Source organism: Serratia sp. CY37869 (assembly GCF_052168895.1).
Lineage (GTDB): Bacteria > Pseudomonadota > Gammaproteobacteria > Enterobacterales > Enterobacteriaceae > Serratia > Serratia ureilytica.
Map to the genome: position 1 here is coordinate 567,691 of NZ_JBJNLU010000003.1, position 57,671 is coordinate 625,361.

At 60.3% G+C, this 57,671-nt stretch carries 50 protein-coding genes (1 of these 50 running past the window's edge); 25 read left to right on the forward strand and 25 right to left on the reverse strand.

Features of this window, described 5'->3' with window-relative positions:
• Positions 1-213: 213 nt before the first annotated feature.
• From aroQ to fis, 8 genes are all read left to right on the forward strand, one after another.
• A complete protein-coding gene (gene aroQ / locus ACJ8J1_RS18270) occupies positions 214-666 on the forward strand; it encodes a type II 3-dehydroquinate dehydratase (RefSeq protein WP_004936891.1) in 453 nt (150 codons plus the stop codon).
• 32 nt (positions 667-698) lie between these two features.
• Positions 699-1,166, forward strand: a complete 468-nt coding sequence (accB, locus tag ACJ8J1_RS18275) for an acetyl-CoA carboxylase biotin carboxyl carrier protein (RefSeq protein WP_033636178.1) — start codon at positions 699-701, stop codon at positions 1,164-1,166.
• 12 nt (positions 1,167-1,178) lie between these two features.
• On the forward strand, positions 1,179-2,528 hold the full coding sequence (accC, locus tag ACJ8J1_RS18280) for an acetyl-CoA carboxylase biotin carboxylase subunit (protein ID WP_019453177.1): 1,350 nt from the start codon (positions 1,179-1,181) through the stop codon (positions 2,526-2,528).
• Between the two features lie 151 nt (positions 2,529-2,679).
• Positions 2,680-2,922, forward strand: coding sequence for a YhdT family protein (locus ACJ8J1_RS18285; RefSeq protein ID WP_033644445.1), 243 nt, complete (start codon positions 2,680-2,682; stop codon positions 2,920-2,922).
• On the forward strand, positions 2,912-4,357 hold the full coding sequence (gene panF, locus ACJ8J1_RS18290) for a sodium/pantothenate symporter (protein ID WP_004936863.1): 1,446 nt from the start codon (positions 2,912-2,914) through the stop codon (positions 4,355-4,357). Before ACJ8J1_RS18285 ends, panF begins: the two co-directional genes overlap by 11 nt.
• 11 nt (positions 4,358-4,368) lie before the next feature.
• Complete coding sequence (gene prmA / locus ACJ8J1_RS18295) at positions 4,369-5,250, forward strand: 50S ribosomal protein L11 methyltransferase (protein ID WP_033644444.1); 882 nt, start codon at positions 4,369-4,371, stop codon at positions 5,248-5,250.
• A 394-nt stretch (positions 5,251-5,644) separates the two neighbouring features.
• Positions 5,645-6,649 (forward strand): tRNA dihydrouridine synthase DusB, encoded by a 1,005-nt coding sequence (dusB, locus tag ACJ8J1_RS18300; protein ID WP_033644443.1) that lies wholly within the window; start codon positions 5,645-5,647, stop codon positions 6,647-6,649.
• Positions 6,631-6,927 carry a DNA-binding transcriptional regulator Fis gene (gene fis, locus ACJ8J1_RS18305; RefSeq protein WP_000462905.1) on the forward strand — a complete coding sequence of 99 codons (297 nt, stop codon included), beginning with the start codon at positions 6,631-6,633 and terminating at the stop codon, positions 6,925-6,927. The genes dusB and fis overlap by 19 nt, the downstream gene beginning before the upstream one ends.
• A gap of 128 nt (positions 6,928-7,055) precedes the next feature.
• Here fis and ACJ8J1_RS18310 read toward each other — a convergent pair whose 3' ends face one another.
• Entirely contained in the window at positions 7,056-7,397 is a 342-nt protein-coding gene (locus tag ACJ8J1_RS18310; RefSeq protein WP_033644442.1) for a hypothetical protein, read from the reverse strand.
• 248 nt (positions 7,398-7,645) lie between these two features.
• Here ACJ8J1_RS18310 and lpxO point away from each other — a divergent pair, with 248 nt between their 5' ends.
• From lpxO to ACJ8J1_RS18325, 3 genes are all read left to right on the forward strand, one after another.
• Positions 7,646-8,551, forward strand: coding sequence for a lipid A hydroxylase LpxO (lpxO, locus tag ACJ8J1_RS18315; RefSeq protein WP_033651231.1), 906 nt, complete (start codon positions 7,646-7,648; stop codon positions 8,549-8,551).
• Positions 8,552-8,851: 300 nt separating this feature from the next.
• Positions 8,852-9,772: a kdo(2)-lipid IV(A) palmitoleoyltransferase gene (gene lpxP / locus ACJ8J1_RS18320; protein ID WP_033644438.1), complete on the forward strand. Its 921-nt coding sequence runs from the start codon at positions 8,852-8,854 to the stop codon at positions 9,770-9,772.
• Positions 9,773-9,887: 115 nt separating this feature from the next.
• Positions 9,888-10,586 carry a CTP synthase C-terminal region-related (seleno)protein gene (locus ACJ8J1_RS18325; protein ID WP_422663705.1) on the forward strand — a complete coding sequence of 233 codons (699 nt, stop codon included), beginning with the start codon at positions 9,888-9,890 and terminating at the stop codon, positions 10,584-10,586.
• A gap of 87 nt (positions 10,587-10,673) precedes the next feature.
• Here the strand turns inward: ACJ8J1_RS18325 and ACJ8J1_RS18330 are convergent, their stop codons facing one another.
• From ACJ8J1_RS18330 to ACJ8J1_RS18340, 3 genes are all read right to left on the reverse strand, one after another.
• A complete protein-coding gene (locus tag ACJ8J1_RS18330; protein WP_442520417.1) occupies positions 10,674-22,142 on the reverse strand; it encodes an amino acid adenylation domain-containing protein in 11,469 nt (3,822 codons plus the stop codon).
• Between the two features lie 610 nt (positions 22,143-22,752).
• Complete coding sequence (locus ACJ8J1_RS18335) at positions 22,753-23,442, reverse strand: LrgB family protein (RefSeq protein WP_004936833.1); 690 nt, start codon at positions 23,440-23,442, stop codon at positions 22,753-22,755.
• Entirely contained in the window at positions 23,435-23,857 is a 423-nt protein-coding gene (locus ACJ8J1_RS18340; protein WP_033644436.1) for a CidA/LrgA family protein, read from the reverse strand. Before ACJ8J1_RS18340 ends, ACJ8J1_RS18335 begins: the two co-directional genes overlap by 8 nt.
• A gap of 143 nt (positions 23,858-24,000) precedes the next feature.
• Here ACJ8J1_RS18340 and ACJ8J1_RS18345 point away from each other — a divergent pair, with 143 nt between their 5' ends.
• The gene (locus ACJ8J1_RS18345) at positions 24,001-24,888 is read left to right on the forward strand and encodes a LysR family transcriptional regulator (RefSeq protein WP_033644435.1); all 888 of its coding nucleotides are present in this window, start codon (positions 24,001-24,003) and stop codon (positions 24,886-24,888) included.
• 76 nt (positions 24,889-24,964) lie between these two features.
• On the opposite strand, the gene ACJ8J1_RS18350 is transcribed toward ACJ8J1_RS18345, so the two are convergent.
• The 5 genes from ACJ8J1_RS18350 to ACJ8J1_RS18370 form a co-directional block, all read right to left on the reverse strand.
• A complete protein-coding gene (locus ACJ8J1_RS18350) occupies positions 24,965-26,614 on the reverse strand; it encodes a Na+/H+ antiporter (protein ID WP_004936822.1) in 1,650 nt (549 codons plus the stop codon).
• Positions 26,615-26,811: 197 nt separating this feature from the next.
• Entirely contained in the window at positions 26,812-28,173 is a 1,362-nt protein-coding gene (locus ACJ8J1_RS18355; RefSeq protein ID WP_033644434.1) for an NCS2 family permease, read from the reverse strand.
• 333 nt (positions 28,174-28,506) lie between these two features.
• Positions 28,507-28,914 (reverse strand): VOC family protein, encoded by a 408-nt coding sequence (locus ACJ8J1_RS18360; protein ID WP_015379207.1) that lies wholly within the window; start codon positions 28,912-28,914, stop codon positions 28,507-28,509.
• 47 nt (positions 28,915-28,961) lie between these two features.
• Positions 28,962-29,630, reverse strand: a complete 669-nt coding sequence (locus ACJ8J1_RS18365; RefSeq protein WP_033644433.1) for a glutathione S-transferase family protein — start codon at positions 29,628-29,630, stop codon at positions 28,962-28,964.
• A complete protein-coding gene (locus ACJ8J1_RS18370) occupies positions 29,627-30,070 on the reverse strand; it encodes a lipocalin-like domain-containing protein (RefSeq protein WP_033644432.1) in 444 nt (147 codons plus the stop codon). The genes ACJ8J1_RS18365 and ACJ8J1_RS18370 overlap by 4 nt, the downstream gene beginning before the upstream one ends.
• A 195-nt stretch (positions 30,071-30,265) precedes the next feature.
• Here ACJ8J1_RS18370 and bhsA point away from each other — a divergent pair, with 195 nt between their 5' ends.
• From bhsA to ACJ8J1_RS18390, 4 genes are all read left to right on the forward strand, one after another.
• A complete protein-coding gene (gene bhsA, locus ACJ8J1_RS18375) occupies positions 30,266-30,526 on the forward strand; it encodes a multiple stress resistance protein BhsA (protein ID WP_033644431.1) in 261 nt (86 codons plus the stop codon).
• A 150-nt stretch (positions 30,527-30,676) separates the two neighbouring features.
• Positions 30,677-31,426 carry a 3-oxoacyl-ACP reductase family protein gene (locus tag ACJ8J1_RS18380; RefSeq protein ID WP_033644429.1) on the forward strand — a complete coding sequence of 250 codons (750 nt, stop codon included), beginning with the start codon at positions 30,677-30,679 and terminating at the stop codon, positions 31,424-31,426.
• A 263-nt stretch (positions 31,427-31,689) separates the two neighbouring features.
• On the forward strand, positions 31,690-31,902 hold the full coding sequence (locus tag ACJ8J1_RS18385) for a DUF1471 domain-containing protein (protein WP_033644427.1): 213 nt from the start codon (positions 31,690-31,692) through the stop codon (positions 31,900-31,902).
• A gap of 225 nt (positions 31,903-32,127) precedes the next feature.
• Entirely contained in the window at positions 32,128-33,084 is a 957-nt protein-coding gene (locus ACJ8J1_RS18390; protein ID WP_033644424.1) for a cyclase family protein, read from the forward strand.
• A gap of 85 nt (positions 33,085-33,169) precedes the next feature.
• Here the strand turns inward: ACJ8J1_RS18390 and ssb1 are convergent, their stop codons facing one another.
• Positions 33,170-33,700: a single-stranded DNA-binding protein SSB1 gene (ssb1, locus tag ACJ8J1_RS18395; RefSeq protein ID WP_004936793.1), complete on the reverse strand. Its 531-nt coding sequence runs from the start codon at positions 33,698-33,700 to the stop codon at positions 33,170-33,172.
• A gap of 277 nt (positions 33,701-33,977) precedes the next feature.
• On the opposite strand from ssb1, the gene uvrA reads away from it, so the two are divergent.
• The 3 genes from uvrA (at position 33,978) to ACJ8J1_RS18410 (ending at position 38,958) form a co-directional block, all read left to right on the forward strand.
• The gene (gene uvrA / locus ACJ8J1_RS18400) at positions 33,978-36,806 is read left to right on the forward strand and encodes an excinuclease ABC subunit UvrA (protein WP_033644422.1); all 2,829 of its coding nucleotides are present in this window, start codon (positions 33,978-33,980) and stop codon (positions 36,804-36,806) included.
• Between the two features lie 328 nt (positions 36,807-37,134).
• Positions 37,135-37,941, forward strand: a complete 807-nt coding sequence (locus tag ACJ8J1_RS18405) for a MipA/OmpV family protein (protein ID WP_033644905.1) — start codon at positions 37,135-37,137, stop codon at positions 37,939-37,941.
• Between the two features lie 219 nt (positions 37,942-38,160).
• Positions 38,161-38,958 (forward strand): M48 family metallopeptidase, encoded by a 798-nt coding sequence (locus ACJ8J1_RS18410; RefSeq protein WP_181006750.1) that lies wholly within the window; start codon positions 38,161-38,163, stop codon positions 38,956-38,958.
• Positions 38,959-38,971: 13 nt separating this feature from the next.
• Here ACJ8J1_RS18410 and maa read toward each other — a convergent pair whose 3' ends face one another.
• From maa to ACJ8J1_RS18435, 5 genes are all read right to left on the reverse strand, one after another.
• The gene (gene maa / locus ACJ8J1_RS18415) at positions 38,972-39,529 is read right to left on the reverse strand and encodes a maltose O-acetyltransferase (RefSeq protein WP_033644419.1); all 558 of its coding nucleotides are present in this window, start codon (positions 39,527-39,529) and stop codon (positions 38,972-38,974) included.
• A 146-nt stretch (positions 39,530-39,675) separates the two neighbouring features.
• Positions 39,676-40,029, reverse strand: a complete 354-nt coding sequence (locus tag ACJ8J1_RS18420) for an MmcQ/YjbR family DNA-binding protein (protein WP_033644417.1) — start codon at positions 40,027-40,029, stop codon at positions 39,676-39,678.
• A gap of 4 nt (positions 40,030-40,033) precedes the next feature.
• A complete protein-coding gene (locus ACJ8J1_RS18425) occupies positions 40,034-40,450 on the reverse strand; it encodes a secondary thiamine-phosphate synthase enzyme YjbQ (protein ID WP_016930264.1) in 417 nt (138 codons plus the stop codon).
• Between the two features lie 125 nt (positions 40,451-40,575).
• A complete protein-coding gene (locus tag ACJ8J1_RS18430) occupies positions 40,576-41,769 on the reverse strand; it encodes an amino acid aminotransferase (protein WP_033644416.1) in 1,194 nt (397 codons plus the stop codon).
• A gap of 79 nt (positions 41,770-41,848) precedes the next feature.
• Entirely contained in the window at positions 41,849-42,322 is a 474-nt protein-coding gene (locus ACJ8J1_RS18435; protein WP_025304444.1) for an Lrp/AsnC family transcriptional regulator, read from the reverse strand.
• 215 nt (positions 42,323-42,537) lie between these two features.
• Here ACJ8J1_RS18435 and ACJ8J1_RS18440 point away from each other — a divergent pair, with 215 nt between their 5' ends.
• Positions 42,538-43,305, forward strand: a complete 768-nt coding sequence (locus tag ACJ8J1_RS18440; protein ID WP_033644415.1) for a transporter substrate-binding domain-containing protein — start codon at positions 42,538-42,540, stop codon at positions 43,303-43,305.
• A 44-nt stretch (positions 43,306-43,349) separates the two neighbouring features.
• On the opposite strand, the gene alr is transcribed toward ACJ8J1_RS18440, so the two are convergent.
• Together alr and dnaB are read right to left on the reverse strand one after the other, a co-directional pair.
• Complete coding sequence (gene alr / locus ACJ8J1_RS18445) at positions 43,350-44,429, reverse strand: alanine racemase (protein ID WP_033644414.1); 1,080 nt, start codon at positions 44,427-44,429, stop codon at positions 43,350-43,352.
• Between the two features lie 17 nt (positions 44,430-44,446).
• On the reverse strand, positions 44,447-45,871 hold the full coding sequence (gene dnaB / locus ACJ8J1_RS18450) for a replicative DNA helicase (protein ID WP_025160134.1): 1,425 nt from the start codon (positions 45,869-45,871) through the stop codon (positions 44,447-44,449).
• Positions 45,872-46,038: 167 nt separating this feature from the next.
• On the opposite strand from dnaB, the gene ACJ8J1_RS18455 reads away from it, so the two are divergent.
• Entirely contained in the window at positions 46,039-47,022 is a 984-nt protein-coding gene (locus ACJ8J1_RS18455; RefSeq protein ID WP_033644412.1) for a quinone oxidoreductase, read from the forward strand.
• A gap of 299 nt (positions 47,023-47,321) precedes the next feature.
• On the opposite strand, the gene pspG is transcribed toward ACJ8J1_RS18455, so the two are convergent.
• Positions 47,322-47,540, reverse strand: a complete 219-nt coding sequence (gene pspG / locus ACJ8J1_RS18460; RefSeq protein WP_033644411.1) for an envelope stress response protein PspG — start codon at positions 47,538-47,540, stop codon at positions 47,322-47,324.
• Between the two features lie 157 nt (positions 47,541-47,697).
• On the reverse strand, positions 47,698-48,708 hold the full coding sequence (gene dusA, locus ACJ8J1_RS18465) for a tRNA dihydrouridine(20/20a) synthase DusA (protein ID WP_033644410.1): 1,011 nt from the start codon (positions 48,706-48,708) through the stop codon (positions 47,698-47,700).
• A 202-nt stretch (positions 48,709-48,910) separates the two neighbouring features.
• On the opposite strand from dusA, the gene ACJ8J1_RS18470 reads away from it, so the two are divergent.
• Both ACJ8J1_RS18470 and ACJ8J1_RS18475 read left to right on the forward strand, forming a co-directional pair.
• Positions 48,911-49,438 (forward strand): tetratricopeptide repeat protein, encoded by a 528-nt coding sequence (locus ACJ8J1_RS18470; protein ID WP_033644409.1) that lies wholly within the window; start codon positions 48,911-48,913, stop codon positions 49,436-49,438.
• Between the two features lie 18 nt (positions 49,439-49,456).
• Entirely contained in the window at positions 49,457-50,002 is a 546-nt protein-coding gene (locus ACJ8J1_RS18475; RefSeq protein ID WP_033644408.1) for an RNA polymerase sigma factor, read from the forward strand.
• A gap of 4 nt (positions 50,003-50,006) precedes the next feature.
• Here ACJ8J1_RS18475 and ACJ8J1_RS18480 read toward each other — a convergent pair whose 3' ends face one another.
• Positions 50,007-50,579, reverse strand: coding sequence for a sugar O-acetyltransferase (locus tag ACJ8J1_RS18480; RefSeq protein WP_033644407.1), 573 nt, complete (start codon positions 50,577-50,579; stop codon positions 50,007-50,009).
• A gap of 245 nt (positions 50,580-50,824) precedes the next feature.
• On the opposite strand from ACJ8J1_RS18480, the gene zur reads away from it, so the two are divergent.
• A complete protein-coding gene (gene zur / locus ACJ8J1_RS18485; protein ID WP_015379223.1) occupies positions 50,825-51,337 on the forward strand; it encodes a zinc uptake transcriptional repressor Zur in 513 nt (170 codons plus the stop codon).
• Between the two features lie 102 nt (positions 51,338-51,439).
• Here zur and ACJ8J1_RS18490 read toward each other — a convergent pair whose 3' ends face one another.
• The 4 genes from ACJ8J1_RS18490 to ACJ8J1_RS18505 form a co-directional block, all read right to left on the reverse strand.
• Positions 51,440-51,649 (reverse strand): CsbD family protein, encoded by a 210-nt coding sequence (locus tag ACJ8J1_RS18490; protein ID WP_004936743.1) that lies wholly within the window; start codon positions 51,647-51,649, stop codon positions 51,440-51,442.
• Between the two features lie 315 nt (positions 51,650-51,964).
• Complete coding sequence (gene dinF, locus ACJ8J1_RS18495) at positions 51,965-53,302, reverse strand: MATE family efflux transporter DinF (protein WP_033644406.1); 1,338 nt, start codon at positions 53,300-53,302, stop codon at positions 51,965-51,967.
• A 103-nt stretch (positions 53,303-53,405) separates the two neighbouring features.
• Positions 53,406-54,014 (reverse strand): transcriptional repressor LexA, encoded by a 609-nt coding sequence (gene lexA, locus ACJ8J1_RS18500; protein ID WP_025160136.1) that lies wholly within the window; start codon positions 54,012-54,014, stop codon positions 53,406-53,408.
• 102 nt (positions 54,015-54,116) lie between these two features.
• Complete coding sequence (locus tag ACJ8J1_RS18505; protein WP_015379225.1) at positions 54,117-54,485, reverse strand: diacylglycerol kinase; 369 nt, start codon at positions 54,483-54,485, stop codon at positions 54,117-54,119.
• Positions 54,486-54,633: 148 nt separating this feature from the next.
• Here ACJ8J1_RS18505 and plsB point away from each other — a divergent pair, with 148 nt between their 5' ends.
• Complete coding sequence (gene plsB / locus ACJ8J1_RS18510) at positions 54,634-57,099, forward strand: glycerol-3-phosphate 1-O-acyltransferase PlsB (protein ID WP_033644405.1); 2,466 nt, start codon at positions 54,634-54,636, stop codon at positions 57,097-57,099.
• Between the two features lie 66 nt (positions 57,100-57,165).
• On the opposite strand, the gene ubiA is transcribed toward plsB, so the two are convergent.
• On the reverse strand, positions 57,166-57,671 hold the 3' portion of the coding sequence (gene ubiA, locus ACJ8J1_RS18515; RefSeq protein WP_025304455.1) for a 4-hydroxybenzoate octaprenyltransferase. 367 nt of this gene lie beyond the right edge of the window; 506 of the gene's 873 nt are visible here — the last part of the coding sequence; the start codon falls outside the window, past its right edge — the gene reads right to left on this strand; the stop codon is at positions 57,166-57,168.

A 57,671-nucleotide genomic window follows, 5' to 3' on the forward strand; every position in this document is an offset into this window, starting at 1 on the left:
TCATATTCCTGTCACGGCTCCCCGAGTTCGTCGATTTGGGGTTGAATATCTTCGCTGATAAGACCAGTATTTAGCTGCGAATTGCTACGATATCGTTATAATGCCCGACCTTGTTTCTGTTCTCAGGGTGAATTTGCCCCTTAACAGGTGACAAATCGGTAACATCGGGTTATTTTCTACGATGATGGTTTTATTGCCGGAGATACCAGCACAATGGCGGATAAGTTTCACATTTTGCTTCTGAACGGCCCCAATCTCAATCTGCTGGGGACGCGTGAGCCGGAGAAGTACGGCAGCACGACGCTGACAGAGATTGTTAACGGATTGGAAAACCAGGCATCCGCATTGGATATTACCCTGAGCCATCTGCAGTCCAACGCCGAGCATCAGCTGATCGATCGCATCCATCAGGCGCGCGGCAATACCGATTTCATTCTGATAAATCCGGCGGCGTTCACGCATACCAGCGTGGCGCTGCGCGATGCGTTGCTGGCGGTGCAGATCCCGTTCATCGAGATCCACCTGTCCAACGTGCACGCCCGCGAACCTTTCCGCCATCACTCTTATCTCTCAGACGTAGCGGTAGGCGTGATTTGCGGCCTCGGCGCGGATGGCTACGCTTTCGCTTTACAGGCAGCGGTTAACCGTCTGTCGAAAACCCACTAATTGCTCCACAAAAAGAGTACGGAATCACACTCATGGATATTCGTAAAATCAAGAAACTGATCGAACTGGTTGAAGAATCAGGCATTTCTGAACTGGAAATCTCTGAAGGCGAAGAATCGGTTCGCATCAGCCGTGCCGCACCGGCGCAGGCTTATCCCGTCATGCAGCAGGCCTACGCGATGCCGGCACAGCAGCAGCCAGCCCTGGCTAACGCCGTTGCCACCGCGCCTGCGGCAGAAACCCCTGCAGCACCGGCGGCCGTGAGTGGCCACGTCGTTCGTTCCCCAATGGTCGGTACCTTCTACCGCACCCCAAGCCCGGACGCGAAAGCCTTCGTGGAAGTGGGCCAGAAAGTGAACGCCGGCGATACCCTGTGCATCGTTGAAGCCATGAAAATGATGAACCAGATCGAAGCGGACAAGTCCGGCGTCGTGAAAGCCATCCTGGTGGAAAACGGCCAGCCGGTCGAATATGACGAGCCGCTGGTCGTCATCGAATAACGAGGCGCCCCCATGCTTGATAAAATTGTTATCGCCAACCGCGGCGAGATCGCGCTTCGCATCCTGCGCGCCTGTAAAGAATTGGGCATCAAGACCGTTGCGGTTCACTCCGCGGCCGACCGCGATCTGAAACACGTTCTGCTGGCCGACGAGACCGTCTGCATCGGTCCTGCGCCATCGGTAAAAAGCTACCTGAACATCCCGGCCATCATCTCGGCGGCGGAAATCACCGGCGCCGTGGCGATCCACCCGGGCTACGGCTTCCTGTCGGAGAACGCCGACTTCGCCGAGCAGGTTGAACGCTCCGGCTTCATCTTCATCGGCCCGAGAGCCGAAACCATCCGCCTGATGGGCGACAAGGTTTCCGCGATCAACGCCATGAAAAAAGCCGGCGTGCCGTGCGTACCGGGCTCCGACGGCCCGCTGACCGACGACATGGATAAAAACCGTGCCTTCGCCAAGCGCATCGGTTATCCGGTGATCATCAAGGCCTCCGGCGGCGGCGGCGGTCGCGGCATGCGCGTCGTGCGCAGCGACAAAGACCTTGAGCAGTCCATCAACATGACGAAAGCGGAAGCCAAAGCGGCTTTCAACAACGACATGGTGTACATGGAAAAATACCTGGAGAATCCGCGCCACATTGAGATTCAGGTATTGGCCGACGGCCAGGGCAACGCCATCTATCTGGCCGAGCGCGACTGCTCCATGCAGCGCCGCCACCAGAAAGTGGTCGAAGAGGCGCCGGCGCCGGGCATCACCAGCGAAATGCGTCGCTACATCGGCGAGCGCTGCTCGAAAGCCTGTGTGGAAATCGGCTACCGCGGTGCGGGCACCTTCGAGTTCCTGTATGAAAACGGCGAGTTCTATTTCATCGAAATGAACACCCGTATTCAGGTAGAACACCCGGTTACCGAAATGATCACCGGCGTGGATCTGATCAAAGAGCAGCTGCGCATCGCTGCCGGTCAGCCGCTGTCGATCAAACAGGAAGAAGTGAAGATCCACGGCCACGCGGTAGAATGCCGCATCAACGCCGAAGATCCGAACACCTTCCTGCCGAGCCCGGGCAAGATCACCCGCTTCCACGCGCCAGGCGGTTTCGGCGTGCGTTGGGAATCTCATATCTACGCCGGTTATACCGTACCGCCGTACTATGACTCCATGATCGGCAAGCTGATCACCTTCGGCGAAAACCGTGACGTGGCGATTGCCCGCATGAAGAACGCCCTGGCTGAACTGATCATCGACGGCATCAAAACCAACGTTGAGCTGCAGCAGAAGATCATGAACGACGAAAACTTCCAGCACGGTGGCACCAACATCCACTATCTGGAGAAGAAGCTGGGTCTGCAGGAAACCTAAGCAGGCACGCAGCATCGTCTGACGAAAGGCCGGTTAATCACCGGCCTTTTTCTTTGGCGCTGACGCCAGTAACGGCTTGGCAAAACGCCGTCATGCCGTAAAATTCCCTACCTTTGATGAATCCATCACCGTAAACCTATGGGAGACACGGATGGACAAACGCTTTATTCAGGCGCACCGCGAAGCGCGCTGGGCGCTGGGGCTGACGCTGCTCTACCTGCTGGCCTGGGGGCTGGCGGCCTACCTGCCGGACAGCGCCATCGGCGTCACCGGTCTGCCGCACTGGTTCGAAATGGCCTGCCTGCTGGTGCCGCTGCTGTTCATCGGCCTGTGCTGGCTGATGGTGCGCACGGTGTTCCGCGACATTTCGCTGGAGGACAGCGATGCAAACTGAAGTGATCCTGCCGCTGGTCGCCTACCTGTTGCTGGTGTTCGGCCTGTCGGTGTATGCCTATCGCCGCCGTCAGAACGGAAATTTCCTCAGCGAATACTTCCTCGGCAACCGCTCGATGGGCGGCTTTGTGCTGGCGATGACCCTGACCGCCACCTACATCAGCGCCAGTTCGTTTATCGGCGGGCCCGGCGCCGCCTACAAATACGGCCTGGGCTGGGTACTGCTGGCGATGATCCAACTGCCGGCGGTGTGGCTGTCGCTCGGCGTGCTGGGCAAGAAATTCGCTATCCTGGCGCGGCGCTACAACGCCATTACCCTCAATGACATGCTGTATGGCCGCTACCAAAGCCGCCTGTTGGTGTGGCTGGCCAGCCTCAGCCTGCTGGTGGCGTTCCTCGGCGCCATGACGGTGCAGTTCATCGGCGGCGCCCGCCTGTTGGAGACCGCTGCCGGCATTCCTTATGACACCGGCCTGCTGATCTTCGGCATCAGCATCGCGCTGTACACCGCCTTCGGCGGCTTCCGCGCCAGCGTGCTGAACGACGCCATGCAGGGGCTGGTGATGCTGCTTGGCACCGTGCTGTTGCTGGTGGCGGTGATCCATGCCGCCGGCGGACTGGACAGCGCAGTAAGCAAACTGCAGCAGATCGATCCGGCGCTGGTGTCGCCGCAGGGCGGCGATCAGATCCTCAGCCTGCCGTTTATGGCGTCATTCTGGATCCTGGTGTGCTTTGGGGTGATCGGCCTGCCCCACACCGCCGTGCGCTGCATCTCCTACAAGGACAGCAAGGCGGTGCATCGCGGCATTCTGCTCGGCACCGTAGTGGTGGCGGTGCTGATGTTCGGCATGCACCTGGCCGGCGCGCTCGGCCGCGCGGTATTGCCCGATCTCAAGATCCCCGATCAGGTGATCCCAACGCTGATGATCACCGTGCTGCCGCCGTACGCCGCCGGGATCTTTTTGGCGGCGCCGATGGCGGCGATCATGTCGACCATCAACGCCCAACTGCTGCAATCCTCCGCCACCATCATCAAGGATCTCTACCTGGGCGTGCGGCCGCAGCAGATCCACAACGAGCGATTGATCAAGCGCTTCTCCAGCCTGACCACGCTGATCCTCGGTCTGCTGGTGCTGCTGGCGGCCTGGCGGCCGCCTGAGATGATCATCTGGCTCAACCTGCTGGCTTTCGGCGGGCTGGAGGCGGTCTTCCTGTGGCCGCTGGTGCTGGGCCTGTATTGGGAACGCGCCAATGCACAGGGAGCGCTTAGCTCAATGGTGTCGGGTGCGGTATGCTATACGCTATTGGCCAGCTTCAACCTGCAACCGGCGGGGCTGCACCCTATCGTGCCTTCGCTGTTGCTCAGCCTGTTGGCGTTTTATCTCGGTAACGTCGTCGGCGAAAAGCGCCGGGCGGCGTCATCATTACCCTCTTGAAGAGAATTGCTATGCCTTGGATCCAACTCAAACTGAACACCACCGGCAGCCAGGCGGAAGACCTGAGCGACGCGCTGGTGGAAAGCGGCGCCGTGTCGGTGACCTTCCAGGACACCCACGACAATCCGGTGTTCGAACCCTTGCCGGGTGAAACCCTGCTGTGGGGCGATACCGATGTGATCGGCCTGTACGACGCCGAAACCGATATGGCCGAGGTGGTGGCGATGCTGGAACAGCACCCGCTGCTGGGCGCCGGTTTCCGCCACAAGATAGAACAGCTGGAAGACAAGGACTGGGAGCGCGAGTGGATGGACAACTTCCACCCGATGCGTTTCGGCGAGCGCTTGTGGATCTGCCCGAGCTGGCGTGACGTGCCCGATCCTGACGCGGTCAACGTGATGCTCGATCCGGGCCTGGCGTTTGGCACCGGCACCCACCCGACCACCGCGCTGTGCCTGCAGTGGCTGGACGGCCTCGATCTGGCCGGCAAAACCGTTATCGACTTCGGTTGCGGCTCCGGCATCCTGGCGATCGCCGCGCTGAAGCTGGGTGCGGCGCGCGCTATCGGCATCGACATCGATCCCCAGGCCATTCAGGCCAGCCGCGACAACGCGCAGCGTAACGGCGTTTCAGAGCGTCTGGAGCTGTATCTGCCGAAAGACCAGCCTGCCGACCTGCTGGCGGACGTGGTGGTCGCCAACATCCTCGCCGGCCCGCTGCGCGAGCTGGCGCCGCTGATCGGCTGTCTGCCGAAGGCCGGTGGCCATCTGGGGCTGTCCGGCGTGCTGGCCAGCCAGGCGAGCAGCGTAGCGGAAGCCTACGCAGAGAAGTTCACGCTCGACCCGGTCGCCGAGCGCGAAGAGTGGTGCCGCATTACCGGCCGCCGCAAGTAAGCGTCACGGTATAGTGCCCCTCTCGTCCACCGGCCCTGCGCCGGTGGATTTTTTTTGTCCGGCGATCGGCCCTCGGGCGGCACAAAATTTTATGCAATTTTTCGCCGCTCAACGACGGATCGCCCTGAGAATGCGCCTTCCAGGCAGGCTATCCCGGCAAAAATAGCGGGCGAATGCAGATAATATCCTGCGCAAAGGCGAATATTTTGCCGCACACAAAATAAGCACTTTTCGTCAACTTATTGTAAAATATATATAATATTTTTATGAATCGCCGCGTAGCGTATTTTCCGTCCTAATATCGGGCCAATTGGTTAAAGTTTGGCCTTTCATCTCGACGCAAAAATGCGTAATATACGCGCCCTTGCGGACACAGTATGGTCACTCTTTGTCTATGCGCATTGGACACCACCAGCTTACTAATTGCCTGATTGCGGCCCCGATGGCCGGTATTACAGATCGCCCGTTCAGAACCCTCTGTCATGCAATGGGTGCTGGGATGGCTGTATCCGAAATGCTCTCCTCCAACCCGGAGGTGTGGCGGACGGATAAGTCGCGTCTGCGTATGGTGCATAGCGATGAACCTGGGATCCGCTCCGTGCAAATTGCCGGATGCGATCCTGATGATATGGCCGCCGCCGCGCGTATCAACGTGGCCAGCGGCGCGCAGATCATCGACATCAACATGGGATGCCCGGCCAAAAAAGTGAACCGGAAGCTTGCCGGGTCCGCTTTGTTGCAGTACCCGGATCTGGTTAAACGGATCCTCCACGCGGTGGTCGACGCGGTGGATGTGCCGGTAACGCTGAAGATTCGCACCGGCTGGGCGCCAGAGCACCGTAACTGTGTAGAGATTGCCCAACTGGCCGAAGACTGTGGTATTCAGGCCCTGACGATTCACGGCCGAACCCGCGCCTGTCTGTTTAACGGCAACGCGGAATACGACAGCATTCGGGCAGTTAAGCAGAGTGTTTCCATTCCGATTATCGCGAATGGGGATATTACTGACCCGCATAAAGCCAGAGCAGTGCTCGACTACACCGGGGCCGATGCCCTGATGATAGGCCGCGCTGCTCAGGGGAGACCCTGGATCTTCCGGGAAATCCAGCATTATCTGGACACTGGGGAGTTGCTGCCGCCGATGCCGCTTGGCGAGGTGAAGCGCTTGTTGATTGGGCACATTCGGGAATTGCACGGCTTCTATGGCCAAGGCAAGGGATTCCGGATTGCTCGTAAGCACGTGTCCTGGTATCTCCAGGAACACGCTCCGAATGACCAGTTTCGGCGCACATTCAACGCCATAGAGGATGCCAGCGAACAGCTGGAGGCGTTGGAGGCATATTTCGAAAATCTTAGCGTAAAAAAAGAGCTGACAGAACTATGTTCGAACAACGCGTAAATTCTGACGTACTGACCGTTTCTACCGTTAACTCACAAGATCAGGTGACTCAAAAGCCTCTGCGTGACTCGGTTAAACAAGCACTGAAGAACTATTTTGCTCAACTGAACGGTCAAGACGTAAATGACCTGTATGAGCTGGTACTGGCTGAAGTTGAACAGCCACTGTTGGACATGGTGATGCAATACACCCGTGGCAACCAAACCCGCGCAGCCCTGATGATGGGCATCAACCGCGGCACGCTGCGCAAGAAGCTGAAAAAATACGGCATGAACTGATACTAGTCAGTTAACGTGTTGAAAAGGCGCTTTATCTCATTTGATAAGCGCCTTTTTCTTTGGGGCACGCCCGGTTTGCAGGCAATAAAAAAGGCCCAACGCGGCCCTTGGGGTAAAAAGCGGAGACCTTACTCGGTCGCTTTGTTTTTGAGGCTTTCCGCCCCTTGCTTGGTCTTGTCCCAAGCCTTCTCCGTACCCTGTTTGGTGGAGTGCCAGGCTTTTTGCGAGCCTTCGCTCACTTTACTGCCAACGCTATCGCTCTTGCCTTCGGCGGCGTGCTTGGCTTTCAGCTTCAGCTCTTCACCCTTGTCCTGAGACTGGTGCAGCTTTTCTTTGGCGGTATCCGCCCCTTTATGCGCCTCAGCGACAACCTCGTTGCTGGCGTGAGCGGCGGTGTTGGTCGCGGTTTCAGCAGCGAACACCGGGGAAGCGAGCAGCAGTGCAGACAAGGCAATGATTGATTTCTTCATAAGTCCCTCTTTTCTCAGATACGTGCCATTCGTCATGAAACAAGATGGCATGAAACGCCCCTTGAACGATTTAAGAATAGTACTAAAACCAAAAAAATCGATATAAAATTTTATTACAAACAGTTTTATTGATTTTTTATGCCACTAAGCAGCATGAGCGGGGAAAGCGCACGAAAAAGTTAAATTTTTCCTGTCACAAAACTATAATTTGTACGAATTTTTAACAAGCACTAACAGGGATGGATTCTATGGTTGCCGCGATCATTATCGGCATTTTTATCATCAGCTTCCTCTACGCACACTCCCGCGGCAAAGAGAAACAAAAGCTTACCCGTCAGCTGTTCGATCACTCCACGTTTATGGGGCCGATCAACATGTTTATGACCGGTTTCTCCCGTTTGCCCGCCAAACAGCCCTATTTCGACGAAAAAGGCTTCCCGGAGCTGCAGACGCTGACCGACAACTGGCAGACGATCCGCGAAGAAGCGGTGCGCCTGCAGGATCATATCAAAAAGGCGCAGTCGCATAACGATGCCGGCTTCAACACCTTCTTCAAACGCGGCTGGAAACGTTTCTATCTGAAATGGTACAGCGACAGTCACCCTTCGGCGCAGACGCTGTGTCCAAAAACCGTCGAGCTGCTCAACCGCATCCCGTCGGTCAAGGCGGCGATGTTCGCCGAGCTGCCGCCCGGCAGCCACCTGGGTAAACACCGCGATCCTTACGCCGGCTCGGTGCGCTATCACCTGGGGCTGATGACGCCCAACGACGATCGCTGCTTCATCGAAGTAGACGGCGAGCAGCACAGCTGGCGCGACGGCGAGGCGGTGATCTTCGACGAGACCTACGTGCACTGGGCGCAGAACGCCACCGATCAGACGCGCATCATTCTGTTTTGCGACGTCGAGCGGCCGATGAAATGGCGCTGGGCGCAGGCAGTCAACCACTGGGTCGGCGCTACGCTGATGTCGGCGGCCAGTTCGCCGAACGACGATCAGGACCGCACCGGCGGCATCAACCGCATCTTCAAATACGTCAACGCGGTGCGCGATGCCGGCCAACGCCTGAAAGCGCGCAACCGCCGCGGTTACTACCTGCTGAAATGGCTGGTGATCGCCGCGATCTTCGCCGCGATTATCATTCCCAGCCTGTAAAACGCGCCAATCCTCAACTCAGGGGCAACGCGAATGAGAATATTCGCATGCCCCTCTTCCGCCGCACCCCGTACCCTGTGTTAGCATAAGCATTCCTAGAGCCGCCTCCGCTGGCCAACAGCTATCCCTCCGAAGCCTGATAGCAGCGCAAACCGCCCTTCGAATGTAAATGTTTAGTCAATTATGGAATTCCGACTAAACCCTGGCCGTACCCGGGTGTCTGAGTAGTCGTATCGCTATCGAGTGGAACCTTTATGCGTTACAGCTTGCTGCCCCTTTTAACGTATAAAACGAGTTTCTATGAAATCAGCCAAAGCATTTCAACTGGCCTTGCTGCACCCGCGCTACTGGCTAACCTGGTTCGGCCTCGCTCTGCTGTTCCTGCTGGTACAGCTCCCCTATCCACTGCTCTACCGTCTGGGGGTGTGGATGGGACGCACCTCGATGCGTTTTCTCAAGCGCCGCGTCACCATCACCCGTCGCAACCTCGAGCTGTGCTTCCCCGAGATGGACGAAGCGCAGCGCGAGCGCAAAGTGGTGGGCAATTTCGAATCCCTCGGCATGGGCCTGCTGGAAACCGGCATGGCCTGGTTCTGGTCAGATAAACGCGTCAAGCGCTGGTTCAACGTCTCCGGCATCAACCACCTCAAAATGGCGCAGCGCGACGAGCGCGGCGTGCTGGTGATCGGCGTGCATTTTATGTCGCTGGAGCTGGGCGGCCGGGCGATGGGCCTGTGTCAGCCGATGATGGCGATGTACCGTCCGCATAACAACAAGGCGATGGAATGGGCGCAGACCAAAGGCCGCATGCGTTCCAACAAGGCGATGATCGATCGCAAGGATTTGCGCGGCATGGTGCATGCGCTCAAGCGCGGCGAGGCGGTGTGGTTCGCGCCGGATCAGGACTACGGCCCGCGCGGCAGCGTATTCGCGCCGCTGTTCGCCGTCGATAAGGCTGCCACCACCAGCGGCACCTTCATGCTGGCGCGCATGGCCAACCCGGCGCTGGTGCCGGTGGTGCTGATCCGCCGCGAGGGTGGCCGCGGCTACGACCTGCTGATCCAACCGGCTCTGGAAGACTATCCGCTCAGCGATGAACAGGCGGCGGCGGCTTACATGAACAAAGTGATCGAGAAAGAGATCATGCGGGCGCCGGAGCAATACATGTGGCTGCACCGCCGTTTCAAAACCCGACCGGCTGGCGCGCCCTCGCTGTACTGACCCTCTTTTTTCAGCCCGGCCAACGCCGGGCTTTTTTGTGCGCCGCGTTTAAAAAATCTGCGGCTCGGGCTCCCGCTTTCCTGTAATCTCCTTTTTTACCCGCACAGGAAAGGAAATGATGAAAGCTCAAGTCCGCATTGCTCTGGTCGGTGATTACAACCCGCAAGCCGTGGCCCACCAGGCTATCCCCGTGGCACTCCAGCTCACCGCCGCCCACCTCGACATCGACGTTCAGCCCCAGTGGCTCCCGACCGAAACCCTGACCTCCCCCGACGCGCTGCAAGATTTCGACGCCATCTGGGTAGTGCCAGGCAGCCCGTATCGTCACGACGACGGCGCGTTTATGGCGATCCGTCATGCGCGGGAAAACGACGTGCCGTTCCTCGGCTCCTGCGGCGGTTTTCAATACGCCATCGTCGAATACGCCCGCAATGTGATGGGCTGGCACGACGCCGGTCATGCGGAAACCGACAGCGGTGGCCGGCTGGTGATCGCCCCATTGAGCTGCTCGCTGGTGGAAAAAACCGGCGACATCGTTTTTCAGCCTGACACCCGCGTCGCGCAGGCCTACGGCAGCCTGAACGCCCATGAAGGCTACCACTGCAACTTCGGCGTGAATCCGGACTTCGTCGCCGATCTGCAGCATTTCCCGCTGATCATCAGCGGCCACGACACCGAAGGCGACGTACGCGCCATCGAACTGCCGGGCCGGCGTTTTTACGCCGCCACGCTTTTCCAGTCGGAACGCGCCGCGCTGCGCGGCGAGCTTTCACCGCTGGTGGTGGAACTCGTCAAAGCCGCCGCCAACGGGTAAACAAAGGTTCATCGGCGCCATCGGGGCGTTGTCACCGGATAAAAAAAACCCTCTTGCGAGGGCTTTCTGATCGTCTATCCCGCCGACTTACGCCTGTCCGAGATCGCGCAACGCCAGATTGAAGTGCTGGCCCAGCTCACGCCGGTGAACCGGATGCTCCATCATCGACACATGGTCGCCGTTGACCTGGCTGACGCGGACGGTCGCCGGCGGCAACAGCCTATCCCATCCCAGCGCGGAAGCGTCTTCGCGGCAATATCCCGCCTGCTTGATCTTCTGCCAGTACGCCTGGAACTGCTCGTTCTGCGAATTGGCGGAAACCTGCTCCTGCTTCGCCTTGAACAGATGGATCTTGAGCGATGCAGGCTGCACCTGAGTCGCCTCCACCAGCTTGGCGTAATGGTGTCGCTGTTGCCAGAGGGCCGCCTCGTCGGCCACTTCCGCACGCTGAGTCTTGATCCCGGCGCGTTGCACGGCCGCTATCGCCTCCGGTAGCGGCAGCTCGGCCAACTGCTGACAGAACTGCGGATCCGGCCTCTCCTGCGTGGATTCCACCCAGTTCAGCAACAGCTGGACCGGGCTGTGCATCGCCTCCACCGGCCGCAACGTGTCAATCAGCCCCAGGAAAGCGACCGCTTCCCCGCTCGATTGCAGTTGCTCGGCGATGGCATAGGCCAACACCCCGCCGGAAGAGTACCCCGCCAGATGGTAGGGCCCCTGCGGCTGCACTTCGCGAATCAACGCCACGGCGCTGGCGGCCATGTCGCTCATGGTCGCCGGCTTCTCCTCCACCGCCGGCCACGGCACAGCGTAGACCGGGAAGCTTTCATCGATCTCCTTGGCCAATTCAAATACATAAGAGTGATCGCCAAAGCCGGTCGGGACGAAGAACAGCGGCGGTCGGCTGCCGCTGCTGCGAGCCGGCACCGCTTTGCACAGCGGAGCCTCGGCGGTGCGACGATCGATCCGTTCGGCCAATTCGGCCAAGATCGGATGGTTGAAGATCGCCTGTACCGGCAAGGTGATGCCTTGCTGACGCAGTTGGCTGGAGAGACGCACCGCCAGCAGTGAATGGCCGCCGAGCTCGAAGAAATTGTCGTGGCGTCCTATCTGGCCAATCTCGAGCAGCTCGCACCATGCCCGCGCCAGCGTCGTTTCGGTCTCACCCTGAGGCGCCGCATACTCCCGAGCGCCGACTGCCGCACACTCCGGCTCCGGCAAGGCGCGCCGATCCAACTTACCGTTGGCGGTCAACGGCAGCGCATCCAGCCAGACATAAGCCGACGGCACCATGTACTCCGGCAACCGTTCGCTCAAATAGGCCCGCAACTGCCCTTGCAGCGCGCTGCGTTCCCCCTCGGCCGCCGGTACGATCCAGGCGACCAGACGCGGGTGGTGCTCCGTCGAACAAACCTGCACCACCGCTTCCCGCACCCACGGGCTCGCTGCCAGCTGCACCTCGATCTCGCCCGGTTCGATGCGGAACCCGCGCAACTTGACCTGCTGGTCGCACCGCCCTTGGTATTCAAGACAACCGTCCGGCAGATAACGCGCCAGATCGCCGGTACGATACATGCGGCCGCCGCCGACCGGGTTGAACGGATCGCTCAGGAAACGCTGCGCCGTCAGTTCCGGCCGGTTCAGGTATCCCAACGCCACCCCCACGCCGCCGATGTGCAGTTCTCCTATCGCCCCCATCGGCACCGGGCGCCCACGGGCGTCCAACAAGTACGTGCGGGTATTGCCGATCGGTTTACCAATCGGCAAACGCGCCTCCCCTTCGGCCCGCTCGATACGCGCCGTGGTCGCAAAGGTCGTGGTTTCCGTCGGCCCATAGGCATGGATCAGTTGCACCGGCCCTTGTTCTTGCAGCAACCGCGCATAAGCGCCCGGATCCTCTTTCTCCCCCCCGCTGATCAGATATTTCAGCTGCGCCAGCGCGCCGCTGATGCTGTGCACATACTGATTGAACAACGCGGTGGTCAAGAACAGCGTGGTGATGCGATGACGCTGCAGTTCGGCCGCCAGACGTTCGGCTTCCATCATGACCTCCGGCGCTATCACCACCAGCGCACCGCCGTTCAGCAGGGCCGCCCACACCTCCATCGTGCTGGCGTCAAACGCCGGGTTGGCGGCAAAGGCAACGCGGTCTTCAGCGTCAAAGGCGGCGTAGCGATTGTTGCGCACCAAACGAGTAATGCCCTGGTGCGGCGTCATGACCCCTTTCGGCGTACCGGTCGAACCGGAGGTATACATGATGTAGGCCGTCGTGCCGCTCGACAATCGCAACGCCGGATTACCGTCATTGCCTTCGCAATCCTCGACCGGCAGCTGCGGAATGCCCTCATTGCCGGCGGTCTCTGCCAGCATCAGACACGCGCCGCTGTCATTGACGATCCACGCCTGACGCGCGGTCGGCAGTTGCGGATCGAGGGGCACATACGCCGCACCGGCCTTGACGATCGCCAGTTGGGCGCAAACCAGTTCGATGCTGCGCGTCAGCCGCACCGCGACCCGATCGCCCGGTTGTACGCCGCGCTCAATCAGCCGGTGCGCCAACCGGTTAGCGCGCGCATTCAACTGCGCGTAACTGAGCTGCCGCTCCCCCTGGATCACGGCGACGGCCTGTGGCGTCAACTGCGCCTGTTGTTCAAACAGTTCGTGCACGCAGGTATCCGCCGGGTAAGGTTCCGTCGTATGATTCCAGCTGCACAGCTGCAGCGCATACTCCTCATCCGGCATCACGTCCAGTTCGCAGATCGGTGTCTGCGGCGCCTCTTCCAGCGCCTGCGCCAAGGCGCTCAACGCCTGCGCCATGTAACCGCACACGCGCAGCGCTTCAATCGGCTGTCTGACCTGCGCCGTCAGGCCCAACGAATCGCCGCCGTCCTCGACCGACAACACGAACGGATAGTTGGTGCGTTCCTGGCTATCCAACAGCGTCACGCCGGCCGGCAAGGCAGTCTCCTCGCCGCTGTTATGCCGATAGTTCAGCAGGGCGCTGAACAGCGGCGTGCCCGCGGCGACGCCGCTGCAGCGCTGCGCCAAGGCCAGCGGCGCATGCTCATGGGCCAGCAGTCCGCTCAGCCGGATATGCGCCTGCAACGCCGCCGATTCTGCGCCAACCTCATTGACATCCAGCCGCAGCGGCAAGGTGTTGATAAACAGTCCGAGCGCCCGTTCCGCCCCGTCTCCGGCCTGCATGCGGCCCAGCAACACGGTGCCGAACACCACCTCATCGCGGCCGGTGGCGCGCGCCAGCACCTGCGCCCAGGCCAGATGGCACAGACTGGCCAGGCTGACGCCCATCCGTCGCGCCTGCCGCCGCAGCTGCTGATTGAGCGCATGCGGCAATGCCAGGTGCGCCGTCGAGATATCTCGCCCTTCGCCATGCACATCGCTCAGGCCGAACGGCAGCGACGGTTCATCGATATCCGCCAGCAGAGTGCGGAAGAACTGCTCGTGTTCAGCGTTGCTGACGCCGAGCCGCGCCTGCGCCACCGCGTTGCGGAACGGCGGCGCCTTGGCCAATTCGTCTCCGCGTCCGGCCAGGATCAGATTGATTTCCTCCTGCATCACCGCCAGGGTCGAGTGGTCGCCGATCAGGTGATGCCACTGCTGGAGCACACACCAACTGCCCTCCTCTTCCCGTGCAGCGACAAAGCTCAGTAACGGCGCGCGCGTCAGGTCTGGCCGTACGCGGCGCGGATCAAACAACGCCGTCAGCCGCGAACCGATATCGCCCTGCGCCGGATCGAGCCGCAGTTCTTGCAGCGACAACTCGGCCTTGCGCCACACCACCTGCACCGGCGAAGACACGCCCTGGGTGATGAACGCGGTGCGCAGAATGTCATGGCGGTCGATCACCTGCTGCATCGCCGCCAGCCAGGCATCCAGACGCGCACGGCTGTCGAAACGCAGCACCGCGGACAGCTGGTACGGATCGCCCTGCTCCGCCAGCAGATGGTGGAACAAAATCCCCTCCTGCAGCGGCGACAAAGCGTAGATGTCCTGTACGTTGGCCACACCGCCCGGCACCTGCGCCACCACCGCGTCGATCTCCGGCTGGCTCAGCGCCGCCAGCGGCAACATCTCCGGCGTAATGGAAGCGCAACCCGGTTGGATACCGTTGGCCGGCACGCTCACCTCTTGCTGCGTGACCAATGTCTGCGCCAACGTCGACAGCGTCGGCGCGGTGAACAGCGTTTGTACCCCGGCGCTCAACCCCACACGGCGCAGCTGCGCCATCAGTTTGACCGCCAGCAACGAATGGCCACCCAGTTCGAAGAAGTTATCGTGACGTCCTACACGCTCAATGACCAGCAACTCGCGCCAGATCCCCGCCAGCAGCGTTTCCAGCTCGCCTTCCGGTTCGGCGTAAACCTCACGCACGTAGGCGTCCTCTTGCGGCTCAGGCAGCGCGCGCCGATCCAACTTGCCGTTCGGCGTCAGCGGCAGCGTATCCAGCGCAACCCAGGCCGTCGGCAGCATAAACTCCGGCAACATGCCCGCCAGATACTGCCGCAGCGTCACCGCCAACGTCTGACGGTCCGCTTCAGCCTCCGGCACCACCCACGCCACCAGCCGTTTATTGTTCGCTTCGCCGAGGACATCCACCACCGCTTCGCGCACCGCCGGATGACCAGCCACTCGCGCCTCGATTTCACCGCATTCGATGCGGAAGCCTCGAATTTTCACCTGCCGATCGTTACGGCCTTGGTAGTCGATATTGCCGTCCGGCAGGTAGCGCGCCAGGTCGCCGGTACGATAGATCCGGTCTCCGGGATTGAAGGGATCCGCCAGGAACCGTTCTGCCGTCAGTTCGGCGCGATTGAGATAACCCAATGCCACGCCGGCACCGCCGATATAGAGCTCACCGGTGGCCCCGAGCGGCACCGGCTGCAAATGCTCATCCAGCAGATAGATGTGCGTATTGCCGATCGGCCGGCCGATCGGCAGGCGTTGCCATGGCCCCACTTGTTCAACTATCGCCGCAGTGGCGATAACGGTGCCTTCCGTCGGCCCATAGGCATTGACCAGACGCACCGGCCCCGCCTCTTTCAGCATACGAGCAAAGGCGTGCGGATCCGCGGCTTCACCGCCGCTGATCAGATATTTCAGCTGCGCCAACGTCGCGGCGATGCTATGGACATATTGGTTAAACAACGACGTGGTCAGGAACAAGACGTTAATCTCTTGCCGCACCAGCGCTGCCGCCAACGCATCGGCATCCGTCAACACCTCCGGCGCAATGATCGCCAGACTGGCGCCATTGAGCAACGCGCCCCACATTTCCAACGTGCTGGCGTCGAATGCCGGATTAGCGGCGAAAGCAAAGCGATCGCCGCGTTCGAACGCCGCAAACCGATTGTTAATCGCCAGTCGGAGGATGCCTTGATGCGTCACCATCACGCCTTTAGGCGTGCCGGTCGAGCCCGAGGTATACATGATGTAAGCCGGTGCGTCGCCGGCGCGAGCCACCGCCGGATCGTGGGTCGGATCCTGCCGCAGACGATCGATACGCAGACATTCGATCTCGCCGGCTATCTCGCGATCGAGATCGCGATCGCACAGGATCAACGTCGTTCCGCTGTCGCCGATGATCCACGCCTGCCGCGCAACAGGCAGGTGCGGATCGAGCGGCACATAAGCGGCGCCCGCCTTGAGGATCGCCAACTGGGCAATGACCAGAGAGAAACTGCGTTCGAGCGACGTGGCCACGCGGTCGCCGGGGCGTACACCCTGTCCGATAAGTTGGTGTGCCAGTTGGTTAGCGCGGGCGTTCAATTGCGCGTAGCTAAGGCTGTCCGCCTCGTTTACCAACGCGATGGCATCCGGCGTACGCCGCGCCCACTGTTCAAACTGGGCGTGAACAGGGTTCTGCGCCGGATAAGCTTCCGCGGTTCGGTTCCAGCCATACAACAGCAGTTCGCGCTCAGCGGCCGGCAGCAGATCGATATGCGAAGCAGACTGCGAAGCGTTTGTCGCCATCGCCCGCAGCACCTGCACCAGATAGGCGCCGTAACGCTCGGCGGTGGCGCGATCGAACAACGCCGTGGCGAAGTTCAGCGTGCCGCTGATGCCTTCGCCGGTATCGGCCAGATCGAGCGTCAAATCATACTTGGCGATCCGATAGCCCAACTCGGCGCTCTCGGCCTGCAGTCCAGGCAGCGGAATATTGCGCACCGAGCCGTCCTGCCAGGCCAGCATCACCTGGAACAGTGGGGTATAGCCCAGATGGCGCGGCGGGTTGACCAGCTCCACCACCTGCTCGAACGGCAGATCGCGGTTTTCCTGCGCCGCCAGCACTGTGTGGCGGATCCGTTCGAGCAGCGTCGGCAGATCCGGATCGTCGCGAAGATCGATGCGCAGCGCCAGCGTGCTGACGAAGAAACCGACCAGCGATTCGGTTTCCAGCCGGCCGCGGTTGGCCTCCGGCGTGCCGATCACCAGCTCCTGCTGTCCGGCCATGCGCGCCAGCACCAGGCTCCAGGCCGCCAGCACCGTCATAAACAGCGTGCCGCCATGCTGTCGGCTGAATTGACGCAGCGCCTGCGTCAACTCGGCGTCGATCGCGATCGGCACTTCTGCGCCGCTGAAAGACTGTACCGTCGGACGCGGCCGGTCGGTCGGCAACGTCAGCAGCGCCGGCGCATCGCTCAGCGTTTCACGCCAGTATTGCGCCTGCGCCGCCAGCCGTTCCGGCGTCAGGTAGCGACGCTGCCAGGCTGCGTAATCCGGGTATTGCAAGGTCGGCGGCGGCAGCGGATCGGCCTCGCCTCGACGGAAAGCGCCGTACAGCGCGCCCAATTCGCGCAGCAGTATGCCGGTAGACCAGCCGTCGGAGACGATGTGATGGCAGGTGAGCAGGAACAGATGCTCCTCATCCGCCAGGCGGAGCAGCGCGGCGCGCACCAGCGGCCCCTGCGTCAAATCGAACGATTGAGTGGCCGCCTGACGACACAGCGTTTCAGCCTGCGCGGGGTGACGTCGCAGATCGTGGAACGCAAGCGGTAACCCGTTTGCCGGCAAAATCTGTACCTGTGGCCGATCTTCCCGGGTGATGAACCGGCTGCGCAGCGATTCGTGGCGCGCATAGAGCGCGTCCAGCCCCTGTTGCAACGCCTGCCGGTCCAACCGACCGCGCAGCCGCAACGCCAGCGGGATATGGTAGGTTTCGCTCATCCCCTCCAACTGGGTCAGGAACCACAGACGCTGCTGAGCAAACGACAGCGGCAATTCCCCATCGCGCGCCACCGGCAGCATCGGGATCGATTCCTGCGTCGGCGCAACCTGCAGCGCCTGGGCCAACACGTGCAACACCGGACTGGCGAACAGCGCCTGCAACGGCAGCTGCCATCCGGCCTGTTGCACGCGGTTCGCCAGGCGCACCGCCATCAGCGAATGCCCGCCCAGTTCGAAGAAGTGGTCGTAACGGCCAATCCGTTCTACGCCCAACAGCTCATGCCAGATAGCCGCCAACAGATTTTCTGCCTCGCCCTGCGGCGGCGCATAGGCCTCGCGCGCACAGGCGTCGACCTGCAGCACCGGCAGGGCGCGCTTGTCCAATTTGCCGTTGCCGGTCAGCGGCAACGCCTCCAGCCAAACGTAAGCCGCCGGCACCATATAGTCCGGCAACCGCGCCTGCAGATGCCGGCGCAATTCGGTCGCCAGCGTAGCGCGTTCCGTCTCCGGCGCCGGAACCACCCACGCCACCAGTCGCTTATTCCCGTCGCCATCGTCGATAGCGTCCACGGCTACGCTGCGCACGCGCGGATCGGCGCTCAGCTGCGCTTCCACCTCACCGCACTCGATGCGGAAGCCGCGGATTTTCACCTGCTGGTCGTTGCGCCCCAGGTATTCGATATCCCCCCCCGGCAGATAGCGCGCCAGATCGCCGGTGCGATACATGCGCGCACCCGGCGCCCGGTTGAAAGGGTCTTCGAGAAAACGTTCCGCCGTCAATTCGGGCCGGTTCAGGTACCCTCGCGCCACCCCTTCACCGCCGACGTACAGTTCGCCGATCGCCCCCATCGGCACCGGTTCGCCATCGCCGCCCAGCAGATACAGCCGCAAATCCGGAATACGGCAGCCGATCGGGCTGGCGACGATCGCCGTATCCTGCGCCGACAGCGGCCGGTACGTCACGTGCACCGTGGTTTCGGTGATGCCGTACATGTTGACCAATCGCGTCTGCCGGTTCTCTGGACGAGCAAACCACGGCGCGAGATCGGAAGGCTTCAGCATTTCACCACCGAACACGATCTCGCGCAGCTGATGGCGCGCTTCGCTGTGTGCCTGAGCCTGGATAAAGGCTTTGAAGGCGCTCGGCGTCTGATTCAGTACCGTGATGCCGCTGCGGCAGACGAAATGATAAAAGTCCGGCGCCGAACGGGCGCTCTCCTGCGGTACGATGAACAGCTGGCCGCCATACAACCAGGCGCCCCAGATCTCCCAAACCGAAAAGTCGAAGGCGAATGAGTGGAACAGGCACCACTTGTCGGCGGCGCTGAAGTTAAACCAGGCGTTGGTGGCGCTGAACAAGCGCGCGACCTGGCGATGCTCCACCATGACCCCTTTCGGTTTGCCGGTCGAACCGGAGGTGTAAATCACATACGCCAGGTGTGATGGCCGCACCTCGACGTCCTGCAGATCGTCGCTTTTCCCCGTCAACGGCTGTTCCAGCGCCAATACCGGCACCTCGCAGCCGCCCAGCGCTTGCCTGCCAAGTTCATCCGCCAACAGCAGCACCGGCGCGGAGTCCGCCAGGATGTACTGTAGCCGCTCTCCGCTATAGGCGGGATCCAACGGCACATAGGCGCCGCCGGCTTTGAGGATCCCCAGCAACCCGGCCAGCATCGGCAGACCGCGTCCGGCGCACAGCGCCACCAGACTGTCCGGTTGTACGCCAAGCTCTACCAGCCGATGGGCCCATCGGTTCGCCCAGGTATTCAATTCAGCGTAAGTCAGGCTGTCGTCGCCGTATGTCATCGCCGTCGCATCTGGCGTGCGTTTGACCTGCGCTTCGAACAGCCGATGCAGACACGCCGCCGGCGAGTGCGAAGCAACGGTGTGATTGAGGCTCTGCAGCAACTGCGTGCGTTCTTCCTCGGAAACCAGATTGAGTTCGCCGATGGTGCGACGATGAGAGCCCGCTCTCACCGCGTCGTTGAGCAGCATCAGCAGATGTTGCGTCGCACGCAACATCTGTTCGTCAGCCACTGAGGCGGCGTCGTATACCCAACGGAAGGCGCCGTCAGCCTTGCAGATTTGCAATACCGCGCGCGAGCCGGAAGCCATGATGGCAGCCAAGCCCTCGTCTTCAGGCTGCAACCCTGTCTCTGAACGCCGGCTGACGATCGATACCGCCGTCGGCCAAGCTTGGGGCGCCCGCAGATCCGCATCGCCCGTCAGCAACGCGGGATGATAATCAGCATGAGCGCGCAACCGGCCGTATTCTTGTTCCAGCGCGGCCAATGCCTGCTGGAAATTGTAGGAGTGATCAACTGAGACCTGCAGCGGCAGCACGCGCGCGCTCAGGTGAGCCCAACGTCCCCAATCCCGATCGTTCGACGTAATCCAACCCAGCTGAAAATCGGTTTCATTACACATGCGCGCCAGATAGAGGGTTGCTGCCGCCAGCACCTGCTCGCCGGCAATCTTTTCCAGGCGCTGCCAGGCCGTGGCCTGCCAGCGTGCGGGAAGGTCCGCCCGGCGGTCAGGCCCTGGCGGGAACGGCGCCGGATAAAAGCGTGTCAGACGCGGTTGCCAGAAAGCGGCGCTGTCAGCGCTGGCGCCATACGCCGCGCCTAACAGCGAAGCTTCGGCATCGCTAAGCGTCGGCAAGACCGAGCCGACAGACAGGCCGCAGGCCTGCGCCAGCGCATCACCCGGCTGAATCGAGTCGTCGGCGCGCAAGAACGGCCCGACGCGCACCACGCCGGGATGCGCGGCGATCTCCCAGCCGTCGGTCTCGATGCGCAGCAGGGTGCCGGGTTCGGCCTGGCGTTCATCGCTCACCGCCAGCAGCGTCGTCACGCCCAGCACGCGCTCCGCCAACAGTATCTTCGTCGCGCATCCCGCGCCATGGCTCAGCGAGCTCACCAGGCGCTGCAGCGCCTGAGCCGGGCGATCCCAACGGATGATGCCGCCGGCAGGCGGTTGCCGCCGGTTGGCGTAAAAGCTGCCGCCGGCCTCGGCATCCGCCAACGTCGCCACTTGCCGATCCAACGCTTCGATCGTTCCCGTCGTTGAAGCGTTCAGCGCGCGTAAAATGAACTGGAAACGACGCTGCAAAACATCCAGATCGTCTAATGAATTTGCATAGGCGGCGTCAGAAAAAGTGACGTCCAGTTCATTCGCCTGCTGGTCTTCATACAGCATAATCTGTAGATCGCCGGACGGAATATTGCCACCGTAATACCAACGGGTGCGGCATCCCCAGAAAGGATCGCCGTGGTCGAAAGAAACGATGTTAATTGAAGGGCCAAACCAGGCGGAATCCGTCGCGCCATTATCACGCCGAATATCCTCCCCGCGATATAATTGATGGCGAACCACTTTCGCTATTTCAGCCGCCACTTTCTGGATAAATTCAGCCAGACTTAGTTGAGGTTCAACCTTAATAATCAAAGGGACAACGTTAGAGGTCATACCAATACTGTTTCGTTCCCTTGTCCCGGTCACCGGCATGCTGAAATTAAGATATTCGCTGCCGGTTAAGCTGTAGAAACATAATGCTACGGCGGCGGCCAATATATGCGCACGGTGTACGCCGATATTGTCGGCCTGCCGCTGCAGCCGATCCAGGGCGTCTTTTTCCAGCAGCTGCGTGTTGTGGTGCATCGCAGCGTCCGGCGTCAATACGGCCCTGCGTGACAAGCTCTGCGGCGTGGCGGCGGTGTATTCCCGCCAAAACGCCTGATCGGAAGAAAAGCGCGAAGAGTCGCGGTACTTGATGTCGTTTTCATACAGCAGAGAGAAATTGCAGTTGGCGAATTCAGGGATGACGCCGCCGGACGCCAGCGCGTTATAGTAAGCCGCGATGCGCCGCATCACTTCCTCAGCGCTGCGGCCGTCGGTGATCATATGGTGGAAACGGCGATAGAGGATGTAGCGCTGCGGTGCGAGCGTAATGACATAAAAACTAAAAGGTTCTTCTCCCGTAGCGCGGCGCGGCAGCGCCGAATCCGCCACCATCCAACGTCTGGCCGCCTGCAGAGGATCGGGTTCCTTGCTGAGATCGAGCGTGAACAGCGGCTCATGTGTACGTGGCGCGCGGTATTGATAAAGCTCACCGTCTTTTTCCACAAAATGCGCTTGCAGAGCCGGCGTTTCTTCGACGATGGCGTCGATGGCTTGCCGCAGCAGTTTAACGTTGAGCGGCCCGTCGACCTGTCCGTAGCCCCAGATATTGAACGACAAATCTTTGGAGATGTTTTCCCCCAGCCAGAGTTCACGCTGGGCGGTTGTTATTTCATGCAGCTCAACTTTCTCCGTTGCGGCCTGAGACCCTGCACGGAATTCCCCACTCTTCACATCAGTTTGTTTGTTCATAATATTCTCTAGCACGTTTTCATTACGTTAATGAAATAGACCGTCAGGATTTAGGCAAAGACAGGCCGCCCGACAGTTCAAGTCAGAATAAAAAAACCGTAGAAAAGCTGGGTCTCCCCCAACTAAGAAAGGATAAAATGGCTAATCCAGAGGTCCCCCCTGTGCCTCAATTTGCTGAGCTGTGAAGTATAGGAGAGGATATTTTTTTTGGCGAAACGTGCGAAAGGGAATAAATGACCATTTTATTTCCCCGATATTACTCAGGGATGACGAGGGTATTGAACTTGTATTAACCTGAGATGATTAGAGAATAATTAATATTTTTTTGTATTATTCATCTAGATTAATATGCAGCAATTCTTACGATAAGAGCCTCTCCATATCAATAAGTTATACTTTATTGTTTGAAAAACAATAATTAATAATTTAATTAATTCATTGTCATCGAAATTTATGCCCGGTTTTATCGGCAGCGGCTCTATCGCTTTTTGTTATAACAATGGGAAAAATTATGCTGAAAAAATTTTGCGTTTTTTCGTGCGCAAATCAACGGCACCGTTCCCAACCGCAGACAATGTCAATGGGGCGGCAGAGCCCGCCCCAAGAGGTCTTACCACATCAGCCGGCCGATCAATGGCGCGGCCACCACCGTGATGATGCCGGCCAGCATCATCACCAAACTCGACACCACGCCCTCCTGCGGACCCAGCTCATAGGCGCGGGCAGTGCCGGCGCCGTGCGACGAGGCGCCAAATCCGGCGCCCTTCGCCAGACGGCTGCGCACCGCCAGCCGCAAAAACAAAATATCCCCCACCGCCATGCCGAACACCCCGGTGATCACCACGAACAGCGCCACCAGATCCGGCTGCCCGCCCATCTGTTTGGCGGCCTCCAGCGCGAACGGCGTGGTGATCGACCGCACCGCCAGGCTGCGCTGCACCTCTTCCGGCAGCGTCAACAGGCGCGCCAGCCACACCGAGCTGTACACCGCCACCAGCACCGCGGTCGTTACCCCGGCGGTCAGCGACAGCCAGTGGCGACGGATGATATGCAGATTCTCGTACACCGGCACCGCGAAGGCGATGGTCGCCGGCCCCAGCAGCCACAGCAGCCAGTGGGTTTCACCGATGTAGTCCTGATAGGAGATATGGGTGACCACCAGCAGCAACACCAGAATCATCGGCGTCAGCACCAGCGGCATCAGCAGCAACGTGCGGCGGCGGCGATAGAGTTTCTTGTTGGCGAAATACAGCGCCAGCGTCGCCAGAAAACAGGCCAGGCTAAGGATAAAATCATTCATGGCGCTGCTTCCGCCGCTGCAGCCAAATCTCCAGCCGATACACCCTGTCCACCACCAGCCCGGTGGCGCCCAGCGTCAGCATGGTGCTGACTGCGATCACCAGAAAGATCTTCCAGCCCTCGACCATCAGCAGCTGGGCATAGTTGACCACCGCCACCACCGCCGGCACGAAAAACAGCAGCATTTCCGCCAGCAGCCAGCGGGAGCCGGCCTTGACCCAGTTGAGCGGCAGAATGCGCAGCAGGATCAGCGCCAGCAGCATCAGCATGCCGACGATATTGGCGGGGAGCGGCAGGTGGAATTGTTGCACCAGGCGATCGGCGATCAGGAACAGCGCCGCATACAACGCCACCTGAATCGGCACCTGCAAACGGGTCAGCAGGGAGGGGGCAACGCGGCGTAACGCCAGAGACATGAAAGATGACCTCAAACAATAAATAATTGACGGCCTACAGTATACGCAGCCGGGAAACCACGCCTGAAATGAATTAAAATTATCGACATCATGCCGTCCGGGAATAGTTTCCCGCCGGTAGCGTCCCCAAGGAGAACCCTAACGTGGATGTCCGCACCCTGCGCTACTTCGTTGAAGTGGTGCGCCAGCAAAGCTTCACCCGCGCGGCGGAAAAACTGTTCGTCACCCAGCCCACCATCAGCAAAATGCTGCGGCATCTGGAGGAGGAGCTGGAATGCACGCTGCTGATCCGCGAAGGCCGCAAGCTGCGCCTGACCGACAGCGGCCAGGCGGTGTATCAGCGCGGCCTGACGATCCTCGACGAATTCCGCCAGTTGGAGGCGGAGCTGGAAGACATCAGCTCGGTGAAAAAGGGCGTGTTGCGGCTGGGCATTCCGCCGATGGTCGGCAGGCAGATCGCCGATCTGATCCGCCGCTTTCGTCAGACCTACCCCGGCATCGAATTGAAGATTTCCGAGCTGGGCGGGCTGTCGGTCGAACAGGCGGTGATGTCCGGCGAACTGGATCTGGCGATGACGGTGTTGCCCTTCGACTCGGAGCAGCCGCTGACCTTTCTGCCGCTGCTGGGCCACCCGATGTGCGTGGTGGCGCCGCGCACGCCGCAGTGGCTCAACCGCACCAGCATCAATATCGCCGAATTGGCCGACAGCCCGATCCTGATTTATAACGAAGACTTTGCGCTGTACAAGATGCTGATGAAGGCGTTTCGCCTGGCCGGTTTTGAACCGCAAATCGCGGTGCGCAGCGGCCAATGGGACTTCCTCGCCTCGATGGTGCAGGCCGGCGTGGGCATCGCCATGCTGCCGGAGCCGGTTTGCCGCTGGCTGGATAAGGAAAACCTGGTCTGGCTGCCGCTGGAACCGCGCATGGAATGGAAAATCGGCCTGATCTGGCGCCAGGGCAGCTATTTGTCGCACAGCGCACAGGCCTGGATCGCCTGCTGCCGCGACTACTGGCCGCCGCTCAAGTAGCCAAAAAACAAGGGCCGCACAGGCGGCCCTTCAGGATGGGGATAACGAGGAAAACCGTTTATTCCTCCCTCTGCGTTTACCCCTCGCGCTCGATCAACAGCGCTTCGAGCAAATCGAGATCGTGCAGCAGTTTTTGCAGCGTCTCGTTGCTGATTTTCTGCGTGGCGCGCAGGTGGTACAGCTCGCCGCGCTCGGCGCGCAGCGCCGTCAGGCGGAAACGCCGCTCGAGGTTTTCCATCGCCAGCGCATTCTCGATATCGTCTTTCGACGCGATACGCCGCCGCAGCATGCCCGTCACCCGCGAGCTGACCTCTTTCAACACCTGCGGATCGAGGTTCTCTTCGGTATCGGCGACCAGGCGCTCTTCCATTTTATTCACGCTCTCGATCGCCACCTCGGCCGCCATGGCGATCGCCATGCGCTCTTCCTGCTTGCTGGCGCTCTTGTCGGTCACCTGCACGCCGCGCAACAGCAGCGGCAACGCCAGCACGCCGACAATCAACGACAGCAGGATCACCCCGGCGGCGATAAACACCAGCTGATAGCGCGCCGGGAAGGCGGTGCCGTCGCTCAGCAACAGCGGTATCGACAGCACGCCGGCCAGGGTAATCGCCCCGCGCACCCCGGCGAACGACGCCACCCACAGCTCACGCGTGCTGTAATCGCCGAACTGCAGCGGACGCTTTTTCATAAAGCGGTTGCTGGCCTTCTTCATCACCCACAGCCAGGTGAAACGCAGCACCAGCAGCGCGGCGTAGATGGTGGCCACGTCGGCGAACAGATACCAGGTCTGGATGGTCGGATCCAGCTCCGCCTGCAGGATGGAGGTTTCAAGAATGCCCGGCAGCTGCAGGCCCAGCATGATGAACACCATGCCGTTGAACACGAATTCCAGCATCGCCCATACGCTGTTGGCGCGCAGGCGCATCGCCAGCGGTGCGTTGCGGATCACGCCGGATTGGCTGATGGTCATCCCCGCCGCCACCGCCGCCAGGATGCCGGAAACGCCGATATGTTCGGCGATCAGGTAGGACGCGAACGGCAGCAGCAGCAGGAACACGATCTGGGTCGCCGGATCGTCGCCGCTCCAGCGGCTCATCACCCGCAGCGATTTACTGTAAGTCCAGGTGACCGCCACGCCGGCCAACAGGCCGCCGATCGCCACTTTGAGGAATTCAAGGGTCGCGCCGCCCACGGTGAACACCATCGTGCCCATCGCCACCGCGATGGCGAACTTGAGCGACACCAGGCCAGACGCGTCATTCATCAGCGCCTCGCCCTCGAGCACGCCCATGATCGGCTTGGGAATCCGCCCTTTGCCGACGATGCCGGACAGCGCCACGGCATCGGTCGGCGACAGCACCGCCGCCAGCGCGAAGGCCGCCACCAGCGGAATGCCCGGCACCATGGCGTAGATCAGATAACCGACGCCGACCACGGTGATCAGCACCAGCACCAGCGCCAGGCCGAGAATTTCACGCCCGTGATGCAGGAACTCGCGCGTCGGCGTTTTCCAGCCGTCGGCGAACAGCAACGGCGGGATGAACAGCACCAGGAACAGTTCGGGATCAAAATCGACGTGCAGCCCGAAATGCGGCCAGGCCAACAGGGCCCCGATGGCGATTTGCATCAGCGGCAGCGGCACCTGGAACGGCAACATGCGCGTCACCACCCCGGACAGGGAGACCACCAGGATCAAAATGAGGATTGTAAAAAAGATTTCCATGCTTTCCTTAGACTCTACGATTCAGACGACATCGGCTCAGGGCCTGCGTTGGTCCCGATAGTAGATCACTTTTTTTACAGCCGTTAAAGCTTGTTGTGCCTTTCAAAACGCGGTGCAGAGCAGAAGAAGACTTATCTTAAGAAGGGAATTGCCGTCACAGGCTCCCCCGCCCGATGGGCGAGGGAGACCCAAGAGGCTTAAATCGCCCAGCCGCCGGCGTAGAACGCCACCAGCGCCACGGCGATCAGCACGGTACCGATGTTCAGCTTGCGCCATTCGCCGGAGAAGATGCGGCCGATGACCAGCGAGCTGAAGCCCAGCATGATGCCGGTGACGATGTTGCAGGTCAGCACGATGAACACGGCGCACAGCAGGCCGGCCATCGCGTCGACGAAGTCGTTGAAGTCCAGCTTGGTGACGTTGCTCAGCATCAACAGGCCGACGTACATCAGCGCCGGCGCGGTGGCGTAGACCGGCACCAGATAGGCCAGCGGCGACAGGAACAGGATCAGCAGGAACAGAACGCCGACCACGGTGGCGGTCAGGCCGGTCTTGCCGCCCGCGGCGGTGCCGGCGGCGGACTCGATGTAGACCGCGGCGGGCGCGGCGCCCACCAGCCCGGAGAAGATGCTGCTCAGGGAGTCCGAGGTCAGCGCCTTGCCGCCGTTGATGATCTGGCCGTCTTTATCCAGCAGGTTGGCCTGCCCGGCTACCGCGCGGATGGTGCCGGTGGCGTCGAACACCGCGGTCATCACCAGCGCCAGCACGCTCGGCAACACCACCGGCTGCAATGCGCCCATGATATCCAGGCTGAAGATCAACGATTTACCGTCAGCGTCCGCCAGGCTCGGCATGGCGAACAGCCCCTGATATTTCACCGCCGGGTCGAAGATCAGGCCGATGATGGAAATGGCGATGATCACCAGCAGAATGCCGCCGGGCACGCGCAGTTTCTCCAGGCCGAAGATCACCGCCAGGCCGACCAGCGTCATGACGACCGGGAAAGAGGTGAACGCGCCGAGCGCCACCGGCAAGCCATCCAGCGGGTTCTTCACCACCAGGCCGACGCCGTTGGCGGCGATCAGCAGCAGGAACAGCCCGATGCCGATGCCGGTGCCGTGCGCCACGCCCATCGGCAGGTTGCGCAGGATCCAGGCGCGGATGCCGGTGACCGAGATGACGGTGAACAGCACGCCCATCAGGAACACCGCGCCCAGCGCCACCGGAATGCTGATATGTTGGCCGAGCACCAGGCTGAAAGCGGTAAAGGCGGTCAACGAGATCGCACAGCCGATGGCCATCGGCAGGTTAGCCCACAATCCCATCAGCAGCGAGCCCAGACCGGCCACCAGACAGGTGGAAACGAACACCGCCGCCGGCGGGAAGCCCGCTTTGCCCAGCATGCTCGGCACCACGATCACCGAGTACACCATCGCCAGGAAGGTGGTCAGCCCCGCCACCACCTCCTGACGCACGCTGCTGCCGCGCGCGGAAATTTTAAAATAGCCATCAAGCCCGCCGGTTGGTTTTGCGGCGTGGTTCGCTTGAGAGTTCGACATAGGTTACTTCCCCTGTGTTTCATGAATCGGCCCGTCGCAGCAGGCCTGTAATCTCGCCCGCGCCTGATCGCCACGTAATCGTTTACGTCACGTTCCGCTTCCTTGCCCTTCCGTCGCACCGCCAACGGCGATGCGCACCAAGGCAAACGTTTAACTCGCAGCGCGCGGTACGGGTGATTTATGGTGGTTTATTCAAGGCAAACGATTATCCTGCCTTCCCTAGCGTCTAATCAACTAAAGATCGCGGCAATTTATGCAGAAAGCGGCGGGAAGGGCTTCTGCGCGAAAAGACGGGGCGATCCGGCGCCCCTGCCAGCCTGTTTCACGGCGATCTTATTGCGCCTGCACCGCTGCGGGATCCATATACATCAATTCCCAGATATGGCCGTCCAGGTCCTGAAATCCGTGGCCGTACATCACGCCATAGTCCCGCGGCGGATGATAGGTATTGCCGCCGCCGGCGATCGCCTTGCGCACCAGTTCGTCCACCGCCGCCCGGCTGGGTTGCGACAGGCACACCAACACTTCGGTGGCCTGTTTGGCGTCGCCGATCGGGTTCGGGGTAAACATCCTGAATTTGTCGTGGGTCAGCAGCATCACGTAAATCGTGTCGCTGACCACCATGCAGGCGGCGGTATCGTCGGTAAATTGCGGGTTGAAGCTGAAGCCGAGCTGGGTGAAAAACGCCATTGAGGCGGGCAGATCGCGTACGGGCAGATTTACGAAGATTTGCGTAGCCATGGGCTACCTCCGATGAAGAATGACCCCATCGAGTATAGCCCATCCGCTTAACTCAGCAGGTCGTAAGGGCCGCCCTGTTCCAGCGCCCGCTGGTAGGCGGGCCGGGCGTGGATGCGCTGCAGGAAGCCGCGCAGTTTCGGGCAATTGTCCAACGCGCCGCGCGCCGCCATCGCCTCGAGCGGGAAGCTCATCTGTATGTCCGCCGCGCTGAAATCGTTGCCGACGAACCAGCTGCCCTTGTTCAGGTGCTGTTCGAGATACTCGCAGTGCGGCGCGATCTGTTTGTCGAGGTATTCGCGCTGTACGCCCTTGCCGATCGCGCCCGCCACCGGCCGCAACAGCCAGGGGATCGGCGGCTGGCCGAGACGGCTGAACACCAGCTTCATCACCAACAGCGGCATCAGCGATCCCTCAGCGTAGTGCAACCAGTAGCGGTATTGCTGGCGCGCGTGGAAGTCCGTCGGCATAAACATGCCCTGTGCGTCGTAGGCTTCCTGCAAGTATTCGATAATGGCGCCGGATTCCGCCAGCGTCAGATCGCCATCGACGATCACCGGCGATTTGCCCAGCGGGTGGATCTTTTTCAGCGCCGGCGGCGCCAGCAGAGTGTGCGGATCGCGCTCGTAGCGTTGCACCTGATAGGGCACGCCCAGCTCTTCCAAAAACCACAGAATGCGCTGCGACCGCGAGTGATTGAGATGATGAACAATGATCATGATGACGCTCCTGTCCGCTGCCACACCAGTTCGCCGATCTGCACGCCGTTGCCGAGCTGCAGCGGCACCGTGCGCAACGTCAGCCGATCGGCGTTAAAGGCGTAAAAGCGCACCTGACGGCTGCCTATCCAATTGGGGAACGAACAGCCTTCAACCTGATGCACCACCCGTTGCTCGCTTTCTTCCACCTGATAACGGCCGAAATAGCAAATCATATTGATGAAGGCGGCATGGATCTCCCGCTCGGATCCCTGCGCCAAATCGTCGGCGACGAAACGCGGCCGCACGGCGCTGTATAGCTGCGCCGCCATCGTGCCGTTGGCCTCATAGTGGATGCGCCCCAACACCTGCTCGCCCAACGGGTAATTCAGCTCACCGTTCTGGTTTTTGAACGCCGACGACACCAACGCCCAGCTGCCGATAAACGCGTTTACCGTCATGACGCTTCTCCGGTTAAGGATCGTCTGTAAAGGGTAGTGGCAATTTTTGCCGCACGCCAACGGCTGAAAAACCGTCAATTTATTTGACAGAGATACTCAAAACCCTCCGGTTTTTTATTCACACCCGGTGCACTAGTATTTAACACATCGAGAGACAACACGCTCTCACCTAATAAATACTCTGAGGAACACATCATGAAAAACGTCAAAATTTTTGCTGCCGCTGCACTACTGGCTACCGCTTCTTTCGCGACCTTCGCCGCTGACCTGCCAACCAGCCAGCCAGCCGCAGACGCGCAGAAAATCGGCGTAGTCACCGTGAGCGGCGCCGCCAACCTGAGCGCGCTGGAAAGCGAACTGGCCAGCAAAGCCGCCGCGTCGGGCGCCAGTTCCTACCGCATCGTCGCCGCCGGCGGCCAAAACAAACTGTACGGCACCGCAGAAATCTTCAACTGATCGTCGGACAGCCAATCGACGGAAGAAAGAAGCCCCGCAAGGGGCTTTTCTCGTTTCAGGCGGCCAGAGCTCTTTGTGGACAGTGATCGCCATTCATTTCACCCATACTGAATGACAGCGCAATCCCCTCACCCACTTTGGAGAAATAGCATGACGACAGCACAACCTCTGCAAGGCAAAGTCGCATTCGTTCAGGGCGGCTCCCGCGGCATCGGCGCCGCCATCGTGAAACGGTTGGCGAACGAAGGCGCCGCCGTCGCCTTTACCTACGCCGCCTCGGCCGATCGCGCCGAAGCGGTGGCGAGCGCCGTGACCGCCGCCGGCGGCAAAGCCCTCGCCATCAAGGCCGACAGCGCCGATGCAGCGGCGCTGCAGCAGGCGGTTCGCCAGGCGGTGAGCCACTTCGGCAACCTGGATATTCTGGTGAACAACGCCGGGGTGTTTACATTGGGCAGCACCGAAGCGCTGGCGCTGGACGATCTGGATCGCATGCTGGCGGTCAACGTGCGCAGCGTATTCGTCGCCAGCCAAGAGGCGGCGCGCCACATGAATGACGGCGGCCGTATCATCCACATCGGCAGCACCAACGCCGAACGCGTGCCGTTCGGCGGCGCGGCGGTGTATGCGATGAGCAAATCGGCGCTGGTCGGCCTGACCAAAGGCATGGCGCGCGATCTCGGCCCGCGCGGCATCACCGTCAATAACGTGCAGCCCGGCCCGGTGGACACCGAAATGAACCCGGACGCCGGCGAGTTCGCCGATCAGCTCAAGCAGCTGATGGCGATCGGCCGCTACGGCAAAGATGAAGAGATCGCCGGTTTTGTCGCCTACCTGGCGGGCCCACAGGCGGGTTACATCACCGGCGCCAGCCTGAGCATCGACGGCGGCTTCTCGGCGTAACATCCAAGCCCCGCGAGGGGCTTTTTATTGGCTTGCCGCAGTATGCAAGCCTGACGACGTCGATGCACGCTTGTTTCCCCTGCCCACGCTTTACGCCGCCAATCCCGCGTGAAATACAACAATCGAATCAGTTTATGTACAAAAACGGAATAGTTTATTGACGATTCTGTTATTTATTCACCTCACTCCCCCCTTTATCCTTCGCTCCATCGTGTCGTACCGGACACCCTTATTTTTCGAATCATCGAACACAGGATAAAGATATGAAAACCATGACCACCGTTATTTCACTCGCTCTGTTTTCCACGCTGTCGTTTAACGCTGCAGCAGAGAGCGTTACCGCAACCGGCAGCACGCTGGATTCCACCGAAGCCCTCATCGCTAAAAAAGCGCAAGAGGCCGGCGCAAGCGGCTACAAAATCACCAGCGCCTATATGGGTAATTTCGTCACCATGAGTGCTGAGCTGAAAAAATAATATCAATGACGCCGCTCGCCCGGCGTTATTTATTTCCGCATAAGGAAGTCATCGTCGGGTGGTTATTCACCACGCCTTGTTATAAGGCATTACGCTAATACACCCCGCGCACCCAAAAATGAGCTTCTTTCTCCACCGGTTATTATTCGGCGGCCTGATGTCGCCATGTCCGGACGGCTCATTTTCATTCACCCTGCAATACGTTGTTATAAGGATGAGTCACTGATGAAATCATTGTATCGCCTCTCCCTCTTGCTGCCTTTGCTTGCCACAGTGCCTGCACATGCCGCAGAGTCCGCCGCTCAGCCGTCAGACTGGTATCCTTCCGTTTACGGTGCAAAAGACGAAATCGGCGCGGCCAACCTGCTCACGCCAGAGGTCGTATTACAGTCCGTGCAGTTGGTAAAACAAGGCAAGACATTGTCATTGGCGGTGCCCGTCGATAAAGATTTCCCGGCGTTCCGCCACCGCAGCTTCCGCTTATATAATATTCAGCCTGGTCAGCAGGACGGTAAAACGCTTGGCCCAAATAAATTCACCTTTAATGATGAATTGGTGAATGCCTGGACCGGCGTCGGCACTCAGTTGAATGGCATTGGCCATATCGGCATCGACAATGTTTATTATAACGGCAATAAGGCGGCGGATTTCGTCACCGTAGATGGCGTGAAAAAATTGGGCGTGGAAAAAGTGCCGCCCATGGTCACACGCGGCGTGGTGCTCGATATGACGGCTTATTATCATAAAGACATCGTTCCGGGCGGCACCGAATTTTCCGTTGCGGATATTCAAGCGGTGCTTAAGAAGCAGGGCATTAGCTTAAAGAAAGGCGACGTTGTTTTATTTAATACCGGTTGGCTGGAGCTGATTGGTAAGGACAATAAAAAATTCCTGGAGGTCGAGCCGGGTATTGGCATGGAAGCGGCGAAGTGGTTGGCTGACCAAGGCATCGTGGCCTTTGGCGGTGATACCTGGGCTTCCGAAGTATACCCTAACCCGAAAAATGACGAAGAGTTCCCGGTCAACCAATACCTGCTGGCCAAACGCGGCGTCTATAACCTGGAACTGATCGACAGCCGCCCACTGGTGCGCACGAAAACCTGGGAATTCCTGTTCGTACTGGGGCAACCGCTGTATGTCGGCTCAACCCAGGTCAACATCAACCCGGTAGCAATTTACTGATTGGCGACACCGCCGTAGAAAATCGGCAGTGAGCGCCCACAAAAAACCCCGCCTGAGCGGGGTTTTTTTAGCGCTGTTGCCAGGCTTAGAACGGAATATCGTCGTCGAAATCCATTGGCGGTTCGTTGCTGGTCGCCGGAGCGCTGTTCTGCGCCGGACGAGACTGCTGCTGGCCGCCGCTGAACTGGTTGCCGCCCTGTGGCTGTTGAGGCTGGCCCCAACCGCCCTGGCCGCCGGCAGATTGACCGGCCGGTGCGCCGCCGCCCTGACGGCCGCCCAACATCTGCATGGTGCCGCCGACGTTAACCACGATCTCGGTGGTGTAACGATCCTGGCCACTCTGATCCTGCCATTTACGGGTCTGCAGGGAGCCTTCGATATAGACCTGAGAGCCTTTGCGCAGGTATTCGCCCGCCACTTCAGCCAGTTTGCCGAACAGCACAACGCGGTGCCACTCGGTCTTCTCTTTCTGTTCGCCGGTCGCTTTGTCACGCCAGCTTTCGGAGGTCGCCAGGGTAATGTTGGCCACTGCGCCGCCGTTCGGCATGTAACGGACTTCTGGATCCTGACCCAGATTCCCGACCAGAATTACTTTGTTTACGCCTCTGCTGGCCATGAGCACTTCTCCCGATGATTGATTTCTACACAGTATAAACGCGTCAGTTTACCACGCTGAGTACGAAACCACACCCGTGTTGATAAGTGCGAATTGCATTCCAGAATTGTCTTTCCAATCGACCTTATTGCATTCGCATACTGGATATCCATTCAGGTTTTTTTGTGTCATAATTATGCGTTTCGACCTGGCTGTGCCGGTTTTTTGCGAGATCCATCACAAAATCCCCCGCAAAAATCGCGACAGGCGCGGTGTATCATCAAGACGGGAAGTGTAAATGGACAATATCGAAGTTCGTGGTGCTCGAACCCATAATCTGAAAAACATCAACCTGATCATCCCGCGTGACAAACTGATCGTCGTCACCGGCCTGTCCGGTTCCGGCAAGTCTTCGCTGGCTTTCGATACGCTGTATGCCGAAGGGCAGCGGCGCTATGTCGAATCACTCTCCGCCTATGCGCGCCAGTTCCTGTCGCTGATGGAAAAACCGGACGTCGACCATATTGAAGGTCTGTCGCCGGCGATCTCCATCGAGCAGAAATCCACCTCGCACAACCCGCGATCCACGGTCGGCACCATCACCGAGATCCACGACTACCTGCGCCTGCTGTTCGCCCGCGTCGGCGAGCCGCGCTGCCCGGATCACCATGTGCCGCTGGCGGCGCAAACCGTCAGCCAGATGGTGGACAACGTGCTGAGCCAGCCGGAAGGCAAGCGCCTGATGCTGCTGGCGCCGGTGGTGAAAGATCGCAAGGGCGAACACACCAAAACGCTGGAAAACCTGGCCGCTCAGGGCTATATCCGCGCGCGCATCGACGGTGAAGTGTGCGATCTGTCCGATCCGCCGAAGCTGGAGCTGCAGAAAAAACACACCATCGAAGTGGTGGTCGACCGTTTCAAGGTGCGCGACGACATGGCGCAGCGCCTGGCCGAATCGTTCGAAACCGCGCTGGAGCTCTCGGGCGGCACCGCGGTGGTGGCGGACATGGACGACGAAAAAGCGGACGAGCTGCTGTTCTCCGCCAACTTCGCCTGCCCGATCTGCGGCTACAGCATGCGCGAACTGGAACCGCGCCTGTTTTCCTTCAACAACCCGGCCGGCGCCTGCCCGACCTGCGACGGCCTGGGCGTGCAACAGTTCTTCGATCCGGATCGCGTGGTGCAAAACCCCGAGCTGTCGCTGGCCGGCGGCGCAATCCGCGGCTGGGATCGCCGCAACTTCTATTACTTCCAGATGCTGCGCTCGCTGGCGGAGCACTATGAGTTCGACGTCGAAGCCCCGTTCAACACCCTGAGCGCCAACGTGCAGAAGGCGGTGCTGAGCGGCTCCGGCAAAGAGTCGATCGAATTCAAATACATCAACGATCGCGGTGACACCACCGTGCGCCGCCACCCGTTCGAAGGCGTGCTGCACAACATGGAGCGCCGCTATAAAGAGACCGAATCCAGCGCGGTGCGCGAAGAGCTGGCGAAGTTCATCAGCAACCGCCCTTGCGCCTCGTGCCACGGCACCCGCCTGCGTGAAGAGGCGCGCAACGTGTTCGTCGAAGACACCACGCTGCCGGAGATCTCCGATCTGAGCATCGGCCATGCGATGACGTTCTTCCAGAACATGAAGCTCAGCGGCCAGCGCGCCAAGATCGCCGAGAAAGTGCTGAAAGAGATCGGCGATCGCCTGAAGTTCCTGGTGAACGTCGGCCTGAACTATCTGTCGCTGTCCCGGTCGGCGGAAACGCTCTCCGGCGGCGAAGCGCAGCGTATCCGCTTGGCCAGCCAGATCGGCGCCGGTTTGGTGGGCGTGATGTACGTGCTGGATGAGCCGTCGATCGGCCTGCACCAGCGCGACAACGAGCGCCTGCTGGAAACGCTGATCCACCTGCGCAACCTCGGCAACACGGTGATCGTGGTGGAGCATGACGAAGACGCCATCCGCGCCGCCGACCACGTGATCGACATCGGCCCCGGCGCCGGCGTGCACGGCGGCCAGGTGGTGGCGGAAGGCACCGTCGATGACATCATGGCGCAGCCGGAATCGCTGACCGGCCAGTTCCTCAGCGGCAAACGCGAGATCGCCATCCCGGCGCAGCGCGTGCAGGCCGATCCGACCAAGGTGCTGAAGCTGAGCGGCGCGCGCGGCAACAACCTGAAGGACGTGACGCTAACGCTGCCGGTCGGTCTGTTTACCTGCATCACCGGCGTGTCCGGCTCCGGCAAGTCGACGCTGATCAACGATACGCTGTTCCCGATCGCCCAGCGCCAGCTTAACGGCGCTACCATCGCCGAGCCTGCGCCGTTCCGCGAAGTGACCGGCCTGGAACATTTCGACAAGGTGATCGATATCGATCAGAGCCCGATCGGCCGCACGCCGCGCTCCAACCCGGCCACTTACACCGGCATCTTCACCCCGGTGCGCGAGCTGTTCGCCGGCGTGCCGGAGTCGCGCAGCCGCGGCTATACGCCGGGCCGCTTCAGCTTCAACGTCAAGGGCGGGCGCTGTGAAGCCTGCCAGGGCGACGGGGTGATCAAGGTCGAGATGCACTTCCTGCCGGACATCTACGTCCCGTGCGACCAGTGCAAAGGCAAACGCTATAACCGCGAAACGCTGGAAGTGAAGTACAAAGGCAAGAGCATCCACGAAGTGCTGGAGATGACCATCGAAGAAGCGCGCGATTTCTTCGACGCGGTGCCGGCGCTGGCGCGCAAGCTGCAAACCCTGATGGATGTCGGCCTGTCCTACATCCGCCTCGGCCAGTCGGCCACCACGCTCTCCGGCGGTGAGGCGCAGCGCGTCAAGCTGGCGCGCGAGCTGTCGAAACGCGGCACTGGCCAGACGCTGTATATTCTCGACGAGCCGACCACCGGTCTGCACTTCGCCGATATCCAACAGCTGTTGGCGGTACTGCATCAGCTGCGCGATCAGGGCAATACCATCGTGGTCATCGAGCATAACCTGGACGTGATCAAAACCGCCGACTGGATCGTCGATCTGGGGCCGGAAGGCGGCAGCGGCGGCGGCGAGATCCTGGTCGCCGGCACGCCGGAAACGGTCGCCGAGTGTGAAAAATCGCACACCGCGCGCTTCCTGAAACCGCTGTTGGAAAAATAACGGCGGATGATACGCTCAACGAGGCGCCCTATTCCGCCTCGTTGAGCAATCAACCTATCCCTCTGCGAGAAACATTAAATACGCTTCTCTGCATCATTCCTTTAAAAACAGGCGCTTTGAACCCAGCCAATAATAAACTCGCCCCATCATGCCATTTGTTTGGCTTTTGTTTATTCCCCATGCGTTTCACTATTGCGGTGAAATAACGCCAATGGCGCGCCGTCGCCTGTCGATTAATCAATATAAACATGGCGTTTATCAATAAGCCGTCATTTAAACGCGGGCCTGCGGGCCGTTTATTCAATGGGATGATATAAAGGTGTTTAACGTGGATAATAAACTGGGTACCTCTGCCGCCGCCCTGCTCTTTCTTTTTCCCCTCGCCGGTCAGGCGCAGGACGGCGAAGCGTCTTTAACGCTCGCCGGCGGCCTCGCCGTCGCTCCCGCCTATGAAGGCTCGTCTTTTTACAGCATTGAACCGCTGTATCAGGTGAATGCCGGCTATCAAAACGCCAGCTGGGGAGAATTCAGCGCGGGCAGCGAAGGGGCGCGCTGGCAATTCCCCATCGCCGGGCCCGTCGGCATCGCATTATTGCTCAACTATGACGCCGGCCGTGACGAGGAAATCAAAACCTTGCGCGGGCGCAACACCCGGCTCAAAGGCATGGGCAAACTGGGCGGCGCGCTGGAAGCCGGCGCTGAGCTGAGCTACCAACTCGACCCCTTCCGCGCCTATGTCAAAGGGATGCAGGCGACGCGCAAACGCAGCTACGGCGGGGAAGAACTGGGCCACACCGCCTATGTGGAAAGCGGACTGACCGGGCAATATCCGCTCAGCGAACAGCTGACGCTTATCGGCAATCTCTCCACCACCTGGGCCAACAGCGGCTATCAGCGCGGCTATTTCGGCGTGACGTCGCTGCAGGCGCAGCACAGCGCCTTCAGCGCATATCGGCCGGGCAGCGGCTTCAAGGACGCGACGCTCACCGCCGCACTCAACTACCAATGGCGACCGAACGTGGCCTTCCAGGCCGGGGTCGGCGTAACGCGCCTGCTGGGCGACGCGGCCGACAGCCCCATCGTTGAGAAAACCACCTCGGGCATGGCCTTCACCAGCGCCAGCTACAGTTTTTGACGTTTTTGCCTAAGTCTGTGCAGGAAGGGATAAACGCCATGATTAAAAAACGAACTACAGTTTAGCTGAGTGTCAGGTAAACGGATGGATAATTAAACATTCATTATTTACCTGACAATGTCAGGCGTGGCTTTCCCTTATTAAGGATATTTTATGTGTCAACATCATGCGACGGAATGTCGTAATTTCACCGCATTTCGCCACCGCTGGGAAATGCCCATGATCTGGCTATCTGCGATAATTACCTTGTTCGGTTTTTTATTTGGCATCGCCGCCGTCGTGGTAAATACGGATGGAACTGCACTTGGGTTGGGAGACGACGCCAAGGAAACATTGGATACCCTCAGCCTGCTCGCGTTATTACCGCTGATCCCGATCGCTTTCTATATTTACCGTTTCTATCTCGCCGCACAGGCGAAATCCAACGCCTTGCGCATCGGGCCGGCGCAATTTCCGGAACTGTTCGCGCTGTATCAGGATATCGGCCGTCGGCTGGAACTCAAGACGCTGCCCAAGCTTTATCTGACCAACGGCAACGGCGTGGTCAACGCCTTCGCGCTGGAATGCAACCGCCGCCAGCGCTACGTGGTGATCCATGCTGAAATCGCCATGCTGATGCCCACCGCGCCGGAGATCGTGGAGTTCGTGCTGGCCCATGAATTGGCCCATCACAAGCTGCGGCACGTGTCGCTGTGGCGTCTGGCGATCGGCGCTGTGCCGCAGTCGCTGGTGCTGCCCGGCCTGGCGACCACTCGCGCGCAGGAGTATTCCGCCGATCGCGTGGCGCTCGCGGTGTGCCCGAACTACGCCAACACGGTGCGGCTGCTGGCCGTCGGCCCCTGGATGCAGCACGGCGTGAATCCGCAGGCCTGGCTGGAGCAGTGCGAAGAAGAGAACAAGGAGCTGTTTGTTCGCATCAGCAATCTGCTGTCAGACCATGCGGTGATGGTCAAACGCTTCAAGGCGCTCAAAGACATCGAGATGCACGGCTTCGAGCGCCATGGCAGCATGTTTTAATCCGCCCGAGGGCTTACAGCGTTTTCAGCACGCGCGCCGGGTTGCCGCCCACCACGCAGTTGGCCGGCACGTCTTTGGTCACCACCGCGCCGGAGGCCACGACCGCATTATCGCCGATGGTCACGCCCGGATTGATCACCGCGCGCCCGCCGATCCACACGTTGTTGCCAATCTTGACCGGCTTGCCGAACTCCGCGCCGCCGACGCGGGTCTCGGCGTCCAGCGGATGAGTGGCGGTGTAGATATGCACGCCCGGCGCCAGCAGGCAGTTGTCGCCGATGTGCACCTCGCACACGTCGAGGATCACGCAGTCGAAATTGGCGTAGAAGTTCTTGCCGAGATAGATGTTATAGCCGTAGTCGCAGCGGAACGTCGGCTCGATGGCGCCGCCTTGATAGCCGCCCAGCAGCTCGTCCAGCCACTGTTTGCGCAGCTCGCCCTCTTCCGGCGATGAGTGGTTGTAGCGATGCGTTATCTGGCGCGCGCGCCGACGCTCGCTGCGCAGCAGTTCATCGCCGGCGTCGTACAGTTCCCCGGCGATCATCTTGCGCTTTTCTTCGCTCATGGCCATGTCGGCCTCCTTCATCCGCGTTTCTTGAATGCCCAAGCGTAGCCGCTTTAGCCCGGCAATAAAAAGGGAACGTTCCCAATTTAAAGCCCTGATCACGGTTTAACGCGAGAAAGCAGGAGAAAACGGGCGGCGCCGCCGCCCGGCAATCAGGCGCGCAGTTCCTGGCGCACGTGTTCGGGCAGGCCTTCCACCACCAGCTGATAGGAGCTGTCGATCAACGCATAAAACTGCGAGTTCGGCAGGTTGCCGTCGAGAAATACCGTATTCCAGTGCGCCTTGTTCAGGCCGTCGCAGGCGACGATCTCAGGGTGGTGTTCGCGCAGGCTTTCCGCCAGCTCCGGGCTGGACTTGACCGCCAGCGCCGGCCGCCCTTCCACTTCGCACACCATGGCGAACATCACCTCGCCCACCTTTATCTGGCTGGCCTGCCACTGGTTCTGGTCGCTTTGCTCCGCGCCCGGCTTCGCCATGCAGTACTCCAGCAATGCGCTGTTATTCATTGGGTTATTCCCCCTGTAATGTGGCCACAATACGGCGTGCTCCGCCGTGGATGCGGTGCTCCCCCAGCCAGATGCCCTGCCATGTGCCCAACATCAGCCGCCCGTGCCTGACGGGCAGCGTCAAGGAAGCGCCCAGCAGCGAGGATTTGATGTGCGCCGGCATGTCGTCCGGCCCTTCGTAGTCATGTTGATAGGGGGCGTTTTCCGGCACCTGACGCAGGAAATGCTGCTCCATATCGGCTCGCACCGTGGGATCGCAGTTCTCGTTGAGCGTCAGCGAGGCCGAGGTATGCTGCAGCAACAGATGCAGCAGGCCGGTTTGCAGGCGGTGTAAGTGGGTTAACTGGTTGGTGATCTCGTCGGTAACCAGATGAAAGCCACGCGCTTTTGCGCTGAGGATTAGCGTTTGCTGATGCCACATGAGTGAGCGCCCCTCAATCAGTATATTCTCTCTCCGGTTTGCGGCAACTTCGGCGGCGCGCCGGCAATAAAAAAGGAGCGATATCGCTATCGCTCCCGATGAACGTCCGTTCAGACTAACAGGCGTTACTGCACCGCGGCAAACGCCTCGGCTACCTGACGCACGTTGTCGTGGTTCAGGCCGGCCACGCACATGCGGCCGCTGTGGATCAGGTAGACGCCGAACTCTTCGCGCAGGCGATCGACCTGAGCCGCGCTGAAGCCGGTGTAGCTGAACATGCCGCGCTGCGCCAGCAGGTAATCGAAGTTGCGCTGCGGCAGCGCGCTCTTCAGGGTGTCCACCAACGCGTGGCGCATTTCGAGAATGCGGGTGCGCATGCTTTCCACTTCATTGAGCCACTGAGTTTTCAGCTCAGCGTCGTTCAGCACTTTAGCTACCAGCTGCGCGCCGAAGTTCGGCGGGCTCGAGTAGTTGCGGCGCACGGTCGCCTTCAGCTGGCCCAGCACGCGCCCGGCCGCTTCTTCGCTTTCGCACACCACCGACAGGCCGCCGACGCGCTCGCCGTACAGTGAGAAGATCTTCGAGAACGAGTTGCTCACCAGGCACGGCAAGCCGGCCGCCGCAATGGCGCGAATGGCGTAGACGTCCTGCTCCATACCGCCGCCGAAGCCCTGATAGGCGATGTCGAGGAACGGAATGATCTCACGATCGGCGATCACCTTGATCACTTCGTCCCACTGGGCGGGGGTCAGGTCTGAGCCGGTCGGGTTGTGACAGCACGGATGCAGCAGCGCGATGCTGTGCTTCGGCAGCTGTTTCAGCGCAGCCAGCATGGCGTCGAACTTCACGCCCAGGCTTTCGCCGTCAAAATACGGATAGGTATTCACCTTGAAACCGGCGCCGCTGAAGATGGCTACGTGGTTTTCCCAGGTGGGATCGCTGACCCACACCTGCGAATTCGGGAAGTAGCTTTTCAGGAAGTCGGCGCCCACTTTCAGCGCGCCGGAACCGCCGACGGTCTGAATGGTGGCGATGCGCCCCTGCTGCAGCATCGGGTGCTGCTCGCCGAACAGCAAATGCTGGATGGCGGTGCGGTAGGATTGCAGCCCTTCCATCGGCAGGTATACCGAGGCGCCGTGCTCGACGCTGTTCAACTGCGCTTGCGCCGCGGCGACCGCACGCATCTGCGGAATGACGCCCTGCGCATCGTAGTACAGGCCAATGCTCAGGTTCACCTTGTGCGCGCGGGGGTCTTGTTTGAATTTTTCCATCAGCGACAGAATGGGATCGCCGGCATAGGCGTCAACGTTCTGGAACACGTTTTTTTCTCCTGGTTTATTTATTGTGGTTTGGGCACAGCGTTACGTTCCTAATATAGACGGAAAAGCGTATTCGGTTTCAGCTTTCTCGCGTCACCGGCAACAAACCGTTTTCCTTGATGCGATTGAGCACCACCGCCGTTTTGATATGCGCCACGCTTTTGTGCGGCGACAGCGTCTGGCTGATGAACTCGCTCAGCGCCGGCAGGTCCGCCACCGCCACTTTCAGCAGGTAATCGGCGTCGCCGGTGGTCTTGTAAGCGTCCAGGATCGCGTCCACGTCCTCCAGCATCTGATGAAAGCTGTCGATCTGCTCCTGAGCGTGCGTGATCAGGCTGACTTCAATCAGCCCCACCAGCCCCAGGCCGACCGCCTCCGGCGCCAGCCGCGCGTGGTAGCCGCGGATCAGCTGCGCCTGCTCCAGGCTGATGCGCCGCCGTGAACACTGGGAAGCGGAAAGCCCCACCAGTTCGCTCAGCTCCTGATTGGTCAAACGGCCGTTGGCCTGTAACAGCGTCAGGATTTTCATATCAAAATCGTCAATGTTGTACATAGCCACCTGTAAACTGTGTTAATAAATGTTGACGTTACAGCCTACCAGTTTTTTTACCGTTGCCGACGTCACACCCTGGCGCTTAAATCGCGTACAGCAGCAACGCCCGGCGTTTTCGCCGGTAAGCGGCATAAAAAGCGGCTAACTCATGCAGGCAAACGACAATTAACGGCGAAGTAACGCATAAAACCACGAATGTATAAAAAGGACGCCAGATGAAAAAGTTACTCCCTCTCGCGCTGCTGCTCGCCGCCGGCAGCGCCGGCGCGCAATCCCACCTGGACAAAGTGCTGCAGCAAAAGACCCTGGAGGTCTGCACCACCGGCGACTACAAGCCCTACACCTTCCTCAAGGAAGATGGCAGCTATGAAGGCATCGATATCGACATGGCGGAATCGCTGGCGAAGAGCCTCGGTGCCAAGGTGAAGTGGGTGAAAACCAGCTGGAAAACCCTGACGCCGGACTTCGCCTCCGGCAAGTGCGACATCGCCATGGGCGGCATCTCCGTCACGCTGGAGCGACAAAAACAGGTGTTCTTCGCCGACAAGCTGGATACCGACGGCAAAATTCCGCTGGTGCGCTGCACCGACGTGAAGAAATACCGCACGATAGAACAGATCAACAAACCGTCGGTGCGTCTGCTGGAACCGGCGGGCGGCACCAACGAAGCCTTCGTGCACGCCTATCTGCCAAAAGCCAAGCTGACGCTGACGCACGACAACATGAGCATTTTCCAGCAGCTGGTGGATCGCAAGGCGGACGTGATGATCACCGACGCCTCCGAGGCGCTGTACCAGCAGAAGCGCTATCCGAAGCTGTGCGCGGTGAATCCGACCAAACCGATGCAGTACGGCGAAAAGGCCTACATGCTGCCGCGCGACGATCTGAGCTGGAAACTGTATGTGGATCAGTGGCTGCACCTGGCCAAGGCGACCGGCGAGTATCAGAAGGTTATCGTCAAGTGGTTGGCGGTAAAGAAGTAACCCGCTGAGAAACGGGGCCGACGCGCGTCGGCCCCTGCGGCGTATCAGTCGCCGATGTATTCCATCGCCACGCGCTGCGTGAGCTTGGTGATCAGTTCATAAGCGCTGATGCCGGTACAGGCGGCGATGCGCTCGACCGGCAACGCCGCCCCCCACAGCACCGCTTCATCCCCCACCTTATCGGCGGCGTCCGGCCCGAGATCGACCGAAATCATGTCCATCGACACCCGGCCGACGATCGGCACTTCGCGGCCGTTGATCAGGATCGGCGTGCCGGTCGGCGCGCTGCGCGGGTAGCCGTCGCCGTACCCCATCGCCACCACGCCAAGGCGAGTATCGCGCGGGCTGATCCAGGTGCCGCCATAGCCCACCGCTTCACCAGCCTTGTGCTCGCGCACCGCGATCAGGCTGGATTTCAGCGTCATCGCCGGCTGCAAACCATGCTCGGCGCCGCTGCCGCTATCCAACGGCGACACGCCGTACAGAATGATGCCGGGGCGCACCCACTCGTTGTGGGCGTCCGGCCACAGCAGCGTGCCGCCGGAGGCGGCGACCGAGCGCTGGCCCGGTTTGCCGCGCGCGAACTGCTCGAAGCAGGCGATCTGTTTCAGGGTGGCGTCGGACTCCGGCTCGTCGGCGCGGCTGAAGTGGCTCATGATATTGACCGGCTGCGCCACGTTGCGGCAGGCGCACAGACGCTGATAAAACGCCTCCGCCTGTTCGGGGCGCACCCCCAGCCGATGCATGCCGGTATCGAGCTTCATCCACACCGGCACCGGGCGCGCCAGCTCGGCCTGCTCCAGCGCCTCGAGCTGTTCGATGCTGTGCACCGCGGTTTCGATGTTGTTCGCCACCAGCACCGGCAGGTCTTCGGCGCTGAAGAAGCCTTCCAGCAACAGGATCGGCTTGACGATGCCGCCGGAGCGCAGCATCAGCGCCTCGCCGATACGCGCCACGCCGTAGCAGTCGGCGTCTTGCAGGGTGTGTGCTGTTTCCAGCAGGCCATGTCCATAAGCGTTTGCTTTCACAACGGCAATCAGGCGGCTTTGCGGCGCCTGGCGGCGCACCTGTTGCAGATTATGTCGCAGAGCGCGGCGGTCGATTACAGCGGTTGCCGCTTTCATTTCAGTTCCTTAGCTGATTATTCGTCATCGTATTGTGGCCCCGCGTAGTTATCGAAACGCGACCACTGGCCGTTAAAGGTAAGGCGCACGGTGCCGATTGGGCCGTTACGCTGCTTACCGATAATAATTTCCGCGATCCCTTTCAGATCGCTGTTCTCGTGATACACCTCATCACGATAGATGAACATAATCAGGTCGGCGTCCTGCTCGATGGAGCCGGATTCACGCAGGTCGGAGTTGACCGGGCGTTTGTCGGCGCGCTGCTCCAGGCTTCGGTTCAGCTGCGACAGCGCCACCACCGGCACCTGCAGCTCTTTCGCCAGCGCCTTCAGCGAGCGCGAAATCTCGGCGATCTCCAGCGTACGGTTGTCGGACAAGGCCGGCACGCGCATCAGCTGCAGGTAGTCGATCATGATCAGGCTAAGCCCGTCGTGCTCACGGAAAATGCGCCGCGCGCGCGAGCGCACCTCGGTCGGCGTCAGGCCGGAGGAGTCGTCGATGTACATGTTGCGCTTCTCCAGCAGGATGCCCATGGTGCTGGAAATGCGCGCCCAGTCCTCGTCGTCGAGCTGGCCGGTACGGATGCGCGTCTGATCCACGCGCGACAGTGACGCCAGCATACGCATCATGATCTGCTCGCCGGGCATCTCCAGGCTGAAGATCAGCACCGGTTTCTCCTGGGTCATCGCGGCGTTTTCGCACAGGTTCATGGCGAAGGTGGTTTTCCCCATCGATGGACGGGCGGCGACGATGATCAGATCGGACTTTTGCATGCCCGCGGTTTTCTTGTTGAGGTCCTGATAGCCGGTATCGACCCCGGTCACGCCGTCATGCGGCTGCTGATACAGCTGTTCGATGCGCGAGACGGTGTCTTCCAGGATGCGTTCGATGCCCTTCGGGCCCTCGTCTTTACTGGCGCGGTTCTCGGCGATTTGGAATACGCGGGATTCCGCCAGATCGAGCAGGTCTTCGCTGCTGCGCCCCTGCGGATCGTAGCCGGCGTCGGCGATTTCGTTAGCCACCGAGATCATTTCGCGCACCACCGCGCGCTCGCGTACGATGTCGGCGTAGGCGCCGATGTTGGCGGCGCTCGGGGTGTTTTTCGACAGCTCGGCCAGGTAGGCGAAGCCCCCCACCGAGTCCAGTTCGCCCTTCTGTTCGAGCGATTCGGACAGGGTGATGAGGTCGATAGGCTTGCTCATCTCCAGCAGACGCTGCATCTCGGTAAAGATCAGGCGATGCGGGCGGCTGAAGAAGTCGTTGGCGACCACGCGTTCCGCCACGTTGTCCCAACGCTCGTTATCCAGCATCAAACCGCCCAACACCGACTGCTCGGCCTCCAGCGAGTGCGGCGGCATCTTCAGCCCTTCCATCTGACGATCTCTGGAACGCTCTCTGGTTTCGTCCGCGTTTGTTTTGTTGGTTGGTTTTTTTCCTGCCATGAAACGTAGTCTTTATCCGGTTGCGAATGAAGGATCCTGACGCGAGAGTATACGTGATTTTTGCGTCATAACCGATGCAAAAAAGGTATTGAACCCCGCACGGGCGAACTGGATCTCCGATAATAAAAAGAATAGGGTGAAATCAGACACTCCAACGAGGTAACCCTATGGCCAAGCGCATTCAATTCTCCGCCGTCGGCGGACCGGAAGTCTTGCAATACGTTGATTTTACACCGCTCGATCCGGCTGCCGGTGAAGTGCAGATCGAGAACAAGGCGATCGGCATCAACTACATCGACACCTATGTGCGCAGCGGGCTGTACGCGCCGGCCAGCCTGCCGAGCGGCCTCGGCACCGAAGCGGCCGGCGTGGTGGTCAAGGTCGGCGCCGGGGTCAGCGCGATCAAACCGGGCGACCGGGTGGTGTATGCGCAGTCGTCGCTCGGCGCCTACAGCGAGATCCACAACGTGCCGGAAGAGAAAGTGGCGCTGCTGCCGCACAACCTGAGCTTTGAGCAAGGCGCCGCTTCTTTCCTGAAAGGGCTGACGGTGCACTATCTGCTGCGCCAGACCCACGAAGTGCAGCCGGGTGAAGTATTTTTGTTCCATGCCGCCGCCGGCGGCGTCGGGCTGATCGCCTGTCAGTGGGCCAAAGCGCTGGGCGCGCGCCTGATCGGCAGCGTCGGTTCCGACGAGAAGGCGGCGCTGGCGAAGCAGGCCGGCGCCTGGGCCACCATCAACTACCATAAAGAGGATATCGCCCAGCGGGTGGCCGAGCTGACGCACGGCGAGAAGGTCGGCGTGGTGTACGATTCGGTGGGGCAAAGCACCTGGCAGGCCTCGCTCAACAGCCTGAAGCGGCGCGGCCTGATGGTCAGCTTCGGCAACGCGTCCGGCCCGGTGACCGGCGTCGATCTGGCGCTGCTGAATCAGAAGGGCTCGCTGTACGTCACCCGCCCTTCCCTCAACGGCTACATCACCAACCGCGCCGAGCTGCAGTACGCCAGCAACGAGCTGTTCTCGCTGATCGGCAGCGGCGCCATTCGGGTGGAGGTGAGAGACGAGCAGAAATTCGCGCTGGCCGACGCCCAGCGTGCGCACCAGGTGCTGGAAAGCCGCAGCACCAGCGGTTCCAGCCTGCTGATCCCCTGATCGCGGCCAAAGAAAAGGGCTCCTTGCGGAGCCCTTTCTGTTACTGCGTTTTGTAGGGGTAGAGCAGAGTCCGCCAGAGACAGGGGTTGCTTTAGCAACACGAGTTTTAGGTGTCCCTCACGGTGATGAAATCGGTCGCATCACTGCATCGACCCACATCCTAACAGCCCCGTCCGGCAAAAAACACGCTTTATGTGCCACATCGCCGGGGAAAACTGCCAAGCTGTGATCGCTGCCGCATTCGCGGTGCGGGAAATTGTGCAAGTTTCAGTGTGACTGTCTGATTATTCAGCAAAAAATCAGTAACGCCGGATCTGGGGTTTCTGCATTGAACGGTAAATCCATACCCCAACCACCGCCAAAATCAGCCACGGCAGCAGCTTAATGACCACCGCGAACAGCCCGCCCAACAGCATGAATGCCGCCGCCACCAACAGCGCAGCGAAGATCCCCAGCAGCGAGATGCCGGTCACCATCAGCATCACCACAAAACCAATGAGAAAGAAGATTTCCAACATGATTGCTCCTTTGCAATACAACGTATCTGCTGAGGGAATTACAAGAAGCGTGCCAGAATGGCGGAAGGGCTAACCTATTGAAAAGATGGGGCAGGCATCCGGCAACGCGCCGAATGCCTGGTGAAAAAGACTAACTGTTGGTCAAATTTTTTGTGGGTTACGCCATTTCCACACGCGGCTGACGCACCAGCGCCAGCGCCTGCTCCACCACCCGCGCATCGGCGCCCGGCTTGTGGGCGTTCTCGCTCAGATGGCGACGCCACTGGCGCGCGCCCGGCACGCCCTGGAACAGACCGAGAATATGGCGAGTAATGTGGCCAAGATAGGTGCCGTTAGACAGCTCGCGCTCGATATACGGATACAGCGCTTCGACGATCGCCACGCTGTCCGGCACCGCAGTCTGCGCGCCGAACAGTTCGCTGTCGACCCGCGCCAGGATACCCGGATTCTGATACGCCTCGCGCCCCATCATCACGCCGTCCAAGTGCTGCAGGTGCTGCCGCGCCTCTTCCAGCGTTTTCACCCCGCCGTTAATGGCGATGGTCAACGCCGGGAAATCCCGCTTCAGCTGATAGACGCGCGGATAGTCCAGCGGCGGCACTTCGCGGTTTTCTTTCGGGCTGAGGCCGGAGAGCCAGGCCTTGCGCGCGTGGATGGTGAACATGTCGCACTCGCCGCGCCCGGCGACGGTCTCGATAAAGTCACACAGGAAGGCGTAGCTGTCCTGATCGTCGATGCCGATGCGGGTCTTCACCGTCACCGGGATCGACACCACGTCGCGCATCGCCTTGATGCAATCGGCGACCAGCGCCGCCTGGCCCATCAGACAGGCGCCGAACATGCCGTTTTGCACCCGATCGGACGGGCAGCCGACGTTGAGGTTAATCTCATCGTAACCGCGCTGCTCCGCCAGCTTGGCGCAATGCGCCAGCGCGGCCGGATCGCTGCCGCCCAGCTGCAGCGCCACCGGATGCTCTTCTTCGCTGTAGGCCAGATAGTCGCCCTTGCCGTGGATGATCGCGCCGGTGGTCACCATCTCGGTGTACAGCAGCGTTTCCTTGGTCAGCAGGCGGTGGAAGTAACGGCAATGACGATCGGTCCAGTCGAGCATCGGCGCGATGGAGAAACGATTGGCGGCGTAGGTTGGGGCGTGGTTGTCTTTCGTCATGCTGAGTTACTGGCTACCTGAGTCTGTCTGGGTTCAACGAACGGCGCGCGGCCGCAAACGGCTATTATAACGACAATCGGCGCCGTTGGGAAAACCCGCTTGCCGCCGGCAAAAATAAGCGGAGACAAGGCGAATAAACCCGCTCGTTCAGGTGTTATCTCATTACGGGCGCGCACGGCGCCTCTGCCTTGAGGACATAACCATGAACAGCTTCATTAAACGCCTGCTGGCATCGGCCATTGCCGGCTGCCTGCTGTTGTCCGGCGCGGCGCTGGGCGGCGATGGCAGCGGCCAAACCCCGCCAACCTGTCCGAAAGGCCAGGTCTACGACAGCAAAACTCAGACTTGCATGGTAGATAAAAGCGGCAAGGTCGACGACGCCGACCGCACTAACTACGCCTATGCACTGGCGAAAAGCGGCCGTTATCAGGAAGCGCTCGATATGCTCAATACGTTGAAAAATCCCAACACCGCCGTTGCGCTGAACTATCGTGGCTACGCCACGCGCAAACTTGGCCGCACCGATGAAGGGATCGGCTATTATTTAAAATCAGTAGCCCTCGATCCGAAATACCCCAAAGTGCGCGAGTACCTGGGGGAAGCCTATATGCTGAAAGGCCGACCCGATCTGGCTCGCCAACAGCTGCAGGTGATCCAGTCGCTGTGCGGCACCGGGTGCGAGGAGTACCGCGATTTGGCGGCGGCCATCGACCGCCACCCGGAATCGTGATCCGACGCGCCTGCGGAGGTGACTATCAGCGGCGATGCGATACGCGATGAACTCGGCCACTATCTCTCCCGCCTGTGGCGCTATGCGCTGGTGCTTTCGCACCGGCGGGATGTCGCCGACGATCTGGTGCAGGCCACCTGCCTGCGTGCTCTGGAGCGCGCCGCGCAATTCACCCCCGGTTCACACCTGGATCGCTGGCTGTTTTCCATCTTGCACTCCATTTGGCTCAATGAAGTTCGCGCCCAACATCTTCGCCAGGGGCAAGGCTGCATGGCGGCGGAAGAGCTGGGCGATGCGGACAACGGCGAACAGCCGGTCTGGCTCCATGAAGTGATGCGGCGCGTCAGCCGGCTGCCGACGGCCCAGCGCAACGCGCTGTTTCTGGTGTATGTCGAAGGGCTGTCTTACCGGGAAGCCGCAAAAGTGCTGGCGGTGCCGATCGGCACCGTCATGAGCCGTTTGGCGGCCGCACGCCTGGCATTGGCCGATGACCGCCCGTTGGCAAACGACGGCCCGCACCGCAAAGAGCGCCATCCCGCCCCCTTGCCTCCTGCTCGTCGATAACGCCCTATTCCAACGAGCGGATAACCCGGCATGGCTGCCCCAGCGCCAGCACGTTGGCCGGGATGTCGCCGGTGACGATGCTGCCCGCGCCGATGGTGGTGCCGTCGCCGATAGTCACTCCCGGCAGGATCACTACGTTGCCGCCGATCCAGACGTTGTTGCCGATGGACACCGGCTGCGCCGAGGTGCGGAAAGGGAAATCCGGATCGCCGGTGAAGCGCTCTGCGGCCTTCAGCGGGTGGCTCGGCGTATAGATTTGCACGTTGGGGCCGATCAGCGTGTTGTCGCCGATGGTGATGGTATTGCAGTCGAGGAACACCGCGTTGACGTTGATAAAACAGTTTTTACCGATGCGGACATGCTGCCCGTAGTCGCACCAGAATGGCGTTTCAATCCAGCTCGCTTCCCCCCAGGCGCCGAACAGCTCGCCGAGCAGGCGGTTTTTCTCGTCCGCCTGATGCGAGTCCAGCGCCCCCAAGCTTTTGCTCAACGCCCTCGCCCGATGGTACAGGGCGATCAGTTCTTCATCGCGGCTGTTGTACTCCAGGCCGCTTAACAGCTTCTCTCTTTCCGTCATCACACAGGACTCCTGCTCATCACGCGGGTGAAAGGCGTTATACCGCTCTCGTCTCCCTCTCTCCAGCGCTAAAACCGGCAACGTTGATTTGCCGCCCGACGGCGGGGAAAAGTTGTGACGCATCTCTCTTTTAGCGCGATCGGCGCGACTTTCCCTGCGCTATCATCAGGGGAAAAGGGGGCAACTCTCGGCGATTCGCCGTAATCATGGTAAAATCGGCTTTTTTACGTACCGGGATATTTGCGATGAACTCAACCACCCAGGAAAAGCTGCTGGCGCAGGCTGAACGCCTCTGCCAGCAACGCAATGTGCGATTGACGCCGCAACGGCTGGAAGTGCTGCGTCTGATGACTCAGCAACCCGGTGCAATCAGCGCATATGACCTGCTCGATCTGCTGCGCGTCGCCGAACCGCAGGCCAAGCCGCCGACGGTATACCGCGCGCTGGATTTTCTGCTGGAGCAAGGGTTTATCCATAGAGTGGAATCGGCCAACAGCTACGTGCTGTGCCACCATTTCGAACAGCCGATGCATACGTCCGCGCTGTTTATCTGCGACCGCTGCGGCCAGGTGACCGAACGCACCACCGAAGGCGTGGAGGAAACGCTGCAGAAGCTGGCACAGGAAGCCGGATTTGCACTGCGGCACAGCGTGGTGGAAGCGCACGGTCTGTGCGCCGGTTGCGTTGAAGTTGAAGCTTGTGACAGCAAGCATGACTGCGCCGAACACGATCACAGCATCGCCATCAAGAAGAAGTAAGACGAAGTCAGGTACTTCCCTGTACCTGCGGCCGGGGCGCCAGAGGATGGAGCGACGCCGGCCTGCGCTGTTGCCGGCCGCCGTCAGTGGCGGCCCTGCGTGTTACCAGCGGTGTTTGGTGTGATCTTCCCAGGCCTTCACCTCTTTTTCGGCCGCCTCTTTCTGGTAACCGTAGCGCTCCTGAATTTTGCCGACCAGCTGTTCGCGTTTCCCTTCGATGACCGTCAGATCGTCATCGGTCAGCTTGCCCCATTTCTCTTTCACTTTGCCTTTCAGCTGCTTCCAGTTACCGTCGGCTTGATCTTTATTCATAGTCTCTCCGTTAACCTGTGGTGAATCAGTGATCCCTGTTGCCGGCCGGGGTTAACCAGAAATTTTTCTGGCCGATGCTTCCTTCACCTTAAGAAGCACCGCTCCCCTTCATTTACCAGCCACATGATTCATTCTAGTTAAAAATGGAAATAAAAAAGCAAAAACACAGAATAAAAAACCACTAACAAACAAAATAAAAACAAAAAACGCCAACAAACAACGAACTAACGCGAACAAACCAAGGCTGAAAACATGTAAGCAAACATGACCGAAATCATAAGAAAAACTAACCATTAATCCAACAAAACGTCCAGTTTAATGTGCAGTAAACCAACTGCCGCGCACCTGGTGGCGGTGCCAAATCCAGCCCAATGCCACGCCACGCAACGTCAGAAACACCGCCAGCGCCAGCCAAAGCCCGTGGTTGCCAAGCAACGGCACACTGAACAGCGTCAGACCGTACCCTGCCGCGGCCACCGCCATGCTGTTACGCATCTCAGCGCCCCGCGTGGCGCCGATAAACATGCCATCCAGCAAATAGCACCACACCCCGACCAGCGGCAAAATGACCTGCCACGGTAAATAGTGGGCGGCCAACGCGCGCAGCTCCGGTAGGGAGGTCAACGCCGCCACGATCTGCTGGCCGGTAACGGCATACGCCAGGCCGAAGGCCAACGCGACCAGCCCCGCCTGCCTGCAGGCCGCGTGCCACACCTTACGCAGTTGGCTGCCGTCCCGAGCGCCGTAGGCGTGGCCGGAATGGGCCTCCACCGCATAAGCGAAGCCGTCGAGCGCATAGGCGGTAAACGTCAGCAGGTTCATCAACACCGCGTTAACCGCCACCACATCGCTCCCCAGGCGAGCGCCGAAAATGGTCAGCGACGCAAAGCACAGCTGCAGCAGCAATGAACGCAACATGATGTCGCGATTGAGCGCCAGCAGGCGACGCAGATCGCCACGCCAGGCCTGACGCAACATCGCCAGGGTAATACCACGCAGACGCATCACCCGCCACGCCAGCCACAGGCCGAGCAATAGCGTGGCATATTCGGCGATGGCGGTGGCCGCCGCCGCCCCTCGCACGTTCCAACCCAGGCCCATCACCAGCCAAATATCCAGCACGATGTTCAGCAGGTTGCCGACGATCAGCAGGATCACCGGCGCACGCACGTACTGCACGCCGAGCAGCCAGCCCAGCAGCACCAGGTTGGCCAGCGCCGCTGGCGCACTCAACCAGCGGATCTCAAGAAAACGCCGCGCCTGCTCCAGCACCTCGCCATCGCCGCCGACGATCCGCAGCGCAAGTTCAATAAGCGGGTAGCGCAACAGGACGATCGCCCCCCCGGCCAACAACGCCAGCAGCAGCGGTTGCATAAAGGCGCGCGCCAGCGCCTGCGGGTTCTTCGCTCCCAGCGCCTGCGCCGCGAGGCCGGTGGTGCTCATGCGCAGGAACAGCAGCAGCATGAACAGGAAGCTGGTCGCCACCGCGCCGATCGCCACGCCACCCAAATAGATCGGGCTGTCGAGGTGGCCGATCACCGCGGTGTCCACCAGCCCGAGCAGCGGCACGGTGATATTGGAGAAAATCATCGGCAGGGCGAGGCGCCACAGGGCTTTATCGGTGTCGCTGGTGAAGGCGGAAATCAGGCGCATGATGGGATGTTCCTGTGACAGAGTGACGAAGTGCGAAGTCAGAAACAAAAACGCCCCAAAACAGGGGCGATTGATACAGGGAGCGACGGTGATGGCGCGGCGATTAAATCCAGTCGCCGTTGCGGATCACGCCGACCGCCAGCCCTTCGATCGTGAAATTCTGCTGGCGCAGATCGACCACGATCGGTTGGAATTCGTTGTTCTCCGGCAGCAGTTCAACCACGTTGCCGTGCTTTTTCAAGCGTTTGACCGTCACTTCGTCTTCGATGCGCGCGACCACGACCTGGCCGTTGCGCACGTCTTGTGTTTTGTGCACCGCCAGCAGATCGCCGTCCAGAATGCCGATGTCGCGCATCGACATGCCGTTCACCCGCAACAGGAAATCGGCGCTCGGTTTGAACAGGGATGGATCCACCTGGTAGTGCCCTTCGATGTGCTGCTGCGCCAGCAGCGGCTCGCCGGCGGCGACGCGGCCGATCAGCGGCAGCCCTTCTTCTTCTTCCATCAGCAGGCGGATACCGCGCGACGCGCCGGAGACGATTTCGATCACGCCTTTGCGTGCCAGCGCCTTCAGGTGCTCTTCGGCGGCGTTAGGCGAACGGAACCCCAGACGCATCGCGATCTCGGCACGCGTCGGCGGCATGCCCGTTTGCGAAATATGATCGCGAATCAGATCGTAGACCTCTTGCTGTCTGGTAGTTAGTGCTTTCATTCCGCCCCCTGTTTGTTTATACAGTCTTGCTGTGAGTATATACAGGTAAGCGCGGATTGGGAACCGAAGAATAAATAAAAATCAGTCAGTAGGCGCTTTGCGTCAGCCAAAATGCTGCCACAAGACCGTGCCCCAAACGAACAGCGCGAGTACGATCGCCAGCGACACCGCCGCCGATCCCATGTCCTTGGCCCGCCCGGACAGCTCATGGTGTTCGCTGCCGATGCGATCCACCACCGCCTCGATCGCGCTGTTCAGGATCTCGACGATCATCACCAGCGCCACCGATCCGATCAATAAAATGCGCGCTATCGCACCCACGTCCAGCCAGACAGCCAGTATGATAGCCAGGAGGGTCACCACCAGTTCCTGGCGGAACGCCGCCTCGTGTTGCCAGGCGGCGGAAAGCCCTTTATAAGAATAGCCGGCGGCCTTGATGATGCGGGTCAATCCGGTTGCTTGGTTTGCCATGTTTTCGTGCCTTTCTCAGAGGTCGGTCATAATAAAAAGAGTCTAGAACAGTCCGCGCTGACGGCTCTCGGTTTTCGAACACCACAGATCTGCTACCCGGTTTCTGGTATGCTTGCGGCGCATTGCTAACAAGAGGCTTCACGTTGTTATGTCAGGTTGGCGTAAAATTTATTATAAAATATTGAATTTACCACTTAAATTGTTGGTAAGAAGTAAGGTCATCCCTTCAGATCCGGTTACCGAGCTAGGGTTGGATCCCTCACGGCCGATTTTGTATGTTTTACCTTACAATTCCAAGGCGGATTTGCTGACGCTGCGCACCCAGTGCCTGGCGCAGGATCTGCCCGATCCGCTCAACGCGCTGGAGATCGACGGCACCGTGCTGCCGAGCTACGTGTTCATTCACGACGGCCCGCGCGTGTTCCGCTACTACACCCCGAAAGAAGAGTCGGTAAAGCTGTTCCACGACTACCTGGATCTGCATCGCAGCAATCCGGATCTCGACATTCAGATGCTGCCGGTTTCGGTCATGTTCGGCCGCTCGCCGGGCCGCGAAGGCCACGGCACGCCGCACCTGCGTCTGTTGAACGGCGTGCAAAAATTCTTCGCCGTGCTGTGGCTCGGCCGCGACAGCTTCGTGCGCTTCTCCAACACCGTTTCGCTGCGCCGCATGGCCACCGAACACGGCACGGATAAAACCATCGCGCAGAAACTGGCGCGCGTGGCGCGCATGCACTTCTCGCGTCAGCGCCTGGCCGCTGTAGGCCCAAGCCTGCCGGCCCGTCAGGATCTGTTCAACAAGCTGTTGGCGTCCAAAGCGATCGAAAAAGCGGTCGAGGACGAAGCGCGCAGCAAAAAGATCTCTCACGAGAAGGCCCAGCAGAACGCCATCGCGTTGATGGAAGAGATCGCCGCCGACTTCTCCTACGAAACCGTGCGTCTGTCCGATCGCGTGCTGAGCTGGACCTGGAACCGGCTGTATCAGGGCATCAACGTCACCAACGCCGAGCGCGTGCGCCAGCTGGCGCAGGACGGCCACGAGATCGTCTACGTGCCCTGCCACCGCAGCCACATGGACTATCTGCTGCTGTCCTACGTGCTGTATCACCAGGGCCTGGTGCCGCCGCACATCGCCGCGGGCATCAACCTCAACTTCTGGCCGGCCGGCCCGATCTTCCGTCGCCTGGGCGCGTTCTTCATCCGCCGCACCTTCAAGGGCAACAAGCTTTACTCGACGGTGTTCCGCGAATACCTCGGCGAGCTGTTCACCCGCGGTTACTCGGTGGAATACTTCGTGGAAGGCGGCCGCTCCCGCACCGGGCGTCTGCTGGAACCGAAAACCGGCACCCTGTCGATGACCATCCAGGCGATGCTGCGCGGCGGCGCCCGTCCGATCACGCTGGTGCCGATCTACATCGGCTACGAGCATGTGATGGAAGTGGGCACCTACGCCAAAGAGCTGCGCGGCGCCACCAAGGAAAAAGAGAGCCTGTTGCAGATGCTGCGCGGCCTGCGCAAACTGCGCAATCTGGGCCAGGGTTACGTCAACTTCGGCGAACCGCTGCCGTTGACCGCTTACCTCAACCAGCACGTGCCGCAGTGGCGCGAGTCGATCGATCCGATCGAAGCTCAGCGCCCAAGCTGGCTGACGCCGACGGTCAACGATCTCGCCGGCCAGATCATGGTGCGCATTAACAATGCCGCCGCGGCCAACGCCATGAACCTATGTTCCACCGCGCTGCTGGCCTCGCGCCAGCGTTCGCTGACCCGCGAACAATTGCTCGAGCAGCTCGAGTGCTACCTGCAGCTGATGCGCAACGCGCCTTACGCGCATGACGTCACCGTACCGACGCAGACGCCGGACGAGCTGCTGGATCACGCGCTGAACATGAACAAGTTCGAGGTGGAAAAGGACAACATCGGCGACATCATCATTCTGCCGCGCGAGCAGGCGGTGCTGATGACCTATTACCGCAACAACATCCACCACCTGCTGGTGTTGCCGTCGCTGATCGCCAGCATCGTCATGCATCATCGCCGGGTATCGCGCGCCGAACTGCTGCGCCAGATTGGCATGATTTACCCGATGCTGAAAGCCGAGCTGTTCCTGCATAACGACAAGGAGCAGCTGCCGGACGTGCTGCGGCCGATGATCGACGAGCTGATCCGCCAACAGCTGATCTGCGACAAAGGCGACGAGCTGGTGCTGAACCCGGCGCGCATTCGCCCGCTGCAGCTGCTGGCCGCCGGGGTGCGCGAAACCCTGCAACGCTACGCCATCACTATGTCGATCCTCAGCGCCAACCCGAGCATCAACCGCGGCGCGCTGGAGAAAGAGAGCCGCATCATGGCACAGCGTCTGTCGGTGCTGCACGGCATCAACGCGCCGGAGTTCTTCGACAAGGCGGTATTCTCCACCCTGGTGGCGACGCTGCGCGAAGAAGGCTACATCAACGACAGCGGCGATGCGATCCGCGAGCACACCCTCGAGGTGTACAACATGCTGAGCGATCTGATCACGCCGGAAATCAAGCTGACCATCGAAAGCGTCAACATGCCGGAAGAGACCAACGCTCTGCCGCAAACCGATGCGCAAGAAGAGAAAGACGAGTGATTTCGCCCGGCGCGGAAACACAAAAGGCACCCCGAGGGGTGCCTTTTTTCTTGCTGCAGGAAACCGTTACGCCGGCAGATAGCTGAGCGCGATGCCGATAAACACCACCAGCCCGACATAATTGTTCTGCAGGAAGGCCTTGAAACAGGCCTCGCGCTCGCGCCCGGCGATCTGCTTCTGCTGGTGAATGAACAGCGCGCCCGCCAGCAACAGCGACCAGTAAAACGCCCCGCCGAGCTGCGCCAGATAACCGACCCACACCAGCAGCAGCAGCGTCGCGAACTGCAACAGCCCGACGATCAGCTTGTCATAACGCCCGAACAGGATAGCGGTGGACTTGATGCCTATTTTCAGATCATCGTCGCGATCGACCATCGCATACAGCGTGTCATAGGCCACCGTCCAGCAGATGTTCGCCAGCAGCAGCAGCCAGCAGCTGAGCGGCAGCGATTCGCTGACCGCCGCATAGCCCATCGGAATGCCCCAGCCGAACGCGGCGCCCAGCACGAACTGCGGCAGGTTGGTCACCCGCTTCATAAAAGGATATACCCAGGCCAGCGCCAGCGCCGCCA

Coding starts and splice junctions, on each gene's coding strand:
- aroQ (WP_004936891.1), top strand. CDS start 214: ATGGCGGATAAGTTTCACATTTTGCTTCTGAACGGCCCCAATCTCAAT.
- accB (WP_033636178.1), top strand. CDS start 699: ATGGATATTCGTAAAATCAAGAAACTGATCGAACTGGTTGAAGAATCA.
- accC (WP_019453177.1), top strand. CDS start 1,179: ATGCTTGATAAAATTGTTATCGCCAACCGCGGCGAGATCGCGCTTCGC.
- ACJ8J1_RS18285 (WP_033644445.1), top strand. CDS start 2,680: ATGGACAAACGCTTTATTCAGGCGCACCGCGAAGCGCGCTGGGCGCTG.
- panF (WP_004936863.1), top strand. CDS start 2,912: ATGCAAACTGAAGTGATCCTGCCGCTGGTCGCCTACCTGTTGCTGGTG.
- prmA (WP_033644444.1), top strand. CDS start 4,369: ATGCCTTGGATCCAACTCAAACTGAACACCACCGGCAGCCAGGCGGAA.
- dusB (WP_033644443.1), top strand. CDS start 5,645: ATGCGCATTGGACACCACCAGCTTACTAATTGCCTGATTGCGGCCCCG.
- fis (WP_000462905.1), top strand. CDS start 6,631: ATGTTCGAACAACGCGTAAATTCTGACGTACTGACCGTTTCTACCGTT.
- ACJ8J1_RS18310 (WP_033644442.1), bottom strand. CDS start 7,397: ATGAAGAAATCAATCATTGCCTTGTCTGCACTGCTGCTCGCTTCCCCG.
- lpxO (WP_033651231.1), top strand. CDS start 7,646: ATGGTTGCCGCGATCATTATCGGCATTTTTATCATCAGCTTCCTCTAC.
- lpxP (WP_033644438.1), top strand. CDS start 8,852: ATGAAATCAGCCAAAGCATTTCAACTGGCCTTGCTGCACCCGCGCTAC.
- ACJ8J1_RS18325 (WP_422663705.1), top strand. CDS start 9,888: ATGATGAAAGCTCAAGTCCGCATTGCTCTGGTCGGTGATTACAACCCG.
- ACJ8J1_RS18330 (WP_442520417.1), bottom strand. CDS start 22,142: ATGAACAAACAAACTGATGTGAAGAGTGGGGAATTCCGTGCAGGGTCT.
- ACJ8J1_RS18335 (WP_004936833.1), bottom strand. CDS start 23,442: ATGAATGATTTTATCCTTAGCCTGGCCTGTTTTCTGGCGACGCTGGCG.
- ACJ8J1_RS18340 (WP_033644436.1), bottom strand. CDS start 23,857: ATGTCTCTGGCGTTACGCCGCGTTGCCCCCTCCCTGCTGACCCGTTTG.
- ACJ8J1_RS18350 (WP_004936822.1), bottom strand. CDS start 26,614: ATGGAAATCTTTTTTACAATCCTCATTTTGATCCTGGTGGTCTCCCTG.
- ACJ8J1_RS18355 (WP_033644434.1), bottom strand. CDS start 28,173: ATGTCGAACTCTCAAGCGAACCACGCCGCAAAACCAACCGGCGGGCTT.
- ACJ8J1_RS18360 (WP_015379207.1), bottom strand. CDS start 28,914: ATGGCTACGCAAATCTTCGTAAATCTGCCCGTACGCGATCTGCCCGCC.
- ACJ8J1_RS18365 (WP_033644433.1), bottom strand. CDS start 29,630: ATGATCATTGTTCATCATCTCAATCACTCGCGGTCGCAGCGCATTCTG.
- ACJ8J1_RS18370 (WP_033644432.1), bottom strand. CDS start 30,070: ATGACGGTAAACGCGTTTATCGGCAGCTGGGCGTTGGTGTCGTCGGCG.
- bhsA (WP_033644431.1), top strand. CDS start 30,266: ATGAAAAACGTCAAAATTTTTGCTGCCGCTGCACTACTGGCTACCGCT.
- ACJ8J1_RS18380 (WP_033644429.1), top strand. CDS start 30,677: ATGACGACAGCACAACCTCTGCAAGGCAAAGTCGCATTCGTTCAGGGC.
- ACJ8J1_RS18385 (WP_033644427.1), top strand. CDS start 31,690: ATGAAAACCATGACCACCGTTATTTCACTCGCTCTGTTTTCCACGCTG.
- ACJ8J1_RS18390 (WP_033644424.1), top strand. CDS start 32,128: ATGAAATCATTGTATCGCCTCTCCCTCTTGCTGCCTTTGCTTGCCACA.
- ssb1 (WP_004936793.1), bottom strand. CDS start 33,700: ATGGCCAGCAGAGGCGTAAACAAAGTAATTCTGGTCGGGAATCTGGGT.
- uvrA (WP_033644422.1), top strand. CDS start 33,978: ATGGACAATATCGAAGTTCGTGGTGCTCGAACCCATAATCTGAAAAAC.
- ACJ8J1_RS18410 (WP_181006750.1), top strand. CDS start 38,161: ATGATCTGGCTATCTGCGATAATTACCTTGTTCGGTTTTTTATTTGGC.
- maa (WP_033644419.1), bottom strand. CDS start 39,529: ATGGCCATGAGCGAAGAAAAGCGCAAGATGATCGCCGGGGAACTGTAC.
- ACJ8J1_RS18420 (WP_033644417.1), bottom strand. CDS start 40,029: ATGAATAACAGCGCATTGCTGGAGTACTGCATGGCGAAGCCGGGCGCG.
- ACJ8J1_RS18425 (WP_016930264.1), bottom strand. CDS start 40,450: ATGTGGCATCAGCAAACGCTAATCCTCAGCGCAAAAGCGCGTGGCTTT.
- ACJ8J1_RS18435 (WP_025304444.1), bottom strand. CDS start 42,322: ATGTACAACATTGACGATTTTGATATGAAAATCCTGACGCTGTTACAG.
- ACJ8J1_RS18440 (WP_033644415.1), top strand. CDS start 42,538: ATGAAAAAGTTACTCCCTCTCGCGCTGCTGCTCGCCGCCGGCAGCGCC.
- alr (WP_033644414.1), bottom strand. CDS start 44,429: ATGAAAGCGGCAACCGCTGTAATCGACCGCCGCGCTCTGCGACATAAT.
- dnaB (WP_025160134.1), bottom strand. CDS start 45,871: ATGGCAGGAAAAAAACCAACCAACAAAACAAACGCGGACGAAACCAGA.
- ACJ8J1_RS18455 (WP_033644412.1), top strand. CDS start 46,039: ATGGCCAAGCGCATTCAATTCTCCGCCGTCGGCGGACCGGAAGTCTTG.
- pspG (WP_033644411.1), bottom strand. CDS start 47,540: ATGTTGGAAATCTTCTTTCTCATTGGTTTTGTGGTGATGCTGATGGTG.
- dusA (WP_033644410.1), bottom strand. CDS start 48,708: ATGACGAAAGACAACCACGCCCCAACCTACGCCGCCAATCGTTTCTCC.
- ACJ8J1_RS18470 (WP_033644409.1), top strand. CDS start 48,911: ATGAACAGCTTCATTAAACGCCTGCTGGCATCGGCCATTGCCGGCTGC.
- ACJ8J1_RS18480 (WP_033644407.1), bottom strand. CDS start 50,579: ATGACGGAAAGAGAGAAGCTGTTAAGCGGCCTGGAGTACAACAGCCGC.
- zur (WP_015379223.1), top strand. CDS start 50,825: ATGAACTCAACCACCCAGGAAAAGCTGCTGGCGCAGGCTGAACGCCTC.
- ACJ8J1_RS18490 (WP_004936743.1), bottom strand. CDS start 51,649: ATGAATAAAGATCAAGCCGACGGTAACTGGAAGCAGCTGAAAGGCAAA.
- dinF (WP_033644406.1), bottom strand. CDS start 53,302: ATGCGCCTGATTTCCGCCTTCACCAGCGACACCGATAAAGCCCTGTGG.
- lexA (WP_025160136.1), bottom strand. CDS start 54,014: ATGAAAGCACTAACTACCAGACAGCAAGAGGTCTACGATCTGATTCGC.
- ACJ8J1_RS18505 (WP_015379225.1), bottom strand. CDS start 54,485: ATGGCAAACCAAGCAACCGGATTGACCCGCATCATCAAGGCCGCCGGC.
- plsB (WP_033644405.1), top strand. CDS start 54,634: ATGTCAGGTTGGCGTAAAATTTATTATAAAATATTGAATTTACCACTT.